We start from the raw sequence: 51,626 nt of genomic DNA on the forward strand, positions 1-51,626 counted from the left end.
CAGCAGCACGGGCACCGCCTGCACGAGGCGCCCCGCGATGTACGAGGCCACCGCCGCCTCCGCGACCGCCGGTGCCCGAGGCGGCTACTTCAGATCGAGATCGAGCATCTTGTAGAGCACGTTGGCGGAGTACATCTTCGGCACGGACAACCGCTTCGACGCGACGACGACCCGCTTCTGGTGGACGAGCGGGATCCAGACCGCGTTGCCGACCACGATCTGCTGCAGCTTCTGGTAGGCCGTCATGCGCTCGCCCTCGTTGGTGCTCGAGCGGCTGAGGTCGAGCAGACGGTCCGTCTCCGCGTCCGCCCAGTCGAACCGGTTGGGGGCCGGCCGCTGCGTGCTCTTGAAGTAGAAGTAGAGGACGTCCGGCGTCGTGTAGCGCACGTTGATCAGGAACATGTCGTGCTGGCCCGCGCGCAGCGCGGCCAGGAACGCGGTCCATTCCATCTGCTGCGGCCGCACGTTGATGCCGATGCCGGACAGTTCGGCTTGGACGAGCGGTACGACGTCGTCAAACGCCGCGCCGGGCGTCCAGAGGAACAGCAGCGAGAGCGGCTGCCCGTTCTTCGTTCGCGCGGCGCCGGGCCGCGCCTGGGTCCAGCCGTCCTCGTCGAGCATTCGCTTTGCGGTGCTCGGGTTGTAGTGGTAGGCGATGTTCTTGACGCCGCTCCAGTATCCCGGAGTGCCCGGGGACAGCGGCCCGAAGGCCTCTTCGGCCAGGCCGTAGTAGGCTCCCTGAATGATTTCCTGCCGGTTGACGCCGTAGTTGATCGCCTGGCGCACCTTGAGATCGTCGAGCGGCTTGTGGCCCAGCTTGAAGCCGATGAACGCGGTGTTGAGGTCCGCGTAGCGAATGACCTGCAGCTTGCCCTCGCGGGTCAGCCGCTCCACCGCCTGCCCGGGGACGGTGGCGTCGAACTGCGCGTCGCCGACCTGGACGGCGGCGAGGCGCGGCGCGTCTTCCGTGATCACCTTCATCACGATGGTGCCGAGGTGCGCGGGCCCGTGATTCTGAAAGACCGGCGGGCCCCAGTTGTAATTGGGATTGCGCGCGACGACGAGGCGGTCGTTGCGGACCCACTCCCGCAGAATGAACGGGCCGCTGCCGTCCACCTTGCCGACGGCGGTGCCGTAACCGTCCCCGGCGCTGTTCACGGCCGCCGAGTTGAGGATGCTCGACGAATAGTCGGAAAGATTGACGAGCAGGATCGACAGGGGATCCTTCAAGTGCAGCACGACCGTCTGCGGGTTGGGCGCGTCCACGCTCTCGATCGGCGAGATGTTGAACGCCGTCGGGGAGCCCTTGAGCGAGCGCCAGCGGTCGAGCGTGAACTTCACGTCGGCCGACGTCAGCGGTTTGCCGGACGCGAAGCGGACGCCCTGCCTGAGCGTGAAGGTGTACGTCTTGCCGTCCGGTGCGATCGTCCATTTTTCGGCCAGCCCCGGCTTCACGGTGTTATCCGCGTCGAGCGACGTCAGCGTATCGTAGAGCAGGAAGTCGACCTCCGCCGACGACACCGCGGTCGTCCGCTCGGGGTCCAGCGTTTCGGTTTCCTGCGACCGCGCGATCGTGAACGTCGGTCCGGCGCCGGGCGCCCCGAGCGCGAGCGCGGGCATGGCGGCCAGGACGAGCGCGACGAAGGCGCAGACGAGCCAGCGGCCGATCGGACGCATCAAGATTCCCCCTCCCCGACCTGATGCAGGCGCCGCTCAGGTTCGGCGGGCTGCAAGAGGCTCCCTTCGGCGCGGCCGGCGCGGGCGTGTCACAGGTGTGTATCTCGCGGCGGCGCGCGGCCGGCAGGCAGTTGGGTCGCGGCTCCAGAACCTAGCCTCATGACGCCTCCTCTCTCCGAACTGCGCATCGCCGTGCTCGGCGCCGGTCGCTGGGCGGCCGGCGCCCACATTCCCGGCTGGAAGCGCGACCCGCGCTGCCGCGTCGTGGCGGTGTGCGATGTCGAGGCCGACCGCGCGGAAGCGTGCGCCCGCGAGTTCGCAATCCCGACCGCGACGACCGACTGGCATGCGACCGTGGCGCGGACCGACGTCGACATCGTGGACGTGGTGACCCCGTCGCACACTCACCACGAGCTCGCGGTTGCGGCGATCGAGGCCGGCAAGCACGTTCTCTGCGAAAAGCCGGTCGCCTACGACTTCCGGGACACGATGCGCGCGGCGGAGCTCGCGAAGCGGAAGGGCCTCAAGACGAAGCTCGGCTTTACCTTTCGGTACAGCCCCGGCGTGCAGTATGCACGGTTGCTGATGGACGAGGGCTTTGTCGGGACCCCGTTCATCTTCAACGGCTACGAGCAGAACTCGCAATGGCTCAACCCGGCGACGCCGCTGCGGCAGGTCGATCCCACCTGGGATCCGGCCGTCCTGCACGTGTCATCGGTCGAGGGATACGGCGCGCCGATCATCGACATCGGCCAGTGGTGGGTCGGCGCGGGCTACGACCGCGTCGTCGGGACGATGCGCAACTTCATCCCGGAGCGGATGGTCCGCGCAACCGGCCGGGTGATGCGGATGAACATCGACGACGGCGACGTCTTCATCGGCGAGTACGCGAACGGGGCGATCGGCTCGATCCAGACCGGCTACGTGACGATCGGCAACTATCCGGGCGTGGAAGCCCGGATCTACGGCCGGGAGGGGGCGATCATCTGCCGGCTGGTCGAGGAGAACGGCATCGCGGAGACGATCCGGATCGCCACGCCGGACCGGGTGGAGTTCCGCGAGGTCGAAGTCCCCAAACACTTCTACCCGGCCGGGGGGCACCCGCGCGAATCGTGGCGCACGCTGTTCTACGCGAACCTGATCCGCAACTTCATCGACGAGATCGTCGCGGGCGGCGAGACGAACCAGGGCAACTTCTTCGACGGCGCCCGCGTCCAGGAAGTGATCAACGCGGTCGCCCTGTCGGTGCGCGAGCGCCGGTGGGTCGACCTGCCGCTCCCGCGCTAGGCGTGCCGGCCCCCGCGCTGCGCTCCACGCTGGACGCGTTTTTCGACGCGTACTACCGCCGCCGCCCGGTCAACGCGACCTTCATCGGCGTGCACGGGGGGGACGGCCGGCTGCCGGATCACTCCGAGGAGGGGCTCGCCGCGTCGCAGGCCGAGATGGAGGACCTCCGGCGCCGCTTCCGCGGTCTTCCGAAGGAGTCCGCCTCACCCGTCGAGGCGCTCGACCGGGACCTTGCCGAGGGCTTTCTCGAGATCGAGCTGTGGGAGCGCCGGGCGCCGCACGGTCCGCGCGGCAACCCGTGCGTGTGGACCGGCGAGGCGGTCTTCGGCGTCATCGCGCTGCTGCTGCGGCCGTTCGCGCCGCTCGAGGAGCGGGTGGACGCCGCGGTCGCACGCCTGGCCGCGATTCCGGCGTTCCTCGAGCAGGGCCGGGTGCAGGTGCGGTCGGCGCCGGCGGCGTGGATCGAGCGCGCGGCTCGTGAGTGCACCGCGGCCGCGGCGCTGTTTGGGCGCGGCATCGAGACGTTCATCGCCGACGAAGACGTCACGGCGCACGGCGTCGATCCGGGCCGCCTCCGGGCCGCGGCGGCCGGAGCGGGCGCGGCGTTCGCGCGGTTTCGCGATCACCTGATGACCGAAATCCGGCCCGGGGGCGAAGCGGCGTACGCCTGCGGGGAGGCGGCGCTCGAGCTCCTGATGCGGTGCGGCCACGGCGTAACGCTCCGGGCCTCCGAGGTGCGCCGGCTCGCCGAAGCGCGCGCGGAGGCGGCCGAGGCGGCGCTCCGCGAACGGGCGGCCGAGGCTGGGTTCGCCGACTGGCGGGCCGCGCTGGCGAGCCTCGGGGCGCACCACCCGACGGCGGCGCGGTATTACGCAAGATACCAGGAAGTGTGGGACGCCGCCCGCCGCGCGGTCGAGGAGCACCGTCTCGTGACCTGGCCGGATTATCCGATTCGGTTCGTGCCGCGTCCGCGTTGGACGCGCGAGGCCGCGCCGTCGCTGTATTTTCTCGCGTACCGGGCGCCCGCGGCGTTCGACCGCGTGCCGGTCGTCGACTATCTCGTGGCCCCGGTCGAGCCGGAGATGCCGGTGGACGAGCAGGCGCGACTCCTCCGGGCCGCCAACGACGCGGCGATCGCGCTCAACCACGTGATCCATCACGCCGGGCTCGGTCACCACGTGCAGAACTGGTGGGCCTACCGGGCGCCCTCGCGGATCGGCCGGATCGCCGCAGTGGACTGCGCCTCGAGGATCGCCATGTTCTGCGGCGGCACGATGGCCGAGGGATGGGCCTGCTACGCGGTCGACCTCATGGAAGAGATCGGCTTTCTCTCGCCGCTGCAGCGGGTCGCGCAGGCGCACACACGCCTGCGCATCGCGTTGCGCGCCGCCGCCGACGTCGCCCTCCACACCGGCGCGTGGACGCTCGAGCAGGCGGCGGACGCCTATGCTTCCCGCGGCGGGATGGACGCGGGAGCGGCGCGCGGGGAAGCCCTCAAGAACTCGCTACACCCCGGGACGGCCATGATGTACCTGCTCGGCGTGGACCGCATCCACGCTCTCCGGCGGGAAGAGGCCGCGAGGGCGGGCCGCGCCTTCGACCTCCGCGCGTTCCACGATCGGCTGCTCGCCTGCGGGTCGATCCCGGTGGCCCGCGCGGCGGACCTGCTCGCCGCGGGATCATAGCGCGGGGGCCGCGGTAGAGGAGCGAACCCGGGCGCCGTGAAAGAGAGCCGGACCGTGCCGCCCGGGCGGCCGGCCGAGGTGCGGAATCGCTTCCAACTAGGGGAGGTCGGCATGGCGCGGATGGTTCGGTTTGGACGGCGGCGGCTGCTCGCGGGAGCGGGAACACTGGCGGGGGCGGCGGCGCTCGGCGCGTACGACCCGCTGGTTCGGAGCCTGGGGATCACCACGGCGGAGGCCGCGGCGGCGGGCGGTACGCTCACTGTCGGCGGTCTGGACCTGGACGACACGCTGGACCCGCAGGTCACCAACTTCGACTCGGTGATCAGAATCACGTTGAACGTCTGCGAGCCCCTGATCTGGGAACCGACGCCGGGCCGCTTCGTGCCGGCGCTCGCGGAGTCGTGGTCGATCTCGCCCGACGCGAAAGTCTACACGTTCAAGCTGCGCCGCGGCGTGAAGTTCCACGACGGGACGCCGTTCAACGGGGACGCGGTGAAGTTTACGATGGATCGGGTCGTCGCGCCCGAGACGAAGGCCGGCCAGTCGCACGACCAGTTGGGGCCGTACGATCACACCGAGGTGGTCGACGAGTCCACCGTCCGGATCGTGATGAAGGAAGGCTACGCGCCGCTGCTCACCAACCTCAACGGGTACCTCGGCATCGTGTCGCCCACCGCGGTCAAGAAGATGGGGCTCGCCGACTTCGCGCGGCATCCCGTCGGCACCGGACCGTTCATGTTCAAGGAGTGGGTGGCGAAGGACCACGTGACGCTCGTGCGCAACCCGGACTACGCGTGGCCGTCGTCCCTCTTCAAGCACAAGGGGCAGGCGTACCTCGACGAGCTCGTGTTCAAGATCATCCCCGACGCTTCCGTTCGCACGGGGACGCTGAAGAGCGGCGAGACGCAGTATGTCAACGACGCGGATCCGCTGGAGATCGGCGCGCTGCGCGCCGACAAGCGCTTCGCCGTGATCGAGCGGCCGCAGCCGGGGTCCGGCTGGGTGCTGCTGCTCAACGTGACCGGGTCGCCGCAGATCCGCGACATCGCCGTGCGGCGCGCGTTCGAGTGGGGCGTCGACCGCGAGGGCATCAACAAGACCGTGTTCAACGGCCTGATGAAGGTGGCCTGGAGCCCGCTCATGCGTCCGACGCTCGGCTACGACGCGTCGGCGGAGAAGATGTACCGGTACGATCCCGCGCAGGCCAAAAAGGTACTCGAGGAGGCGGGATGGCGGGCCGGCGCGGACGGCATCCGCGAGAAAGGCGGCCAGAAGCTCAGCGTCAACTTCCTCATCATCGGCCGGACGCGCGACAAGGCGATGGCCGAGGCGGTCCAGGCCAGCATGCGCGACGTCGGCGTCGACGTGCAGGTCAACGCGCTGGAGCGCGCCGCCTTCCGCGCCCAGGTCAGCCAGAACAAGTACGACATCAATTTCATGTGGTTTTCGTACGGCGATCCGGACGTGATGAGAACGCTGTTCCACTCGTCGAACGTGAACGCGTTCAACCGCGCGCGCTACCAGGTCCCGGAGGTGGACCGGATGCTCGAGGCGGCCGCGGCCACGATCGACCGGGCCAAGCGCATCGACCTGTACAGGCAGCTTCAACAGCGCGTGCTGCGCGACGCGGTGTGCGTGCCGCTGGTCGACACCATCACCTACAACGCCAAGCGCGCCGAGGTCGGCGGCGATTCGATCGACGCGCTGGCCTCGTACGTCTGGATGTACGACGTGCAGGTGCGGCGCTAGGGGCCGGATTCTCGGACCCCATACCCCGTACCCGGCCCGCGCGGTCTTGACGGCGGCCGCATGTTAAGGTACATGGCGCAGCGGACGCTGCAGGCCGTGCCGGTGCTCGTGGGGATCACCGTCGTCACGTTCCTGATGCTGCACCTGGTCCCCGGCGACCCGGTGCTGCTGTTCGCGGGCGACAAGCCGATGACCGAGACCCAGGCGGCGGAGATTCGCCACGAGCTCGGGCTGGACCGGCCGCTGCTCACTCAGTACGAGGACTACGCGGGCCATCTGCTGCGGGGCGATCTGGGCCGGGCACTGCGAAGCCAGCGCCCGGTGCTCGACAGCATTCTCGAGGTGCTGCCGGCCACGGTGCAGCTGACGCTCGCGGCGCTCGCGCTCGCGGTGGCCCTGGGGCTGACCCTCGGCGTGGTGGCGGCGTTGGCCCACCGGACCTGGCTCGACACCGCGGCGATGGCCGTGGCGATTCTCGGCGTTTCGATGCCGGTCTTCTACTCGAGCCTGCTGCTGTTGATGCTCTTCTCGTTCACGCTCGGCTGGTTCCCGGCGACGGGCGAGGGCGGCCTGGACCACCTCGTCCTGCCGGCAACCGCGCTCGGGCTCATCTCCTCGGCCGTACTCGCGCGCCTGGTCCGCTCCGGTATGCTCGGTGTGCTGCGGCAGGACTACATCGTGACCGCGAGCGCGAAAGGGTTGTCCAGGGCGCTGGTCGTCTGGCGGCACGCGTTGCGCAACGCCTTGATCCCCGTGATCACGATGCTGGGTCTGCAGCTCGGCGCACTCCTCGGCGGCGCGGTGGTGACCGAGACGATCTTCTCGCGGCCCGGATTGGGCCGCCTCGCGGTCGACGCGATCCTGAGCCGCGACTTCCCGCTCGTGCAGGGCACCGTGCTCGTCGCCGCGTTCGTGTACGTGGCCGTCAATCTCGTGGTCGACATCGCCTATGCCGCCGTCGATCCCCGCATCCGCTACGGATAGCGGGCGCCCGGCGCCGGGGGCGCGGCCGTCAGCGGCGTCGCCGTTACGCGGTGCCGCCGCCGGACCGGGGGCGCGCACGGCGACGCCCGCGCGCATCGTCGTGCGCCGCCTGCTGCGTCATCCGAGCGTGCTGGCCGGCGGGACGCTGTTCCTGATCGTGGTCCTCTGCGCCGTGCTCGCACCGTGGCTGAGCCCGTACGCGCCCTTCAAGGCCAACCTGCGGGCCCCGCTGGATCCGCCGGGCGCCGCGCATCTCATGGGCACGGACCGGTTCGGTCGGGACGTCTTCTCGCGGGTGCTCTGGGGCGGACGGCTTTCGCTGACCGTCGGCGTCGTCTCGGTCGGCATCGCGGCGGCCTGCGGCGTGACGCTCGGCCTCGTGGCCGGCTATACCGGCCGCCGGACCGAGGCCGTGATCATGCGCACGATGGACCTGCTGCAGGCGTTTCCCGGCATTCTCCTCGCCCTCGCCGTGATCGCGACCCTCGGCAGCAGCCTGCCCAACCTGATGATCGCGGTCGGGATTTCGGCGATCCCCGACTACGTGCGCATCGCGCGCGGGGCGGTGTTGAGCGTGAAGGAGCGGGAGTTCGTGCTGGCGGCGCGCGTCGTCGGGTGCCGCGACCGTGCGATCGTGCTGCGCCACATTCTCCCGAACGTGACGGCGCCGCTCGTGGTGATCGCGACGCTCGGGATCGCCGGCGCCATCATCACCGGCTCCGCCCTGAGCTTTCTCGGGCTCGGCGTGCGGCCGCCGACCCCGGAGTGGGGCAACATGCTCGCGGAGGGCCGCGAGTTTCTCGCGCGCGCGTGGTGGGTGGCCTTTTTCCCCGGCCTCGCGATCATGGCGGCCGTGTTCGCCGTGAATCTCCTCGGCGACGGCCTGCGCGACGTGCTGGATCCGAGGTTTCGCAGCTAGGGCGTTCCGGGTAACGTAAGAGATTGATTCGGCGGAGGGGGGCCGCGGGCGCCCCTCCGTCCGTTTCTCATCACCTGATAGGAGGTAGTGATCGTATGCGACAGATGCGCAACACCATCGCCGGCGCGGCGCTGTTGCTGGCCGTCGTGCTGGCGGCCGGCGTGGTCACGGCCGGCGCGCAGACCCCGGCGCCGTACGTGCGGGTCTTCGTCGACGGCCGGCCGGTGGCGTTCGACGTGCCGCCGCAGATCGCGGACGGCCGCGTGCTGGTCCCGCTGCGGGGCGTGTTTGAGCGCCTCGGCGCGACCGTGGGCTGGGACGACCGGAGCCAGACCGTGCTCGCGCAGCGCGGCGCGACCGGCGTCTCGCTGCAGATCGGCAACACCCAGGCGATGATCAACGGGCGGCCCGCCGTCATGGACGTGCCCGCGATGCTCGTGGGCGGCCGGACGATGGTGCCGCTGCGGTTTGTCAGCCAGACGCTCGGCGCGAATGTGACCTGGGACGCCAACGCCTCCACCGTCGCGATCGCCGGCGACGGCGCGGCGGTCCCGCCGTCGCAGGCGTACGGGCCGGGTGGGCTTCCGCCCTCGCAGAGCTACGGTCCCGGCGCGACGCACGTGATCGGCACGATCATCGCGGTGCGGCTGCCGGTTGATCCCCGTTCGCCGGGTCTGATCGTGGTGAGCCACGATGGGACCGTGTCGCGGTACGCCGTTACGTCCTCGACCATCATCACGCGCATCGATCGGAACGGCGCGGGCGGCTCGGCGGCCATCGGCGCGCTTCGGGCGGGGGATCGGGTCGATATCGTCGTGAGCCAGAGCAACGTCGCGCGGCGGATTCGCGCCACCTCGGCGTACTAGGCTCGCGGCGCACCGTGACGACGAGGCCGGGGCTCTGCCCCGGCCTCGTCGTACACCGCGCACGTTCATGTTAGAATCCGCGCAGGGGGCGATCATGCGCGAGGGTCTGGTTCCCGGCACCACCGCCGAAGTGCAGCTCACCGTGACCGACGCGATGGCGGTGCACTTCGACGAGCTCGGCGCGGTCCACCCCGTGTACGCGACCTGGATGATGGTCAAACACATGGAGGAGGCCGGCCGCAAGATCCTCCTGCCGTTTCTCGAGCCGGGCGAAGACGCGGTCGGCTACGCGATCGACGTCGTGCACGTCGCACCGACCGCGGTGGGCGAGCGCGTGCGCGCGCGGGCCGTGCTCGAGCGCGTGGACGGCCGGCGCATCCACTGCCGTGTCGAAGCCCACAACGGCCGCGAGAAAATCGGGGAAGGCCGGACGGTCCAGGTGGTGGTTTCGCGAGACCGTCTGTACGCGCGATTCCGGGAGATCGGGGCCCGCTGACCGCGGCCCTCGGGACGCAAGAGCGGAGGGAAGCGGATGTCGACCAACCCGGTCCACGCCTATATCGACGCGCACCGCGGGGACGAGCTCGAGACGCTGGTGCGGTTGATACGCCAACCCAGCATCAGCGCACAGAACGTCGGCGTCCGCGAGTGCGCGCAGCTGCTCGCCGGCATCCTGTCCGAGTACCGCATTCCGGCGCGCATCATCGAGACGCCGACGCAGCCGGTCGTCTTCGGCGATCTCGTCCGCGACCCGAAGGCCTTCACGCTGATCTGCTACGGGCACTACGACGTGCAGCCGCCGGAGCCGCTCGATCTGTGGCAGTCGCCGCCGTTCGAGCCGGCCGTCCGCGACGGCCGGATCTACGGACGCGGCGTGGGCGACAATAAGGGTCAGTTGATCGCCCACGTACTCGCGGCGCGCGCGTGGCTCGAGACCGCCGGGCGGCTGCCGGTCAACCTCAAGTTCGTGTTCGAGGGAGAGGAAGAATCGGGCTCCCCAAGCCTCGGCGTGTTCGCCGCGCAGCACAAAGAGATGCTCGCCGCGGATCTGGTGTACATCTCGGACGGCGGCCTGCACCCGTCGGGCCGGCCGGTGATCTCGCTCGGCAACCGCGGCATGCTCGGACTGCGCCTCGTCGCGCAGGGGGCCGACCGCGACAACCACTCCGGCAACAAGGGCGGCGTCGCGCCGAACCCCGTGTGGATGCTGGTGCACCTTCTCGCGACGATGGTCGATCCGAAGGGACGCGTCCTGATCGACGGCTTCTACGACGACGTGCGGCCGGTGGGCCCCGTCGAGGAACGGATCCTCGCGTCGCTCGACTTCGATCCCAAGATGTTCGGCGAGACGATGGGCATGCCGCCGCTGCAGATCGACGGCCCGGCCTACTGGCGGCGCATCATGCTCGAGCCGTACTTCAACATTCAGGGATTCGCGAGCGGGTACGTGGGGCCGGGCGGGAAGACGATCATTCCGGCCCGCGCGGAATGCCGGATCGACGTCCGCCTCGTCGTAGATCAGCGGATCCGCGACATCTTCGAGAAGGTGAAGCGGCACGCCGCGAAGGTGGACCCCCGCGTCGCGGTCGAGATCCGCGAGTCAACGACGATGGAGGCGACGCGTACCCCGCCGGACCACCCGGCCGTCGCGGTGATCGCCGGCGCGATCAAAGCCTACCGCGGCGTCGACCCGGTGCTCAACCTCGCGAGCGGGGGCAGCCTGCCGAACGCGGTCTGGCCCGACGTGCTGGGCATCGCCCACATCGACGTGCCGTACGCCAACGCCGACGAGAACAACCACAGCCCCAACGAGAACCTCAGCCTCGAGCGTTTCTACGACGGCATCCATGTGAGCGCGGAAGTGTTTCAGGCGCTCGCCGATGCGCGCGCGCGCGGGGATTTCGGCCGCGCCTGACGCGCCGCGGGGTTGCGCGCCCCACGTTCACGTCGGACACGAGGGCCGCTGTCCCGATTCCCGACTTCAGGCGTACCCCGGTGGAATGCGCCGGTGCCAGTCCGTCACGTCCTGGTAGGCTGCGCCGAGCGCAATCAGCGTTGACTCGTCGAACGGCCGCCCGACGAGTTGGATGGCGATGGGCAGTCCCGTTGTGCTGAAGCCGCACGGCACGCCGAGGCCCGGCAGCCCCGCCAGGTTGCCGGCCGCCGTGATCGCGGCGTTGCCGGCCACCACGGTGATGCCGCCCGGCCCGCGGCGCTTCGCGCCGACGGGCCGCCATTCCGCGTCGATCGGCTCGTCGATCCGGTGCGCCGCCCGCGGCCGCGCGGGCGCGAGGATGACGTCGACGCGCCGGAAGAGGTCCGCGAACGCGTTTTGCAGCAGTCCGCGGATGCGCATCGCCTGAAGGTAGTCGACCGCGCTGATCTTCGTGCCGGCCACCAATCCGATCGCCTGGCGCTTGTCGGCCAGAAGGCGCATCCGGCCGCTGGTGATCAGGTCCTGAAACGACGCCGAGCCCTCGGCGCGGATGATTGTCCGCGCCACCGAGTCGATCGGGAGCGCCGGCAGCACGGCGCGCGACAGGCGCACGCCGAGAGTCTTGACGGCATCGAGCGCTTGGCGCAGCGCCGCGCGGATCGTCGGGTCGGCGTTGTCGAAATCTTCGACGGCGTACCCGACGCGAAGCGAGCGGAGCGGCCGGCGCGCCCGCGCCATCCGGAACGACCGGCCGGCGGAGCCGGGGTCGCGTGGGTCCGGGCCCGCCATCGCCTCGAGGACGATGCCGCAATCTTCCGCCGTGCGGCACATCGGCCCCAGCTTATCCATCGTCCAGGACAGCGCCATGGCGCCCCACCGGCTGACGAGCCCGTACGTCGGGCGGAGGCCGGTGACGCCGCAGTTCGACGACGGCGAAAGGATCGAGCCCGACGTCTCGGAGCCGATGCCGTACGGTACCAATCCGGCCGCGACGGCCGCGCCGGTGCCGCTCGACGAGCCGCCGGACCAGTGTTCCAGGCTCCACGGCGTGCGGGTCGCGCCTTGAAGCGAGGCGGCCGGCCAGCGGTAGCCGCCGCCGCCCGCGAGTTCGATCATCGCGAGCTTCGCGGTCAGCACGGCCCCCGCGGCGTTCAGGCGCTCGATCACCGCGCCGTCGAACGGCAGCACCCGCCGGGCCCACGGCGGCGCCCCGTAGGTCGTCGGCCCACCGCGGGCCGCGAGCAGGTCCTTCGCGCCGTACGGGATGCCGGTCAGCGCGGCCCCGCGGCCGCGCGCCAGCGCTTTGTCGGCCGCCCGCGCCTCCCGCAGCGCGCGCTCGCGCAGGATCGTCGCGGTGGCGTTGAGCGACCGCCCGAGGGACTCCAGGCGGGCGAGCGCGAGCCGGGTCAACTCGACCGACGAGAACGTCCTGCGCCGCAGCCCGTCGCGCAGTTCGCCGATCGTCGCGAACAGAAGATTGTCCATCGGGACCTCGCTGGCGCTATGCCGTGAAGATCGGCGGTGCGAACGCCTAAGGTTTAAAGACGAAGGATGGCTCGACGGCCATCGGCATCTTCACCGCGCGGAGCGCCGCCGACGACCTGGCTTGGAACTTCAGCACCTCGGCGAGGGAGCCGGAGGGCCGCCGGGGCGCACCGTCCCGCGGCCGCCTGGAGGGGGCGCGGGATCTCGCGGCCGCGGCGCGGCTCCGCCGCGCGCGCCGCCGTGATGCGGGAGCCGGCCGGCGTCGTCTCATGCGGCTTTGATACCACACCGCGCGCCGGCGCTCCTTGGCATCCGGTTCCCGGCGAAGCCGCCTCGGCGCGGTCAACGGAGGGCCGTCGCGAGAGCGGAGAGAAGTGGTCGCCCGCGCACTCTTCGGAGGTGTCCGCGATGCCGCGGTCCCGCCCCACGCTCACGCCGGACGAAGCGCGGTCGCTGCACTACGAGGCGCTGGTGATCGACAGCCAGCAGCCGCCCGCCACGACCGGGTTTCTGTTTACCGAGCGCATGCGGGCCGCGCTCGAGGAGCTGCGGGCCCGCCGGGTTTCGCGCGACGAGGCGCACCCGCTCCTCGTCGACCTCGCCCAGCGGGAGCTGCTGACCTCGTCGTCCGCGCGCGAGCAGTTCCTCGATGTGTGGCACGCCTCCGGCGTGACGGTGGCGTGCGGCACCTACTCGGGTACCCACAAGCTGAGCGAGTCGTACGAGATGGCCGGCCGGCGTGTCGCCCAGGCGCACGCCGTCGTCGACGCGCTCGACGGCGAACTGATCCTCTGCCGGACGGCCGCCGACATCGCGCGCGCGCACGCGACGCGCAAGCATGGGCTCGTGCTGGACTTTCAGAACACGACCCCGTACGCCGACTCGCTCGACCGGATCAACCACTTTCACAACCTCGGCGTGCGTATGGTCCAGCTGACCTACAACCTGCGCAACCTCGTCGGCGACGGCTGCACGGAGACGAATCAGGGCGGGCTCTCCTACTTTGGGCGCGAGCTCGTGCGGCGGCTCAACGACCTCCGCACGCTCGTCGACGTCAGCCACTGCAGCGAGCAGGTGGGATGGGACGCGCTCAAGGTCTCGGCCGCGCCGGTCATCGTCTCGCATTCCAGCAGCAAGGCGGTCTGCTACCACGACCGGGGCAAGACCGATGAACTCGCCCGGGCCGTCGCCGACCGCGGCGGGTACTTCGGGGTTGTCGTGATCCCGGGGTTCATCTCCGACAAGAAGGAGCCGACGCTCGACGACTTCGCCGCGCACGTCGAGCATCTCGTCGACGTCTGCGGCATCGACCACGTGGGGATCGGCACCGACAAGGCCGGCCCCGGGCCGGGCACGGAGTCGATGATTCCGTATCCGCCCGACATGGCGAAGCGCCGTCCGAACGCCTTCAGCTGGGACGGCTTCCGCACCGAGGAGCACCGCCTCACAGTGGACTATCATCTCAACGGGTTCGAGGACTTCCGGGATTGGCCGAACCTCACGGTCTGCCTCGCGCAGCGGGGATTCACGGAGGCCGAGCTACGGAAGCTCCTGGGCCTCAACTACCTGCGGGTTTTCCGCGACGTGGTCGGATGACGCCGCGGGAGACGCCCGGCGTCGAGCGCGCGGGCGCGCCGGGCCGCGCGGGTGCGGTCCCGGGCTGGGTGGCCTGCGAGGCCGACGAGGCGGGCGACGTCATCGTCGCCGCGATGGCCGCCGGCGGCATCGAGTACCTGTTCTTCAACTCCGGCTCCGACGTGATGTTCTACCAGGAGGCGGTGGCCAAGGCCGAAGCACGGCGGCGTCCGGCGCCCCGCCTCATCACGGTGCCGCACGAGGCCGTGGCGCTGAACGCCGCGATCGGGTACGCCATGGTCACCGGCCGGCCCGCGGCGACCGCGGTCCACACCGACGCCGGCGTCCTCAACTACGGCGTCGCGCTCCACGCGGCCTCGAGCGGAGAGCACCCCGTGCTCATCACGGCGGGCGGCGCGCCGCGCGCCTACCCCGGAACCGCCCGAGGGGCCCGGGACCGTCCGGTCTACTGGGTGCAGGAGCGGCGCGACCAGCGCGAGATCGTGCGGCCGTACGTGAAGTGGGACTACCGGCTCGAATTACAGGATAACCCCGGCATGGTGGTGAGCCGGGCGATTCAGGTGGCCCGGACCGCGCCCAAAGGTCCGGTGTTTCTCTCCATCCCGCGCGAGACCGGCATGGCGCCTCTGTCCGGCGGAATGTTCCCGTCCGTCGACCATCTCGGCGTGCCGTATCCGCCGGCGCCGGATCCGCGCGCGATCGAGGCGCTGGCGAATCTGCTGCTTCGCGCGGAGCGGCCGCTGATCGTCGTCGGGCGCAGCGGGAAGGACCCCGCGGCCGTGCCCGCGCTGGTGCGGGTGGCGGAGATGGCCGGCCTGTGGGTGACCGACGCCGGATGGCGCGACCGCCTGAATTTCCCGCCGGACCATCCGTTGTTCGAGACCGGACCGGCGCTCGCCGAGGCCGACGCGCTGCTGCTGCTCGACCGGCGCATGCCGGCGTGGGTGCCGGGCGACGCGGGCGCACCCCGGCCGGAGTGCGCAATCGCGTGGCTCTCGCTCGATCCAATTACGCTCGAGGTGCCGCTGTGGGAGTTTCCGGGGTCGCCGCGGATCACCGCCGATCCCTTGGCCGGTCTGGAGGCGCTCGCGCGGGCGCTGGAGGACCGGTTGACGCCGGCGCACCGCGAGCGGGCGCGAGAGCGGCTGGCGGCCGGCGCGGCGCGGCAGCGCGTCCTCGCCGAAGCGCGGGCGCGCCGCGCGGAGTCGGTGCGGACCGCCGTGCCCGTCGATCCGCGGTGGGTCGCCTCGGAGCTGGCCGCGGTGCTCGACGGGGACGCGGCGCTGCTCGAAGAGACGGTCAGCGGCGCCGCGTCGCTGCGCGAATATGTCCGCCGCAGACATCCGGGATCGTGGTTCAATCACGGCGGTAGCGCCGGCGGATGGGCGTCCGGGGCGGCCGTCGGAGTCAAGCTCGCCGATCCGTCGCGCGACGTGGTGCTCGTCTCGGGCGACGGCTTCTACATGTACGGATCGGCGCCCGCCGCGCTGTGGACCGCGGCGCACGCGGGAGCGCCGTACCTCGCGGTGGTCATGGTCAACGGCCGCTACACGACCGGCCACGCGCGCCTGCGCGACTACTATCCGGACAGCTACGCGGCCGCGGCCGGATATCCCGGCGGCGTGTTCGAGCCGGTGCCGGACTTCGCGGCGGAGGCGCGCGCCGGCGGCGCGCACGGCGAGGCCGTAGCGGATCCCGGCGACGTCGGACCGGCGCTGCGCCGGGGATTGGCGGCGACCCGCGACGGCCGGGCCGCCGTCGTCACCGTGCGCGTGGCGTGAGGCGGGACACGGGGCCGGATCTCCACGCGGCGCGCCGCGACCGCCGCCGGCTGAAGGAGCGTGAGGGCATGCAGGTGCGCGGTCGGAGCGTGCGGCGCCTGGCGGAGCTGATCGCCCGGCCCGGCCACACTCCGTCCACGGCGGCCCGGGCCGCGGTCTCGGTGTCGAAGCGGCGGCGCCGACCCAAGCGCCGCGGACGTCGTTGAAGGCGGCGGCGCGGCGCCGGTGAAGCCGCTGCTCGACGGCCGGGTCGCGTTTGTCACCGGCGCGGGGTCCGGGATCGGCCGCGCGATCGCCACGCGATTCGCCGAGGAGGGTGCGGACGTCGCCGCGGTCGACCTCAACGAGGCCGCGGCGGCGGAGACCGCGGATCTCGTGCGGGCGCTCGGCCGCCGGGCGGAGGCTATTCGCGCCGACGTCGCCGAGTCGGCCCAGGTCGAGGCGGCCGCGCAGCGGGCCGCCGCCTTCGGCCGGGTCGACATCCTGGTCAACAACGCCGGGATCACCCGCGACGCGACGATCCGGAACATGACGGACGAAGCCTGGGATCTCGTGATCGGCGTGCATCTCAAGGGCACGTTTCTGTGCACCCGCGCCGTGCTCGCGAGGATGCGCGCGACCGGGCGCGGGGGCGCCGTCGTGAACATGTCGTCCATCTCCGGCAAGATCGGCAACTTCGGTCAGGCCAACTACGCGTCGGCGAAGGCCGGCATCGCCGCCCTGACCAAGGTGACGGCGCGGGAGTACGCGCGGTACGGCATCCGGGCCAACGCGATCCAGCCGGGGCTGATCGATACCCCGATGACCCGGGCGATGGGCGAGGAGATGCTGAAGGCGCGCGTCGCCGACACCCCGCTCGGCCGGATCGGCCGGCCGGACGAAATCGCGAACGTCGCGCTGTTCCTGGCCAGCGATCTGGCGAGCTACGTCACCGGCGCCGTGATCGAGGTGACCGGGGGCCGCTACATCTGACCGCGCCGCGCCCGGAGCCGGGCCGCCGCGTCCGCTACGTGATGATTCTCGGGAACATCCGCGCGGCGATCGTGACCAGCACGGCCGACGCCGCGGTCAGCACCGCGACGTCCACGCCGATCCCGTACGCGCTCGCGCCGGCGCGTACCATCAGCGCGCGCAGGGCGTCCACCTCGTAGGTCAGGGGATTGATCAGGGAGACCACGCGCAGCCACCCCGGCATGAGGCTGATCGGATAGATCGCGTTGCTGGCGAAAAACAGCGGCATCGTCAGGAGCTGGCCCATGCCCATCACGCGCTCGCGCGTTTTCACGATGCAGGCGATGATCAGCGAGAGCGTTGCGAACAGCGACGCGCCCAGCACGATCACGACGAGCACGCCCAGGACGTGCAGCGGCTCGAGATTCAGCCGGATGCCCAGGATCATCGCCAGAACGTAGACGATCGCCGCCTGGGAGAGGGCGCGGGCGCTCGCCGAGAGCGCCTTGCCCGTCACGAGCGCCGCCCGCGACGCCGGAGTGACCAGCAGCTTGTGCAGCACGCCGACATCGCGCTCCCAGATCGCGGCCACCCCGTAGAAGATCGCGATGAACAACGCGCTCTGCGCCAGCACCCCGGGCGCCATGAAGTCCAGGTAGCGCAGGCCGCCGGTCGGCATCCCGCGCACGCGCGCCATGACCTGGCCGAAGACAAGCAGCCACAGGGTCGGCTGCGCCGCGCGGCTCAGCAGTTCGACCGGATCGCGCCGCAGCTTGAGCAGTTCGGCCCACGCGACGGTGATCGCGTTGCCGGCGAACGCCGTGAGCGCGCTCGGCTCAGGATAGCCGGCGGGCCGTACGGCGGGTGCGTAGGACCTCACGATAACTGCCTCCTGCCACGATTTGACTGCCGGTGAACTCCGCGAAGACGTCGTCGAGCGTCGCCGCCGCGCCGACCTCCGCCTTCAGTTCGGCCGGCGTGCCGACGGCGGCGATCTTGCCGAGGTGCATCACCGCGACGCGGTCGCAGTGCGCGTCGGCTTCGGCCATGTCGTGCGTCGTGATGAAGATCGTCATGCCGTACCGGCGTCGCAGATCCTCGATGTCCTCCCAGATCGCACGGTGGGCGACCGGGTCGAGCCCGACCGTCGGCTCGTCCATGAACAGCACCGACGGGTGGTGGAGGAGGCTCTGCGCGATCTCCAGCCGGCGGATCATGCCGCCCGAGTACCGGCGGACCAGGGTGCGCGCCGCATCCCGCAGGCCGACCACGTCGAGCGCCTCGGTGATCCGCGCGTCCTGCTCCGCGCGCGGGATGTTGTGGAGGCGCGCCGACACCCACAGGTTCTCATACGCGCTGAGCGAGCCGTCGGCCGACACCACCTGCGGCACGTAGCCGATGCGCCGGCGCACACGGGAGGGCTCGCGGACCACGTCCGCCCCGGCGACCCACGCGCCGCCCGCCGTGGGCGGCAGCAGCGTGGTCAGGATCTTGATCATCGTGCTCTTGCCCGCGCCGTTCGGCCCGATCAGCCCGTAGATCTCGCCCGCGTGGACGTCGATCGACACGCCGTCGACCGCGGTCACGTCGGTGTAGCGCTTCGTCAGGCCGTCCGTCCGGACGACCGCGGCGTCGCCGGTCATCTCAGCTCTCCCGTCTTCGCCTGCGCCGGCTGGAGCCGCCCGCGGAGCGCGTCGAGGCCCCTCCGCGCGGCGAGCAGCGCCGGCATCGGCGCGCCGGCGATCGCCTGGGCGATCTCGCGCCGGACGGCGGCGCGCGCCGCGGCCAGCAGCGCCTTGCCGCGCGCCGTAAGGGCGAGGCGCACCTGCCGGCGGTTCGCGGCATCGGTCGCGCGCGTGACCCAGCCGCGGCGCACCAGCCGGTCCACGAGCGAGGACGACGTCGCGGGGGTGATGCCGAGGTGCTCGGCCAGCGCGCGCAGCGCGCACCCGTCGTGGATCTCGATGTACACCAGCGAGCGGTACTGCGGCATCGTCAGGTCGGGGATCTGCCGCCGCATGCGCGCGCGGACGCGCCGCACCACGAGCGGCGCCACGTCGACCAGCCGGGCCGCGCACTCGATCGCGAGCCCACGGCGGCGGTCCGCGGCGCGGCCTGGGCGTTCGGTAAGCGGGGCGGTCATCAACCGTGAGTATAACATATTGTTCGTATGGCGAACAGTTTGCGGCACGGCTGCGGGGGTCCGTCCACCGCCGGCCCGGGGCGGACTGCGCCCGGGGCCGCGACGCTACGGCGCGTCCGGAAGATCGGTCGGGTGTGCCGTGACGGTGTGGGTCTCGGTGCCTCGGATATAGTGGATCGCGATCGGGTCGCCGGGCGTGTGGTGCCCGAGCGCCAGCAGCAGATCGTCGAGCGTCTTGATCGGACGGTCGCCGGCGCGGACGATTACGTCGCCCGGCCGGAGGCCGGCGCGGTCGGCCGCCGTCTCGGGATGCACCTCGGTAACCCGCACGGCCGTCGGCGCCTCGAGATGGTAGTGGACGGTGACGCGGCGGTCCACCGTGATCGTCTGCGCGCCGAGCCCGAGGTAGGCCCGCCGCACGCGGCCCTCGCGCATCAACTGCGAGGCGACCCAGACCGCGGTGTTCACCGGAATCGCGAAGCACAGGCCCTGGGAGCCCGCGATGACGGCGGTGTTGATGCCGATCACGGCGCCGCGCGCATCGACGAGCGGGCCGCCGGAGTTGCCGGGGTTGAGCGGCGCGTCCGTCTGAATGACGTTGTCGATGAGCCGGCCGTTCTCGGCCCGCAGGGTCCGCCCGAGGGCGCTGATCACGCCCGCGGTGACGGTCGCCTGGAACCCGAGCGGGTTGCCGAGCGCTACGACGAGCTGTCCGACCCGCAGGCGCGCGGAGTCCCCGAGCTCCGCCGCCGGCAGGCTCCCTTCCGGGACGCGCAGGACGGCGAGGTCGGCGTGAGGATCGGTGCCGACGGCCTGCGCCGGGAGCGTCTTCCCGTCGGAGAAGCCCGCCTGGATCCGCTCCGCGCCGCGGACGACGTGGCTGTTGGTTAGGATGAAGCCATCCGGGGCGATCACGACGCCGCTGCCGGCGCCGCGCATCGCCGGCACGCCGCGCCGCCGCAGGCGCTCGGGCGCCTCGCGCGTAGTGGCGAGGCTCACGACGGCCGGGCCGACGCGCTCGACGACGGCAATGACGGTGCGCGAGTAGGCGTCCAGCGCCTCGGATTCAGTCGCGGCCGCGATCTCGGGGGCGGCGGTCGGACCGGGCACAGGGCCGCTTTGGATCGTTACAGGTTGTGCGGTTCGAAGGAGATCGAGAGACATCTAAGTCCACCTCTGCGGGGGAAAACGGCGGACCGTTCGCCTCGATTCCACGCGGCCGGGAAGGAGGGCCGCGCCGAGAGGGAGCCGGTCAGCCGGCCTGCGGGCCGATCGCGGCCTGGACGGCGTCGAGCACGGCGCCGGATTGGACGAGCGCCAGCCCCAGCGTCAGGTCGGCCCCGACCGGCCGGTCGTCGGTCAGCCGGCCGACGCGGTCGCGGACCGCGCGGTAGGCGGCGGCGGTGCCGCGGCCGAGGCGGCCCCGTCCGAAGTCGACCGCTTGACAGGCGACCACCAACTCGATACCGGTGACCTGCTGGGCATGCTCCAGCACCCGCCGCGCCTTCCGCGCCGCGGCGGCGCCCATGCTGACGTGGTCCTCCTGGTTGCCCGACGAGGGGATCGAGTCGACGCTCGCCGGGTGGCTGAGCACTTTGTTTTCCGAGACGAGCGCGGCCGCCGTATACTGCGCCAGCATGTAGCCCGACTGCAGGCCGCCGCGCGGCGCGAGAAACGCCGGCAGGCCGGACAGGTGCGGGTTGACGAGCCGCTCGATCCGGCGCTCGCTGATGCCCGCGAGCACCGCGAGCGCGCACGTCACGTAGTCGAGCGGCAGCGCCAGCGGCTGGCCGTGGAAGTTGCCCCCGGAAACGACGTCGCCGGTGTCCGGAAAGAGGAGCGGGTTGTCGGTCGCGCTGTTGATCTCGACCGTGAGGACGTCCCGGAGATGGGCGAGCGCCTGGCGGGCCGCTCCGTGGACCTGCGGCATGCAGCGAAGCGAATAGGCGTCCTGCACCCGCGCGTACTCTGCGTGTGCGACGCGCTCGCTTTCCGCGACGAGCCGGCGAAGGTGGGCGGCGCTCGCACCCTGCCCCGGGTGCGGCCGGGCGGCGTGAAGCGCGGGCGCGAACGCCCGGTCGGTACCGCCGAGCGCTTCCAACGAGAGCGCCCCCGCGACGTCCGCGAGGGCCGCCAGGCGCTCGCCGTCCAGCACCAGCTGCGCGCCGAGCGCGCTCATCAGCTGCGTCCCGTTGATGAGCGCCATGCCCTCCTTGGCCTCGAGCGTAATCGGCGCGAGCCCGCGCCGCCGAAGGGCCGCACGGCCCGACAGCCGCGCGCCGTCGACGACGGCCTCGCCCTCACCGGTGAGGACGAGTGCCAGGTGCGCGAGCGGGGCGAGGTCGCCGCTGGCGCCGAGCGAGCCCTGTTCGGGGATGATCGGATGGATCCGCGCGTTGAGCAGGGCCAGCAGCATGTCGATGAGCTGCGCGCGGACGCCGGAGTGCCCGGCCGCGAGCGCGTTGGCGCGAAGCAGCAGCATCGCGCGCACGACCGGCTCCGGTAGCGCGGCGCCGACGCCGGCGGCGTGCGACCGGATGATGTTCTGCTGCAGCGTTCGCAGCCCGTCGGGCGGAATGATCGTCGTGCAGAGGTCGCCGACGCCGGTGGAAATCCCGTAGACGACGGCCCGATCCCGGAGGATGTCCTGCACCATCGTCCTGGCGCGCTCGACGCGCTCGCGCGCCGCGGCGCTCAGCGCGACGCGGGCGCCCTGCGCCGCGGCCTCCACGTCGCTCAGCCGGAGCGTGCGGCCGTCGATCTCGAGCGTACGGGCGCCGGCGTCGATGTGCGGTGTCCTACAGCACGTCGTCTCTCGGATTGGGCTTACCTTCGGCAAAGCGCGCCGGCCGCAGCGGACCGACGTCGAGGGACGTGGCCCGGCCGTCGAGGATGATCTCGCTCAGCAGCTGGCCGAGCGCCGGCGAGTGCATCACGCCGTGGCCGGACGAGCCGTTGATGAGGTACATGCCGTCGAGGCCCGGCGCCGGGCCGAGCAGCGCGTGGCGGTCCGGCGACATCTCGTAGAGGCCGGACCAGCACCGCGGCCGGTCGATCTGTGCGTCGCGAAGGATCGGGAAATACTCATGCACGAGCGGCAGCAGCTCGTCGAGCCACCGCGGGTCGAACGTCGTGTCAAACGGCTTCGCGAGGTCGTCCGGCGTGGGGTCGGTGGGCCACAGCAGCAGCACCCGCCCGTCCCGCACCCTGAAGTGTACGCCGTCCCAATGGCAGATCGTCATCGGCGTGTCGTCGGACAGCTTGGGAAACGGGAGCGTGACGCCGGTGTGGCGTTTCAGCGGCCGCACCGGCACGTCGACGCCGGCCTGCGCCGCGAAGACGCCGGCCCACGGCCCGGCGGCGTTGACGACGCAGCGCGTCGAGATCTCGCGGTCGCCGGCGCGCACGCCCGCGACCCGCCGCCGTCCGCCTTCTTCGCGGACGATGCACTCGACCCAGCCGGCCTCGTACTCCACGCGGACGCCGTTCCGCTGCGCGGCCTCGAGGTAGCCGCGGGTGATCTCGAGGGGGCGGATGAAACCGTCGCTCCGGCCGAACGTCCCGCCGACGACCCCGTCGATCTCCGCCCACGGCGCGATCCGCCGGATCTCTTCGGGCGTCACCTCCCGCGCGTCGTCGACGCCGGCCTCCCGCTGCGTTCGCAGCACCGACCGCAGCCCCCGCAGTTGCGATTCGTCCCGCACCATGAATAGGTACCCGCGGGGGCGGTAGTCCGGGTCGACGCCGGTCTCTTGCCGAAAGCGCAGCAGCTTCTCGCGGGCCAGCGCGGACAGCCGCACGTGCATCGGGCTCCCGAACTGCAGCCGGAAACCGCCGGTCGCCCGCGAGGTGCTGCCGCCGCCCGGCCGGCCGTAGCGCTCGAGGATGAGCACGTTGCGGCAGCCACGCGCGGCGAGGTGATGGGCGACGCTCGCGCCCATGACCCCGGCGCCGACGATGACGACGTCCGCGGTGTCCGTTGCCGGAACGCCTTACCGCAACGGATTCTTGCCGAGCAGGCCGCGGAGCGACATGATCTTGCCGGTATGGTAGCCGCGGTGAAAGCTGGCGTAGAGCAGCATCTCGCCGACGGTCTTGTAGGCTGACCCCGGCGCGTCGATCGGCCCCTCGTAGTTGGCGCCCGCGGCACGGTCCATCAGCGCTTTGTGTGTTTCGTCGAACACCGTCCGGACGTCGGAGAGCGGAGGGTAATCCTGCTCGCCGCCGCTACCCTGCTTGAAGAGCTCCGTGTACCGCGCGGGCACCGGGGACTCGCCGCCCGCGCGCCGCACGTAAATGCCGTCGACCAGGGCGAGGTGGCCGACCTGCCAGACGATCGGCGTGAGCTTTCCGGCCATCACGCGCCGCGCCTCCGCGTCCGAGACGCCGTCGATCGCCTCGCGCACCCGGCCATGTGACAGATCGAGCATCTTCGTGACGTAGCCCTTGGCGTCCATGATCCCGTCCTTTGCGCCACGCGGGCGGCGGCGGTGCGGCGCATCGCGGCGCGCCCCGCGGGCCCGGCGGCGAAGATTTGGCAGTGAAGAGTTCGGCGCGGGCCAAGAGGCGGCCCTTCCCCCGGGACGGATGCAGGCGGCGGGAATCCGCCGCCGCGCACCCCGTCGCTGCGCGTCCCGTGCCGCGACGGTGCGACCGCGCAGGAGCCGCCTCGAGATACCGCCGAACACCGGCTCGTGCTTCGGTCCGGGCGCGGCGGCATCGTGATGCTGGCGCTGGCGTGCGCCCTCGCGGGAACCCGCGCTTTCGCGCAGCCCGCCGCGCCCGCGGATGACGCGACCTTCGTGGTGCTCACCGTGGCGGCCGACGGCAGCGCCGTCACCCTCGGGACCGCGTTCTTCGTGGACGCGGACGGCACGGCGCTCACGAACAGCCATGTCGTGTACTCGGCACGGCAGAAGCCCGACCGGTACCGTCTCCTGGCCGTCGTCGGGCGGGAGTTCTACAGCGCGACCCTTGTGTGTGCCAGCACGCTCCCCTACGACCCGGCCACGGATCGGGTGGTGCCGAGCCGGGACGTCGCGGAGATCAAAATGACCCCGTCGCGCTTCCGGTTCGGCGAGTATCTGCTCGGTGAGGTCCAGCGCACCGCGCATCTCACCGCGCTGCCGCGCTTCCCCGCTCTACGGCTCGGTGAGAATCCGGCTCCGGGCACGCCGGTGCGCATCGTCGGCTACGGCCTAATCGGCTTCCCGCCGATCCCAGGCACGCGGTGGACGGCGACCGGCAGGGTGGACGAAATTGGCGGCGTGCCGGACGGGACCCCGGCGTTCCGCGTCGAGTCGACGAACCGGCCGCGCGAAGGCAACAGCGGGTCTCCGGTGCTCGACGCCTCCGGCCGCGTCGTCGGTATGTGGACGTGGAATGAGGAGGACAACCTCGCGTACGGGGTGGCGATCGCAAGTTCGGCGCTCCGGCGGCCGTGCGCCGCCGCGCACGACGCGCGGCCGGTCCGAGCGGACCGGCCGCGATGAGCCCGCGCTGAGTTTCCGAGGCCGCGGGCGCCGCTACTGCACCTCCGCCCGCGCGGCGACATCCCACGTGGCCTCGACGCGCCCGTTGCGCACGCACACGAGCCGCCGCGCCAGGTTCACCGTGGGGCAGACGTGGGCCGGGATCACCTCGACGAAGTCGCCGACGCGGAGCCGGCGGCCGTCCTCGGTCAGCTGCACGCGGCCGTGCTCTTCCCACAGCCGGTCGATCTGGCAGTCGGGATAGCCTCGCAGTACGCCGTGGCTCTCGCCCTTGCTGCTGAACGGCCCCCGCTCCGCCGTCAGCACCTTGCTGCCGGCGTCGAGTACCGCGACGGCCCGCGACGGCCGGCTGATCACCCGGCAGAGCACCACGAGCGCGCATTCCTCGGGCGTCGCGGATCCCCAGCGCACCTGCATCGCGTCGTTGAATACATAGGTCCCGGGGCGCACCTCCGTGACGCCCGGCACACGCGCGGCGGGCCGTCCGGTCGGTGTCGAGCCGACGCTGACGTCGTCCACGGGATAGCCCGCGGCGCGCAGGCGTTCCGCTTCGCGCACCATGATCTCGCCCTCTTCACGGCCGGCGGCGTCGAGATCCGGCCGGTAGCCCCGATAGGTGAAGATCCCGGCAAGACGCAGGCCGCGGGACGCGGCGACCGCCTTGGCCAGCGCGAGCAGCGGCTCGCCGGGCGCGACGCCGCACCGCCCGAGGCCGGTGTCGACCTCGAGCATGACGTCCACCGTCACGCCGGCCGACGCCGCGGCGTCGGCGAGCGGGGCGGCGACTTCCATACTGTCGACGCCGACGCGGACGCGGATCTTCCGCGCGAGGTCGAGCAACCGCGGCAGCTTGGGGCCGCCGACGACCTCGTAGGCGAGAAAGATGTCGTTGACGCCCGCGCGCGACATGACCTCGGCCTCGCCGATCTTGGCGAGCGTCAGGCCGACGGCGCCCGCGGCCAGCTGCCGGCGCGCGATCTCGACGCACTTGTGGGTCTTGCCGTGCGGCCGGAGCTTTACGCCGGCGTCATTGGCGTAGGCGGCCCACCGGGCGATGTTGCCTTCCAGCCGGTCGAGATCGACGACCAGCGACGGTGTATCGAGGGTTTCGATGCCGAGCGTCGGAGCCGTGGCGGTGGACATCCCGTTCCTCCTGATGTGCGCGTTGTCGTCCTAGCCGGTGACCGGGTCGTGCCGACCGGTCGCTTCGATCACATGAGTGCCCGCCCCGCCTTGCCGGCCCCGGCGTCGTACTGGCCCGCGGAGGAACCGCCGGCGAGGGGCTCCGCCGCGAGATGCCCTTCGAGCGCGTCGATGACGGCGGCGTCCAGACCCTCGTCGCTCCGCATCAGCATGAGGGCTTCCTGCGACGCCATCGCCGACCGGTACGGACGCCAGACCGTGAGCGCGTCGTACACTTCGGCGACCGCGAGCACCCGGGCCTCGCGCCCGATCTCGTCGCCGGACAGACCCCACGGATAGCCGCTGCCGTCGAGCCGCTCGTGGTGGAGGGCGGCCAGTTGCGCGAAATCCGCGAACGGCGGAATCTTGGACAGGATCTCGTGCGTCCGGCGTGGGTGCTGTTTGATTTCGGTAAACTCCGCGGGCGTGAGCGCGTCGGTTTCGTCGAGCGCGCGGTTGGCGACTCCGAGCTCGCCGATGTCGTGCAGGAGCCCTGCGCGGAGGAGCCGCTTCTGGCCCGCGCCATCGGCGCCGAGCCGGGCGCCGATCGCGGCGGCGAGCGCGCCGACGCGGGCGGAATGCCCCGCGGTCCACGGACGCTTGGAGTCGACGATGTCCGCGAAGGCGCGCGCGATCTCGTCGAGGCCGGCGTCGTCGACCATGCGGATGCGGTCCGGGGGCTCGGCGGCGGCCAGCCGGGCGGACGCCGCCGAGCCCCGAAGCCCCGCCCACCAGAGTTCGTCGCCTGCCCAGGCCGCGACCATCCCGGTCAGCGCGGGGTCGAACCATTTCCCTCGGCGCGATCGGGCCATCTGCAGGGCCGCTTCGGCGCCGCCTGCCGTGGCGAACACATCCACGGTCCGCGCGAGCCCCACGATCCTCGCCGCCAGCGGAATCACCTCGCCGCGCGTGCCGCTCGGATGGCCGCGTCCGTCCCACTGCTCATCCGCGCTTCGAATCGCCTGAGCGGTCGCTTCAGGAAGTCCGAGCCGCCGTGCCACCGCCGCTCCGCGCTCCGCGCGGCCGCTGATGAAGGTCCGTGCGACGCGGCCGACGGCGCCGGCGGCGCGGACGACCGCCCGCGTGCGCGACCAAACCGGGCGGCCTTCGCCCGCGTGGCGCAGTCCGTACCGTGCGGCCGCGACCGCGCGCGTCCAATCGACCGTCGCGAATCCGGCCTTGAGCGCGCGATCGTCGCCGTCGAGCAGCGCCGTGACTTCGCCCGCGGTGCCCGGCCCGCCGGCGTTGGCGAGGAGGAGGGCGTAGAACAACGCCGACCGGGTCGCGGCGTCGAGACCTAGCTCGTCGGCGAGGCGCATGCCGATGAGCCCCGTCCGCACGGCGTGTCCGGCCGGCTGGCCCTCCGCGAGATCCAGCGCGGCCGAAAGCGGCGACAGTACGTCCGAGAGACGAATCGAGGGGGCCTGCACTTCTCCGGCGCCGCGCCGAGTTAGCGGTGCGCCGTCTGCGCCTCGGCGCCGGCGAAGTGCCGGCGCACGACCGGCTCCAGTTCTTCCCACTCGATGGCGGTCTGGCGACCGCCGTCGAACTCGCGGAGCATCCAGTCGTGCGCGGCGACGAGCGCCGGATCGTCCTTGTGCGGCTCGAAGCCGAGGCGCTGCTTGATGACGAAGATCAGGCCGGCGAGTCCGGAGTCCTTGGTTAGCGACACTTCGAGCGGACGCCCGAGCAGCTTCGGCACGTCGAACGGCGCGTACATCCACCAGAACTTGTTGAGGCCATCGGCGTGGATGCCCGCCCGTGTGCGGTGCGCGTCGCGCCCGAACAGCGGGTACTTCGGCGGCACCGGCTCGCCCATCTCGGCGTAGAGCTCGGCCAGCTCGTTGAGCACGGTGAAGTCCGGCCGTGCCTGCGGGAAGTATCCCATGCCGGTCAGATGCAGGATGATCTGCTCGAGCGGCGCATTGCCGGTGCGCTCGCCCTTGCCGAGGCACGTGCCGTTGACCACGCCGCAGCCTTCCCGGACCGCGGCGAGGCAGTTCGCGACGATGAGTCCGGTGTCGTTGTGGGGGTGAAACTCGAGGTCGGCCGGCGTGAGGCCGAGCTTCGTCCGCAGCGTGCGGAACAGCAGCGGCACGCTCCGCGGAAGCGCCACGTCGTCGTACGGCAGCCCGAGCCCCATCGTGTCGCAGATCCTGAACTTCGGCCGCATCGCGTCGCCGTACGGCCGGGCGGCGTCGAGGCACGCCTCGATGAACGCGAGCATGTAGCCCATGTCGGTGCGGCTCGCGTCCTCCAGATGCAGACGGGGCCGGATGCCGGCTTCGAGCGTTACGGCGACCGCGTCCAGATAGGTCCTCGCCGCCTGGGCGCGCCCGCCGGGCTTGAACTTGTGGAACGTGTGGTAGTCGGACGAGGAGGCGAGCATTCCGGTCTCGCGCACCCCGAGCGTGCGGATCAGTTCGGCGTCCTTGCGGGTCGCGCGAATCCAGGTCGTCGGCTCGATCGGCGCGCCGCCGCGGTAGCGCTCCAGCGCGCCCTGCAGCGCCTCGCGGTCCGACGGCCGGTAGACGAAGAACTCCGCCTGGCGGATCGCGCCGGACTTGGCGGTGAAGCGGCAATGCAGGTCGTAGATGCGGAGGCTCTGCGCCACGGTGAGCGGCAGACCGCCCTGCTGGCCGTCCCGGTGCGTCGTCTCGGTGGTCCAGGCCTCGGCGGGCAGGCTCTTCGGCCGCTGCGTCCAGACGAAGCGCGGAAAGTCGTCCCGGGGGAAGCTTTCGAGAAAGTACTCGGGACTCGCGGGGTCCGGAATCGTCGCCACAGCGGCCTCCTCAGCAGACTCCCTGCTCCGCGTCTATGATAGCACGCGGGCGTTCACTCGGCCGCCGCCGCCGACGCGGCCGCCAGCTGCTCGAGATCCCGGTCCCGGATCAGCAGCACGACGGGGAGACACGCGATGAAAACGACCCCGACGAGGGCGAACACATAATCGAACGCCACCACCGCGGACTGCTGGCTGATCCAGAGGTGCAGCACGGCGAGCGCCTGGCGGTTCGCCGTGACGGCGTCGACGCCGCGCGCCTGGATGCCCGCCCGCACGGTGTCCCACCACGAGACGAACACGGGGTTGGAGAGCGACGCGTAGCGGACGAGGTTCGCGCTCGCGAGCGTCGTCTTATGGTCCAACAGCGTGATCACGATCGCGGTTCCGAGGCTCCCGCCGAGTTGCCGCACGAGGTTGTAGAGGCCCGTCGCGCTCTGCATCAGCGGCCGCGGGATCGTCGACAGCGTCGCGGTCGACAGCGGGATGAACATGAACGAGAAGCCGATCCCCTGGATGATCTGCGGCACGAGGATGCCGAGGTGGCTCGAGTTCAGGTTGAAGTGCGACATCGCGAAGCCGGCCGCGCCGCTCACGGCGAGGCCGAACGGGAGCATGATGTACACGCCGAGGCGATTGTACAGGAACCCCGCGATCGGCATCATGAACACCATCACGAGCGACCGGGGCATGAGCGTGAGTCCGGCCTCCGTCGCGGTGTACCCGAGGAGGTTCTGGAGGAACAGCGGCAGCAGGATGAGGCTGCCGAACAGCGCCATGCCGAGGACGCCGATGATCGTCGTCCCGGCGGCGTAGGTGAGGTCGCCGAGGATGCGCAGGTTGACCGCCGGCGTCGGAGTGCGCAGTTCCCACAAGACGAAGGCGGTCAGCACCACGACCGCGATCACGGTCAGGACGGCGATGAACGTGCTGCCGAACCAGCCGTCCCGCTCCCCCTCCTCGAGGAGGATCTGCAGGCAGGCGAGGCCGACGGCCAGCAGGCCGATCCCGACCCCGTCGAACTTCTGCAGGCCGCGGCCGCGCATGTACGGCGGGTCGACGATGAACGTCGACGCCATGAACAGCGCGATGGCGCCGATCGGCAGGTTGACGAAGAAAATCCACGGCCACGACCAGTTGTCGGTGAGCCAGCCGCCGAGCGTGGGTCCGATCGCCGGGCCGAGCAGCACGACCATGCCGAAGAATCCCATCGCCTGGCCCTGCTCCTCGGGCGGGAACGTTTCCCGCATGATCGACTGCGCGATCGGCTGCAGCGCCCCGCCCCCGAGCCCCTGCAGCACCCGGAAGAAGATCAGCTGTCCGAGCGTCCGGGAGAAGCCGCAGAACGCCGACGCGACCGTGAAGACGGCGACCGAGAGCATATAGAAGCGCCGCCGGCCGAGTACGGATGCGAACCAGGCGGTGAGCGGCATGACGATCACGACCGCGATCAGGTACGAGGTGCTGACCCACGTCACTTCCTGCAGCGTGACGCCGTAGCTCGCCTGGATGTGCGCGAGCGCGACGTTGACAACGCTCGTGTCGATCGCGGCCATCACGGAGCCGAAGAGCACCGACAGTGCGACGATGTACTTGGCGCCGCCGCGCGCGGGCGCGGACGCTGCGAGGACGGTGCCGACGGCCATGCGGCGGCTTAGCGGCCGGAGCCGCGGGTGTTGATCGCGACTTCCGCGGAGAGCCCGACCTGCAGCGGGCGCGGCCCCACGTCGCGCGGGTCGAGGATGATCCGCACGGGCACCAACTGGACGACCTTCACGAAGTTTCCGGTGGCGTTGTCCGGCGGCAGCAGCGCGGTCGTCGAGCCGGTGGCCGCGCCCACGCTTTCGACCTGTCCGCGGAATGTGCGCGCTCGGTACGTATCGATGCGGATCCGCACCGGCTGGCCGGGGTGGACCGCGCCGAGCTGCGTCTCCTTGATGTTCGCGACCACCCAGACGCGCTGCGACTGGGTCACGGAGAGCAGCGGCTGATTCGGCTGAATGACTTGGCCGACCTCGGCGCTGCGGTTGGTTACCCAGCCCTCGACCGGCGAGCGGACCACGGTGCGATCGAGGTTCAGCTGCGCCGCACGCACGACCTCGGCCGCGTTTGCGGCCTGCGCTTGGGCGGCGGCCAGTTCCTGCGCCCGCTGCCGGACCAGAGTCCCGCCCACGGCGGCCTGCTGCACCTGCGCCTGCGCCGCCGAGAGCTGTCCCTGGTTGACGGCGATCGCGCTGCGGGCGATCGCTACCTGCTGCCGGGCCGCCTGCGCCGCCTGCACGTCGGACTTCGCCTGCGCCAGCGCATCTTGGGCGGCCTGGTACTGGGCGCGCGCGCTTTCGTAGGCCGACGCGTCCGTATCGAGCTGCTGCTGGGCGATCGCACCCTGCGCGATCAACTGCCGGTCGCGCGCCAGCGTCTTGGCGGCGGTGTCCGCGGCGCTCTTCGCGGCGGCGACCGCCGCGGCGGCGGTCGTCACCCGCGCGTTGGCCCGCGCCAGCTGCGCGGCGGTGGTCCGGTCTTGCATGTCGAGCTGCGCTTCCGCCTGCGGGAGCGTCGGCTGCGTCGCCTGCACGCGCGCGTTGGCCGCCTGGACGTCGGCTTGGAACTGCTGCTGCTGGACGCCGAGGGCCGCCTGCAGCGCCTGCACCTGCGCCTGCGCCGCGGTGAGCGCCGCCTTGGCCCGGGCGAGCGCAACCTGGTAGTCCTGCGGGTCGAGTCCCACGAGCGCATCGCCTATGGCGACGTGCTGGTTTTCGACCACGTACATCTTGACGATGGTGCCCGGGACCATCGACGATACCGGAGAGATGTCGCCGTGCGTTTGTGCGTTGTCCGTCTTGATGATTCCGATGTTGGCGCGCCAGTAGACGATGAGCGCGAACAGCACGATGACCCCGACGGCGGCCGTCCCGAGCAAGGCAATCCGCCGGACGTGTAGGCGGGGACGGGCGGCGGTCTCAACGACCGTCCTGGCGACCCGCGCCACACCGTCGTCGTGTGTGCCGTGCGGCGCCGTGCCGGGCGATGCCGGCGCGACCGCGCCCGGGGGCGCGGCGCGGCCGTCCGCGATTTCGGCGGCGGGACTCCGCCGTTCCTCGACCGGCGGGCGTGGCGCCCCGAGATCCGTCTTGCTGGGTCCGTCGTTCATCGGCTGGGCTCCACGGTCTCCCCGGTGCCGGTGAGGAGCTGCTCACGCAGCGTACGCAGCCGGGCCAGCCGTTCCGCGTACTCGTTACGCAGCTGCATCAGGCGCCCCACGCGCTCATCGATGAGGGAGATTTGCGACTGCACCACGGGTTCGGCCCGTTCGAGCAGGCCGAGCCGCGTCTGCGCGTCCGTCGCCTGCTCGTACGCGCGGCGAATTTCGGCGCGGACCGCGTCGATGCGAAGCGTCTCCTTGATTTCCGCCAGCGAGAAGCCGAGCAGGGTTTGCAGCTCCTTGATCCGCTGAAGCAGGGCAACATCGGCTTCCGTGAAGAGGCGGAACCCGCCCGCCGTCCTCGAGGCCGCGGTCAGCAGTCCGACTTCTTCGTAATACCGGATTGCGCGCGGGGTTAGACCGGTTCGCTTAACTACGTCCTCCATGCGGTGGAGCGTCCCGGTCGGCTCGGCGGTGGTCCCCGTCCCGCCTCCCGGCCCGTGTGCCGGTTCGGCGGGCGTTTCCTTTACATACATCGGTGTGGATTCTCCCGAATCAGAGTGCGATGGAGGCACTATATCATACTCTTCCGTAAACGTCAAATTCCAAAACCCTAGTTATATTCTCGGATTGTGCGGAGCCATAAAGATCAGTACTATTAAATACCGTGGGCCGCCATGGGGGGAGAGAGGCTGACCGCGGTGTTTCGGTAAGAGAGGCCGTCTTCAGAAGCCGCGGGCCGGCGGCGGGCCGGCAGCCTCAGGCGGTGGCGCCGCCCAAAGCGACGTTGGGTCAACGGCTGAAGGAAGCCCGCCTCGCTCTCGGTCTCACACAGGATGAACTCGGCCGGCCGGATTTCACGAAGGGCTTTATCAGCCTCCTCGAGCACGATCGGGCGAAGCCGTCCGTCGCGTCTCTCGAACGTCTGGCAACCCGGTTGGGACGGCCCGTCTCCTACTTTCTCGACGGCGGCGAGACCGTCATCTCCGCGAGATTTCTCGACGTGCTGCGAAGCCGCGGCCGCGCCGAATTGGCGGGCCGCCGCTTCGACGTGGCGCTGGACACGTTCGCCGAAATGCGCCGCGTGGCCGCCGGCCGGCGCGACGCGGTGGCCGAGATCTACGCGGCGGTGGGGGAAGGCGAAGCGCTTCTCGGTCTCGACCGGCTGGACGACGCGCGGTCGCATCTTGCGGAGGCGTGCGCGAAAGCAGGGGACGCGGGCGCGACGGCACTCGAATGCCGCGCGTCCCACCATCTCGCCGGCATCGAGTTTCGCCAAGGACGCAGCGGCCGCGCGGCCGCCCTGTCGCGGACCGCGCTCGGCCTGGCCGAGCGCTCCGACGGCGTCGAACCGTCTCTTCGCGGTGAGATCCATCTGCAGCTCGGCACTGCACTCTATCGGATGGGACGCCTCGACGAAGCCGCGGAGGCCTACCGCGCCGCCCGCCGCATTTTCGAGGAGGCGACGCAGCCGGACCGCATCGGCGAAGCGATGTACGGTCTCGGCACGGTGATGGCGATGGACGGCGACTACGACGGCGCGCTGCTGCACTTCGAACGCGCGCAGGGACTGTTCGAGCAGTACAAGGACCTGCGGCTGTTGTCGCGCGTGCGGGACCAGGCGGGCGCGCTGTTGATGCAGGCGGGCCGGCCGGCCGACGCGATCGAGCACTTTGCCGCGAGCCTCGCGGTTGCGCGGCGCATCGGCGACGTCGCCGGGGAGTGCCGGACGCTGACGGAATACGCCCGCTGCCTCAATGCGTGCGGCGAACCGGCGCGGGCGAAAGAATTCGCCGAGCGCGCCGCGGCGCGCAGCCGCGCGGCGCAGCTGTCCGACGAGGAAGCCCGCGCGCAGGCGCTGCTCGGCGCCCTCGCGGCCGAGGCGGGGGAGCTCAAAGAGGCGCAGCGCGCGCTGGCCGCCGCCGCCAAGCACTGCGAAGACGCCGGCCTGACCGTCGAACTGGTCGCGATCTACAAGGACCTGGCGCACGTCGCGGGCCTCGCCGGGCGCTACAAGGAAGCCACCGGGTACCATGAGCGCGCCTTCAAGCTGCTGCAGACCGTCCGCCCACCGGACATGGCCGAGGCCGTCCGCGCCGAGCCAACTCCCGCCGCTCCCCCGTCCGAGGGTACACACCCCTCCCGATAAGCCGAACACGCGTTCGCCGGGCACATTTGCGCGCCGTACCGGCGCGGTATACAATGCTCGATACCTTTTCTATCGGAGGCGCTTGTGCGACCCGTCTGGCGAGGCTACGTGAGCTTCGGCCTGGTGACGATCCCCGTGAAGCTGTATACGGCCACGGAGGAAAAGGACGTTCGCTTCCGCCTGCTGCACGCGAAGTGCGGGACTCCGATCAAGAATCAGCGCTACTGCCCTCACGACGACGTGGTCATCGAATGGAGCGACGTCCTCCGCGGCTATGAGGTGAGCAAGGGGCACTTCGTCACCGTGACCGACGAGGAGCTCGACAAGATCCCGATCGATACGAGCGGGAACGTCAACATCGCCGGGTTTGTCGAGCTCTCGGAGATCGATCCGATCTACTACGAGCGGTCGTATTATGTCGTTCCCGACGAAGGCGGCGCCAAGGCGTTTGTTCTTCTTCAAGAAGCGCTGCGCCAGGCCGAGCGCGTTGCGGTCGGGAAGGTGGTCATGCGGGAGAAAGAACATGTCGTCTCGCTGCGCCCGTTCCAGGACGCGATGGTGATGTCGACGCTGTATTACGCCGACGAAGTGCGGTCGGTTTCCGCGCTCGACGAGGTGCCGGCGGACGTAAAGGTCCACCCCAACGAGCGCAAGATGGCGGGGCAGCTCGTCGACAGCCTCGCGATCGAGTTCCATCCCGAGGAGTATAAGGACGAGTACCGCGGACAGGTCCTGGCGCTGATCGAGGCCAAGGGCAAGGGCGAGCCGGTGCCCGAGGTCAAGGCGAAGGAACCCGGCAAGGTCGTCGACCTGATGGAAGCGCTGCGCCGGAGCGTTGAGATGGCCCAGCAGCGGCCGGCCGGCGCCCGGCCATCGCGCGCGGCGGGCGGCCAGCGGCGCGCCGCGGCGGGGGGCATGCACGAGCGGCCGCGCTAGGCGGGTCTGCGGGGAACGTGTTTCGGGGCGCCGGCGGTGCCGGCGCCCCGGCGTTTGTGGCCTCGGCTAGAACCCCAGCGTTTTGTGCGCCTGATCTACGAACTGGTTCGTGAACGTCTGAGACGGATTGATCCGCGAGGCGTTCGCAACGACGGTGCGGTCGAACTGCGACAGTACCTTCGCGATCGTCTGCGCGCCCTCGAGCGAGACCCGGCCGTCGAGCGAGAACATCTCGAGATTTGCCGCGAGCGAGGTGACGTAGAGCTGCTTGTCCGACTGGTAGAACTGCGGCGGCATGCGCTCCGCGATCTCGGCGGCGCTGTGCGTCTTGATCCAGTGCAGCGCGCGCACGGAGCCCGTGGCGAGCGCCTGGACCGTGTGGGGGTTACGGTCGATGAACTCGGGCGTCGCGTACAGCCCGCCGGCCGGATAGGGGCCGCCGAAAACCCGCAGCGTGCCGACGGTCGTCCGCGTGTCGGCCAGGATCGTCGCGTCGCCGCTCTTCGTCAAAATGGTGATCGTCGGGTCGACGTTGACGAACGCGTCCACCGCGCCCCGGCGCGCCGCGGCGACCGCGGTGGCGGCGGTGCCGATGCCGATGTAGGATTCCTGGTCGACGGGGATGCCGTTCTTGGACAGCAGGTACTGCGCGAAGAAATGCGTGCTGCTGCCCGGCGCCGTCACGCCGATCTTCGCCCCGCGCAGGTCGGCGATCGACTTGACGCCGCGCGACGATCCCGTCTTCGTCACGGCCAGCACCAGTCCGGGATAGCGGTCGTAGAGCGCGAACATCCGAATCGCCTTGCCTTGCGCCTGCATTTCGATCGTGTGGTCGATGAAGCCGCAGACCACGTCGGCGCTGCCGCCGAGCAGCGCTTCCAGCGCCTTCGCGCCGCCGGCGAGGTCGACGATGTCGACGTTCAGCCCGGCGTCCCTGAAGTACCCGAGCTGGTTGGCCAGGGTGAGCGGCAGATAGATGTACAGTGGCTGCCCGCCGACCGCGACCGTGATCTTGGATTTCTCGACCTGCGCGCCCCCCGGCGCGGCCGTGAGCGCGACCGCCAGCCCGAGGAGGATCGCGGCGACGAGCGCCTTGCGCATCGGGACACCCCCGTCTGCGTAGAACGACGTACGGGAGAGAACACTACGGTCGGCGACGCGCGCCCTCCTGCCGCCGGTCGACCTAGAGCCCGGCCACCTTGGAATTGAAGCGGCGCTACGCGCGGCCCGGCGCTTCCGGCTTCCAGGCGAGCAATCGCCGCTCGATGCCCGTCACGATCTGGTCGATGACCAGCGTGAAGACGGCGAGCACGGTCATCCCGGCAAAGACGCCCGTCGTGTCGAACGTGCCCTCGGACTGGGCGATGACGTAGCCGAGGCCGCGTCCGGCGCCGAGGTACTCGCCGACGACCGCGCCCACGAGCGCAAGGCCGACGCTGGTGTGCAGACTGCTGAGGATCCACACGAGCGCGGACGGCAGCAGCACGTGCCGGACGAGGTCCCGCTCGGTGGCCCCGAGCATGCGGGCGTTGTTCAACTGGTTGGCGTCGACCTCGCGGATGCCCTGATACGTGTTGAAGAACACGATGAAGAACACAAGCGTCACGCCGAACGCGACCTTCGACAACACGCCGAGACCGAACCACAGCGTGAAGATCGGCGCGAGGACGACGCGGGGAAGAGCGTTCCCGACTTTGAGATACGGATCGAACACCGCCGATAGTGCGGGGCTGCGCGCAAACAAGAACCCGAAGGCGACGCCGAGCGCGGCGCCCACGAGAAACGCGAGTACCGTCTCCAGCGCCGTGGTCCAGAGGTGCCGGTAGATGAATCCGCTCGCGAACCAGTCCGCGATCCGCCGGCCGATGGCCGTCGGCTGGCTGAAGAAGAACGGATCGACCCAGTGCCGCTGCGCCGTCACCTGCCACGCGACGAGGACCGCGAAGAGAACGCCGAGCTGGTAGGACAACATGCGGGCGCGGCTCACGGCGCCGCGTCTCCGCCGGCCCGGTAGGCGCGCAGGACCTCGCCCCGCAGCTGCGACCACACGGCGCGGTAGACGTCCTGGAAGGCGGGTTCGAGCCGCACCTCCGTCACGTCCCGCGGGCGCGGCAGCGCCACCGCGTGCGAGCCGATGATCCGCGCGCCCGGTCCCGCCGACAGCACCAGCACGCGATCGGCGAGCGCGATCGCCTCCTCGAGGTCGTGCGTCACGAACAGCACCGTCTTGCGATCGTCCTGCCAGATCCGCAGCAGGTCGTTCTCCATGAGCGCGCGTGTCTGCACGTCGAGCGCCGAGAACGGCTCGTCCATCAGGAGAATCTCCGGCCCCACGATCAGGCTCTGCGCGAGGGCGACGCGCTTCCGCATGCCGCCGGAAAGCTGGTGGGGGTAGCGGTGTTCGAACCCCCGGAGCCCCACGCGCGCGAGCCACTCACGGGCGAGCGACTCGGCCGCCGCCTTCGGCCGCCTCCGCAGCAGCGGGCCGAGTTCGACGTTGTCGAGCGCGGTCTTCCACGGCAGCAGCACGTCCTGCTGGAACAGGTAGGCGGCCCGGCGATTGAGGCCCTCGAGCGGCTGTCCGAACGAGAGGACCGTGCCCGCGGTGGGGCGGATGAGGCCCGCGGCGAGGTTGAGCAGGGTGGATTTACCGCCGCCCGTCGGGCCGACGATCGCGACGAACTCTCCGGGCGCGACCGACAGCGAGACGGCGTCGACGGCGAGGTAGGCGCCGCCTCGAGGAACCGCGAAGCGCCGGCTCACGCCGGTGAACTCGATCGCGTTCACCCGCCGCGTATACGCGCCGCCGAAAACCAAATCCTCCGCGCCGCCGCGATCGATCCCCCTGTGGTCGTAGCGAAAAGCGCGGGCGGCCCCGTGGTACAATTTGTGGCGGTCCGGCTTCGTCCACCGCGGAGGGGTGCGAGAGCCTGGCTGAATCGGGCGGTCTCGAAAACCGCTATACCCTCACGGGTATCGGGAGTTCAAATCTCCCCCCCTCCGCCAAGTATCCCGTCGCTACGCGACATGTCCACTGCACGCGGCCGCGCGCAATTGGGATTTCGTTTGGCGCACTTCCTCGGGTCCTCGATTACCGATTGTGACGCGCGGGTAGCGGGAGAGCGGGGGTCCCAAGGGATGATCGCGTGCTTTGCCGCCGCTCTCCGGCGTCGGCGACTCCGTCGCCTGCGTTTACATCGCCGGCGCGTTTAGCAGATACAGCGCCCACGCAATCAGTGCCCCGCCGGTGACGCGACTGGGCCAGGGGCCGCGGAGCGCCGTTTTTTCAATGAGGACAAAGGCCGCAAGCACGGCCACCCACAGCAGATTCATTACCCCGACCACAAAAAGTAAACCCATGAGAGCCCAACAACACCCGACACATTGGACTCCATAACGGATGCCCATTCTTGCCGCCCCCCAACTGCCGTCGCGCCACCGCGAAAGGAGGAAGCCCAGTGGAGACTGGCATCGAGCGAGGCATGCGTGCTTGAGCGGTGTGAATTGATAGAGACCCGCGATAACGAGGAATGCCGCTGCGAGAGGAAGTCGCATTACCGCCAACTGCGGGGACAGGACAAGGCGTGCCTGCAGCGCCCATTGGAGTCCGGCGGCGAGCCATGCCCACGCAACCCACATCGAGAGAAATCCCGCCGCGAACAGGGCCGTTTGGACTCCTACCCTGCCGGTGGTCGGCCGCGCGCGACGTACGGCTGAGAAAAAGAGCAGCATCGGCGTCGCCGACGGCAGCATCATGGCAATCATCATGATGCTCCACATCGCTCCGGCGGCAAGAAGATCGGGGGTACTCCAGGAGTTCATTCTCGGCATGACCACTGCCATACTCATCGCCGAGTTATGCGTCATCTCGCTGTTTCGACGCCAGAGGTCGAGCCACGCCAACGCCGTGAGACAGGCGATGCCCGCTACGACAATCGATTCTCCACGCGACGGAAGTGCTGCGCGCACACTCGAGACCTGCGGCGTCTAGTTCAGGCCGCCCATGAAAACGGAGCAGAATGACCGTTCTTGCCGTCGTTGGAGAAGTCCAAGCCGAAGGCTTTGACCCGCGCCTTCGTGGCCTTGGCTATCGTCAACGTGGAGTTGGCGGGGTGGAACAGTCCGGTGAGTTTCGAGACCTCCCCCGTCGGGCTCTGCGGCGGAACAAAATCCTCGATTTCGATGTCTATGGAGTTGCCAATCGTGACGCGATGCCGACGGCCCTCGTCGCGGTACCGAATAGGGACCGTCTCCACGCCCAGCATCTCACCGATCAACGGGGCGAGTGCAGCCATCGGGCCGCCCAATTGTCCGGAGAAGACGGCACCGAGTTTTTCGGCCTGCTGTGCCGACGCTGCCGCGTCCATGAACACACCCACACGCCACGTCCCGCTCAACATCTCGCGAGGGGTATCTGCGAGCACAGCGACCGTAAGGTTGCCGACGTCGACGCCGTCGACTTTACCGGAATCGACATGAAAGGTGAGCACTACCCTGCATCGCTCGTTGTCGGCGGGCATCGTGAGACCGGACGCGCTGCACGGGCAGACCACGTTGCAGTTGCAGTTCTCAAAGTAGGTGCCCTTCAGGTTCCACGCCATAACCGCCACCCGCTCTTTCGGCCTCGACGCTACGATTGTTGCGGCCTTGGACTTCGTCGACATTTACAGGCCGTCGATCGGACTCCCTTCTGCTAGTCCGGCCGATTCTCCAAAATGGACGTGCGACGGCCAGCGTCCGCCGTAGGCCCGTCTCGAGGTCCAGGTACTCCGGATCGGGTTCTGCGCCCAGCGCATCGACCACGCGGCTGAAGAAGTTCCGGGCCGCCGCCAGCACGATGTCGAGAATCTCGACGTCGGCGAAGCCGTGGCCCCGTAGTTCGTCCACGTCTTCTTCCGTCACCTCATTAGCATGGAGCGTGACCTTCTCCGCGAAGGCGAGCATGGCTATGTCGGCGGAGGCCAGCCCGGCATTCCGATAGTCGCGAACGATCGCTTCGACCTGCTCCGGCTTGAAGAACTGTCCACGGAGCATCGCTCCGTGAGCGAGCGTTCAGTAACTGCACCGCAGGCGGGCGGCAACGACGGTGGTAATCAGTTCATAGCGCCGCGGGTCGATGTGGCTCCGGATATACTTGCTCAGGGCGCGCCAAGCCGCGGCGACCTCCGTTCGGAGGCTGAGCGCGCGGCTGTGGTTGGCCACCGCGCCTCCGCTCGCGAGGTCGCTGTCGTAGAGGCTTCGGAGTGCGTCGATCGCCTGTTCCGGCGGAATCGTGCGGATAAACGCCATTACCCACCTCCGTTGGAGCCTGCCGGACACGCATCGTTCGCGCGTGCAGCATACTTCGCGCGGCCGGTACCGGACCTTCATCCTGCGCCGGATCCACTGCCGTCTCACCCCAAAACCACCGGTGACCGAGGAAACTCCGCGCCGTCATGCGAAGCCTGGTTGCGTGGAGCCGGTGCGTTCGTATGTCAGAGCGCATCCTCGAACGGCCGCGGCTCTCGCGTTCGGGAGCGCAACGACGTTTGTGACACACTTTGCGTGGGTGCCGGACGCGCGTTCGAATGGCCTGATCCCGGTACTCACAATCGCGGCCGGGGTAGCTCACGTCATCGCCGGGGCGGTGACGGGGCGGCGCTTGATCGACTGCACGCGCACCCCAACGTCGGCGCACGCCGGCGTGCTGGGGGCGGCGACCTCGCTGCTGGCGTTGTTGCTGTTCACGCCGCCGTTTACGCTCTTCGTGACAAGAGGTCTTCAGATGACGAGCCCATGGTCGTACCTCTGGTTCACGCTGTGGACTGGGTTGTTTTCGTTCCTCGGTGCGGGTTGGGCCTTGCTGCTGGTGTCGGTGGGGGTCGGATGGACAATACATCGCGTGGCCCATCCTTAACGCCACTCCTACAGGTCCGCCGCACTTTGGTTCCGCGATGCGGCCATCCCGCGTGGACCATCGACCGGCCACGCCAGGTGGCGCTCGGCTTCGGTCGTGACGGCTAGGGTCTGTTGGTGGGCGAGTGCCGTGGCGTTCGTCCGTGCCGGCGTTTATGGCTGCTCATCTATCTGGACTGGACCAACCAGCAGAGGCTCGCGACCTTGCCACTCGTCGTCCTGCTCTTCCCGGAAGGGCTGCTCCTGCCGAGACCGGTCGCGTGGACTGCGAACCTCGGTCTGCTATTCAGTACGGCCTTAGTCGCGGGTAGTTTCGTGTGGGTGCTGATGCTGTCTCTGGTTCGCCGACGATGGCGACGCGAAGCCTTGCCGATTTCATCGGATGCCCCTCAATGATGCGCTAGTCCGGTAGAACTTTCCGTTCCAGCACTCGACCTCCTCGTGCCAAACCGGATTTTGGGAACGAGCAGCGACTGCTCGGGGCAGGGGAACGAATTTTCCCTATGAAATCAAGCGCGAGGGGAGCGTGGGAAATGAAGCTGGGGGTTCTACTGAACGCCGAGTATCCGGCGAACGAGCTGGTGCAGCTGGGACGGCTCACCGAGGATCTCGGCTACGATCAGCTCTGGTACACGGACATCCGGATGTTCCGCGAGTGCTACATTGGCCTCGCCGCGATTGCGGCAAGCACCCGGCGGATCAACCTCGGTCCCGGGGTGACCGACCCGTACTCGAGACACCCCGCTGTGACGGCCTCCACGATCGCCACGCTGGACGAGATGAGCGAGCACCGGGCGTTGCTGGGGCTCGGGGTCGGCTCGACCGGATTTCGGGAACTCGGCATTCGCGCGGAGTTGCCGGTGGCCGCGCTTCGTGAAGCCGTCGGCCTGATCCGCCGGATGCTTCGCGGCGAGGAGGTCACCTTTCAGGGCAAGGTGATCTCTCTTACCGGCGGCAAGCTCCAGTTCGTCCCGCCCCGGACTGAGGTCCCGATCTATTTTGCGACGCAGGGTCAGCGCATCACCGAACTCGCCGGTGAAGTGGCGGACGGCGTAATGATCGCGAACACCGCGCTTCCGTCTGCCGTCGATTTCTATCTCGACTGCGTGAAACGCGGAGCCGGGAAGAGCGGCCGCGCACCGTCAGAAATCGACGTCGCGCTTCGGTTCGAGATGTGCATCAGCGACGATCCCGCCGAGGCGGAGGCGGTCATGCGCCGGCGGGTCGCCATGCGGGTGGCGGCTGGGTACGGGCATTGGGATTACCTCGAGCGCCTCGGTATTACGCTGCCCCAAGCGTTTGTCGATATCGCCGCGACGAGGAACCTGCGGGTCGCGGCCGACGCGAGCCATCTGTTGCCGCCGGAGGCCGTGCGGCGGATGGTGCTGGCGGGCGATCCGGACGGCGTCGCGGCGCAACTGTCGGAGGCGATCCGGCCCGGCGTGACCCGGCTGATCGTACGGCCGCACAGCGTCGCGGGCGGCTCCGTCGGCGATGTGTTGCAGCGGTTTGCGAACGACGTCGCGCCACGCGTTGGCGCGGCGGCCCATTGACCTCAAAGTCCCAACACGGGAGGGGAACGGTATGCCGGTCGTAAGGATCGAGATGTACGAGGGGCGCTCGATGGAGCAAAAGCGGGAGTTGGTCCGCGGCGTGACCGACGTCGTGGCGCGCGTGACGGGTAACCCCGCCGACGCGGTTCACGTCATCATCGAGGAGATCAAGCGCGAGAATTGGAGTATCGGCGGACTGCTGCATCCCGACCGCCAGAAGCGGTAGTCGTCGAGTCGACCGATTCGTTTCCCGCCCCGGGCGGAGAAGGGAGCCTGCGCGATGGCGAAAGTCGCGAAGTTGAAGGCCGCGGATATTCCGCCGATGGATCTGACGAAAGGGATGCACACGCGGTACTTGGTCTGCCGCGAAACAGTGGGGAGTGAGGCGCTGCGGATGGGCGTCTGCCACCACGAGCCTGACATGGCGGACCTGAAGTGGGAGGGCAAGAGCGAGGAATCGTTCTACGTGGCGAAGGGCAGTATCCGTTTGCTCTGGGAGGGCGATGGCGGTGCGCACGGCGACGTCGTCGTGCGCGAGGGCGAGTCAATCTATCTGCCCAAGGGGTTCCGGTATATCCTGCGGGCCACCGGCGAGCCGGCGGTCAACGTCTTCGGCATCGGCGGTACGTCGACCAGCCTCGAGCCGATTGTCGGCCCCGAGCGAGCGAAGCAGATCAAAGACGCGGCGGATCGGGCGGTGCGGATGTGAGCGCCGAGCGGACCCGCCTGACGCGACGACGGTTGCTGGGCTCCACGGCCGCGGCGGCCGTCGCGGGTGTCACGTCGGCGCCGTTTCCCTGGTTCGTCGAGCACGGGCCGGCGTACGGGGCTGCGCCTACGGTTCTGCGCATCCTCCAGAGCGAGCCGGTCTTCGGATTCAACCCCGTGCTCGAGTCGACGAACTGGCCGGAGACCAACCGCATGGTCTACAACGGACTGACCGACCTAAGCCCGTCGGGTCAGTTTGTTCCGGGTGTAGCGAGCGCCTGGACGGTGAGTGAGCGGGGCGACACGTTCACGTTCAAGCTGATCTCCGGGATCAAATTCAGCGACGGTACGGAGCTCACGTCCGAAGACGTCAAATTCACGTATGAGATGCTCGTCGACCAGAAGCTCGGGTCCACGCTCGGGAGTTTTGTTTCGAACCTCAAGGGCGTCGACACGCCGGACAAGTACACGGCGGTGCTGCGCTTCGACGGACCGAATGTGCTGATGATGCCGCTCGTCTCGCCGATGGGCATCTTGCCTGCCCACCTCTGGGCGGGCGGCGATCCGCGTTCCAACAAGTATCTGCGCGCTCCGGTTGGATCGGGCCCCTTCATTGTGACGGAGTGGCAGCACGGCGACCACATTAGCTTCGTGCGCAACCCCAACTACTTCCGCAAGCCGAAGCCGGCCATCGACCAGGTGTTCTTCAAGGTCGCCCCCGACGCGTCGACCGGATTGCTGTCGTTCCTCAACCACGATCTTGACGTCGTCTTGTCCCAGGGCATCCCGGGCGGGCCCCCGTACGACCAGATCCGGAAGATCCTGGACGCTAAGCTGCCGAGCGTCGTCGCGACGGAGTTCGAACAGAATTGGGTGCAGAATCTGTTCGTCAATACGTCGAAGCCGCCGTTCAACAACGTGAAGGTCCGGCAGGCGCTGGCGCACGCGATCGACAAGGCGTTCATCATCAAATCTCTGCTGTTCGGCTTCGGCAAGCCCGAAGAGACGCTGGTTCCGGACACGCCGGCGACCAAGTGGGCGCACGCTTCCAACATCAAGCCGTACGACCACAGTGTGGAGAGGGCTAACGCGCTGCTCGACGAGGCGGGGTTCCCGCGCCGGGGTGGTACCCGGTTTCCCGTAACCATCCTGGCGACGGAGGGGTTCCGGGTCAAGCTATCCGAGGCGCTCCGGGAAATGCTGCGCGCCGTCGGGATTGCCGCCGACGTCAAGGCCTACACGTACGGAGAGTACATCGGCCGGATCCGGCAGCAGGACACCGCCGCCTGCATTTGGACGCTGTTCATTTCTAAGCAGATGGACCCTGCGGCGATCTGCGAGTACGTGAACGGCAAGAACGCCAAACCCGGCGGCACCAACTTTTCCGCCTGGGACAACCCGCAAGTGACCGAGTGGATCCCGCAGGCGCGGGCGACCACGGACCGCGCCAAGCGGGCGCCGCTTTACGTCAAGGTTCAGGAGATTGTGCACCAGGAGGTGCCGATTGTTCCGCTCTACACGGCGAACGGCATCGACCTCTGGTACAGCCGAATCGCGGGGCTGCACAGCGTCGATTCCTTGACCGGAACGATGGAGTCTGTCGAAAACGCACGCATCAGTGGCTGAGCGGAGGGGACCGTGCTGACGTTCCAAGGACGCGAGATTCCGGAGTCGCTTGCGGAGATCGTCGACCCGCGGCGCACCGTCGTCATCGTGCACGACATGCAAAAGGACAACACCGCGGCGGGCTGGGCGTACGACAAGGCCGGGCGGCGTATCGACGTGACCAAGATCCTGCCGCCGCTCGTGCGCTTCCTCGAGGACGCGCGGCGGCACGCCGTGAGGGTAATGTACACGCAGTACACCAATCAACCCAACTTCACCAGCTACACCGATGTCCGGATCCGCTCGGATTTCAAGCGGCTGTCGGATCCGGAGCAGCGAAAGGCACTCGAGGGGCTGGTCGAAGACACGCCCGGCTGGGCCACCATCGACGAGTTGAAGCCGCAGTCCGGGGAGATCATTATCCGAAAGTTCCGCGTCGACGCATTCATCGGAACGCCGCTCGAGCTGTTCCTGCGCCTCAACAACGTTCGGACCCTGATTCACACCGGCATCGCTACGGAGGTGGGGATCCTCCCGACCGCGTGGCACGCGCTCAACGTCGGCTTCTTCCCGGTCGTGCCGGACGACTGCGTCGGGCCGATGGAACCGCAGTATCACGAGGACGCGATGCGGTTCCTGCGGCGGCTCGCCATACCGGCCCGGTCGTCGGAGATTGTCGAAGCGTGGGGCGGCGCGCCTCGCCGATGAGGTGAGACGCGCGCCCGTCCCGGCGCCGGCCGGATGACGTACCGATACGTCGCGGGGCGGCTGTTCCAAAGCCTGATGTTGATCGGGCTCGTCGTCAGCACGGCGTTCGTCCTAATCCACGTGGCGCCGGGCGATCCCGTGACGTTTCTCTACGGCGGCCAGTCCGTCAGCGCCGACGTGTTGGCCCAGGTCCGGCACGCCTGGGGACTGGACCGGCCGCTGTGGGAGCAGTACGCCGCGTATATGGCCAACATCGTCCGCGGCAATCTTGGGTACTCGCAGATCAATTTTCAATCTGTCGCGTCGATCCTCGGCGCTGCGCTGCCCAACACGCTGCTCCTGATGATGCCGAGCGTGCTTCTCGCCGCCGTGTTCGGCATCGCGCTCGGAATGGCGGCGGCCCGCCGATCGGGCACGGGCGCCGACTACGCGATCGGGGCCGTGTCGCTGATCAGCTACGCCACCCCGCCGTTTTGGCTGAGCGTCCTCTTCATCATCGTGTTCGCAAGCCGGCTTCATTGGTTTCCGACGCAAGGCATGGCCACGCTGGGCGGGGCGGGCGGCGGCTTTGCCCGGGCGGCCGATATCGCCTGGCACATGGTGCTGCCGCTGAGCGTCCTCGCGTGGTGGTACTCCGCGTCCTTTGCGCGCCTCACCCGGGCGTCCATCGTCGAGGAATCTCGAAAGTACTATCTCATGACCGCGCGCATGAAAGGGCTTTCGGAATTCAAAGTGTTCTACCGGCACGCGCTGCGGAACGCGATGCGGCCTGTCATTACCGTCCTCGGGGTGCAGCTCGGTACGATGTTCGCGGGAGCGGTTATGACCGAGATCGTCTTCGCGTGGCCCGGCACCGGCCGTGTTATCTACACTGCGATTCTCCAGCACGACTACCCGGTTGTTTTGGGATTCTTCCTCGTCGTCGGATCCGCGGTAATCCTCGCCAACCTCGCGGTGGACCTGGCCTATGTGCTCATCGATCCCCGGATTCGTTATGCCTAACGCGACGGTGGTGCCCGCTGGGCGGACGCCGGCTGCGCGCGGCGGGCGGTTCCGCCGCCTGCAATTCGTGTGGAAAGCGCTGCGGCGGCAGCGAGTGCCGCTCGCGGCGCTGGCCGTCTTGATGGCCCTCGGAGCTGGCAGTGCGTTCGCGCCGACGATCTTCCCGCGCGATCCGAACGCCATGACCGGCGACACGCTGGGCCCGGTCTCGGGGGCACATCCGTTCGGGGCCGACTACCTTGGACGCGATGTGCTGACGCGCACGGCGTACGGGATCGAAGTATCGTTTGTCGCCGGGGTGGCGGTTGCGGCGATCGCGATGTCGGCCGGCCTGGCATGCGGCCTGGTGGCCGGCTACTACGGCGGCTGGATCGAGCACCTGCTGATGCGCACGGCGGACGCGCTGCTGATTCTCCCCGGCTTCTTTCTCGCGCTAATTGTCGCGTTTCTATTCGGCGGACGTCTCTCTACCGTGATCATCCTGCTTGGCCTCACCGGCTGGCCGCAGATCGCCCGGATCGCACGCGCCGAGGTGCTCTCGCTGAAATCCACGGAATTCGTGGAAAGTGCCCGGGCGATCGGGGCCTCGAACCGCCGAATCGTTTTCCGCGAAATTCTGCCGAACGCGCTCCCTCCGGTGCTCGCGCTTATGGCGCTCTTGATGTCCTACGGTATCCTGAGCGAGGCGTCGCTGAGCTTCCTTGGGGTCGGCGATCCGAACGTGATCAGTCTTGGCGGCATGCTGAGTAACGGACTCCAGTATGCCACGACGGCGTGGTGGGTCCCAACGTTCCCCGGCGCCGCGATTTTCGTCTTGGTGCTCCTCCTGAACATCGTCGGCGACGGCCTGAGCGTGGCATTGAGCCCGCACGCCCGACAAACCGGGGTCGCGATACCGTCTGACGGAAGCCGGTCAGTGCATAATCGGCTGCAGTCGTCTACAGAATGATCACGCGAGAGCGCCGCGCGGGAACGTCATCCATGCCGCGTGCGCTTCTACGCGTAAGCTCTCGTCGTCGCCCGCCCGCCGGTTTGGCGGAGTGCGGTCACGGGGGAAGAATACTGAACGAATCACGGCCTGGCTCAGCGCGGCACGACCGCGCTGCGGCCGGCGCCTGCTTGGAGGTGATGCTTGTGCAAAGTAACGGTCGTACCCAGAAGGCCGGCGTGCTGCCGGCGGTCGCCGTCGTCATCGCGATGACCGCCGTCCTCCCCGTGGCCGCCCAGAGCGTCGGCTTGAAATCCGTGAGGGATCCGCAAAACCGCTTTACGATCGATGTTCCCTCGACATGGAGCGTTACGACCCAGACCAAGAACCCGGCCGTCGAAGCGAAATCTGCCGCGTATCAGGCCGGCGGCAAGGGAGCGCTGCTGCCGGACAGCCTCGACGTGACCGTCTACGATTGGCGCGTACCGATCAACGCGCAGGACTGCATCAGCGAGTCCGATCTCGTCCTGCGCTTCGCCATTCACACGTGGACCACGGTCCGTCAAGGTCCGATGACCATCGGCGGCCAGTCGGCTTATGAGCGCGTGTACAATTGGAAGGCCAGTAACGGCGAGCCGCGCCAAAGTGTCGAGACCTGTGTGACGCACGGCAGCCGCGTATGGGTCGCGGTCGGCACGACCGACAATACCGCGGCGAAGGTGAACTCGACGATGCCTCTGCTGCAGCGCTCGATCGCTACGCTCCAGCCGAACGTCGCGACTGTGCCGTCCGAACCCGGACAGACCAAGCCGGGCGGCAAGGACTAGGTAGTTCAGGCCCGCGCTCTTAGCGGGCAATCGGGTTGTGACGAAGCGCCGGCCGTTCGGCCGGCGCTTCGCGCTGCGGGCAAGGACTTTCGTCCTGCGCGCGCGGTATAGTTTCGGGGTCGGCGGAGGGCAGGACAATCGGCGCGGAGGTGGGGCGTGGGCGGCGAGCTGTCGGGGCAGGTTATCATCGTGACCGGCGCGGGCCGGGGAATCGGGCGGGCGGTCGTCAAGGAACTCGCCGATGCGGGCGCGCGGCTCGTCCTGGTCGCCCGAAGCGAGCCGGAGCTGCGCGGTCTTGCCGAGGAAACGGGTAAAGAGCGCGCCGCGGTGGTCGCCGGTGATGTCGCCGACGAGGCGACCGCGGCTGCCGCCGTCGCCCGCGCCGAAGAGTGGGGCGGCCTCGACGGGGTGATCAACAACGCAGGCATCGGGTGGTCCGGCCGGGTGCACGAGATGCCGCTCGACGCGTGGCGTCGCCTGATGGACGTGAACCTCGCCGGCGTCTTCCTGTTCACAAAGGCCGCTCTGGCCGTCATGCTGCGACGGGGACGCGGTCACATCATCAATGTCGCCTCGGGCGCCGGACGTCTCGGGATGGCCGGCGGCGCCGCCTACTCCGCGTCCAAGTTTGGCGTGATCGGGTTCACCGAAGCGGTCGGTCTCGAGGTGCGAAACAGCGGCGTGAAGGTCAGCGTCGTCGAGCCCGGGTCGGTCCAGACCTCGTTTTCCACCGGCATGGCGGCACGAAGCTGGGCGCTCCAGCCCGAGGACGTCGCGCGCGTCGTCCGGTCGCTCCTCGCGAGCGGCCCCAACGTCTGGATCCGCGAAGCGTTTGTGACACCGCTGCGCGTGCCGAAGGGGTGAGACGCGGGCGTCGACGAGCGCGGTCGGCCGGCGCCTGACTCGGGAAGGACCTTCGCTGCTCGACTCGAAGCCATCGCCGACAACTGCATACCGTACTGGACGGGTGCCCCCGGGTTCGCCGGGGGAAAAGGGAAGTCCGGTGCGCGACCGGCGTGCCGCCCGAAAGGGCGCAGCCGGCCGCAAGTCCGGCGCGGTCCCGCCACTGTAACGGGGAGCCGTTTCCGCGAACGCCACTGGGAAACCGGGAAGGCGCGGTTGCGGCGAGGATCCGGAGCCAGGAAACCTGCCCGTCCGGGCGCGTACGGTGACCTTCGGCTGAAAGGCCAGTACGCCACGGCGTCATGCCGCCTTGGTCCCCGTGCCCGCACCGGGGCCATTTTTTGTTGTCCGCCTGTCCCCGGGGCGGCCGGGGCCCCGGCTGACGCCGGGAACGGAGGACGTCGATGCATGTTCCGTGTTGCCCGGCCGGTCTCGCGCGCCGCTCCGCGGCGGCCGCGCTCGCCGCGATGGCAGTGCTGCTCGGGCCGCGCCTTCCGGGGTGGGCGCAGCCCGGACCGCCGCCCGAAAGCACGCCGCCAACCTTCGAGCTGCCGGAGGTCGAGGTCGCGGGCCGCCGGCCTCAGCTGCCGGCGACGACGCCGGCCTCGATTAGCGTGATCACCGCGGAGGAGATCGCCGCGATGGGCGCGCTTACCGTCGCCGACGCTTTGCGGGTGCTGCCGGAAGTGCTGATCCGCTCGACCGGCGGCCCGGGCTCGCTCACGACGATGAGCATCCGTGGCTCGCCCTCGACGCAGAGCCTCATTATGCTCGACGGCGTTCCGCTCAACCGGCCCGATCAGGCGAGCGTCGACCTCAGCACGTTGCCGATCCAACAGGTCGATCACATCGAGGTCCTGCGGGGACCGTTCTCCGCGATCTACGGGAGCGCGACGATCGGCGGCGTCGTCAACATCGTGACGAGGGGCCGGCCCGAATCGTCGGCGTCGGCCCGGATCGGCTCGTACGGCGAGACCAGCAACGTGCTGTCGATCGGCGGCCAGAGCGGAACCACGACCTATCTCGTGCAGGGCGTTCAGACCGGCAGTACCGGCTTCGCCCCGGACACCGACTACACCAACTCCACTGTGATGGCGAAACTCCGCTGGGCGGCGGGCGGCGGCGACCTCACGCTGACCGGCGACCGGCTCTACCACATCACCGGCTCTCCGGGTCCGGTGCCGTTTCAGGACATGTTCGCGCGTCTGTGGGACGGACGGACCCTGCTCGACCTGTCGTGGCGCACCGGCCGCGCCGACGGGCCCGGGACGCTGCTGCGCGTCTACCGCATCTACGACGACGTCAACTTTCTGAGCCCCGGCCTCGCGTTCCAGTCGGACGATGCCGCGGACTTCTGGGGCGCGCAGGCGCAGGTCGTCCTGGCCGCCGGCGGGGGGAATCTCTTGACGCTCGGCGCCGACTACGAAAACGAAGTCATCTTCCACACGGACAACGGCGGCGTGATCTTTCCCGATCAAGGCAGCGACCTGGGATTCTACGCCCAGTACGACTGGCGCGCGGCGCCGACGGTGCTCGTGTCGATCGGCGCGCGGCAGGACACGTTCACGCGGCCCGCCGGCGAGACGAACCTCTACGGTACGCAGATCGACCCGCGCGGTGGTGTTGTCGTGTTCCTGAGCGACCGCCTGGTGTTCCGGGGCGCGGTGGGACGGACGTACCGGGCGCCGACCTTCGACGAACTGGCGCCGGGGCTCTTCGGCAACCCGAACCTCCAGGCGGAAAGCGCGTGGTCTTACGACGCGAGCCTCGAGTACGCGCTGGCGGCGGGACTGACGCTGCAGGTCGACGGCTTCTACAAAGATGCGACGAACCTCATCACGTCGCCGCCGCCGCTGTTCATCCCGGTCAACGTCGGGCACGCGATCATATCGGGCGGCGCCATCGAGCTGGCCGGCCGGCTGTCGCCGCGGTGGTTCGTCAGGGCCAACTACACGGGCCAGCGCGCCCGAGATGTCGCGACGAATCTCGACATGATCTACGTGCCGCGGTCGATGGGCAACCTCGAGATCGACTACCGGCCCGGGGCGGGGGCGACGATCGCGCTCATCGTCGGCTACTCGGGGGAGACGTTCGCGGACGCCGCCAATACCACCGTGTTGCCGGGCTACTGGCTGACTACCGTGACGGCGACGTGGCCGCTCGGCGGCGGGTACAGCGTGCAGGGCGGCGTCGTCAACCTCTTCGACGTACAGTACCAGGACGCGCAGGGGTTCGCGGAGCCCGGGAGGAGAGTCTTCATGTCGGTGAGCAAGTCGTTCTAATCGTGCGCCGCCGCATCGCCGCCATGCTCGTCTGCGCGCTCGCCGTCGCGGCGATCGTGGCGTGGATCTTGCCGGATCGTCTGCACCCGACTACCCAGGATCGCGACGCGCCGGCCGCTACCTCCCGTCCGGCCGCGGCGGTTGCGCCCCGGGGCGGTGGTCCGACCGCCGCCGACGAAGGAGAGATCGGCGCCGCGTCGGGCGGGAGTGCGCTTCGGGCTCCGAACCGCCGCTCACGCGCAGATCTGCCTGTGGAATCCAACGGCCGTCCGAATGCCGACGTCCCCCTGCGCATCACCGAACGCGGCCAGGGCGCGCGGACGTCGCGGCAAACGGTGACGCTCGTCGTGCCGCCGCGCGCACCGGTGCCGCAGCCGTCACCGCGGTCATCGTCGCCGTCTACATCGTCGCCTCACTCCGCGGCGCCACCCGCCGCCGCGGCCACACCGAGCGCCGGTACGACGCGGGCCGGG

The 51,626-nt window shown here is 69.6% G+C and carries 48 protein-coding genes, 1 tRNA gene, 1 pseudogene and 1 riboswitch (1 of these 51 cut by a window edge); of the genes and pseudogenes, 27 read left to right on the top strand and 23 right to left on the bottom strand.

The annotated features are described in order from the left end of the window. On the bottom strand, positions 1 to 51 hold the beginning of the coding sequence (locus VFL28_06220; protein ID HET7264247.1) for an ABC transporter permease. It extends 888 nt beyond the left edge of the window; 51 of the gene's 939 nt are visible here — the first part of the coding sequence; it begins with the start codon at positions 49 to 51; the stop codon falls past the left edge of the window. Between the two features lie 33 nt (positions 52 to 84). Continuing rightward, a complete protein-coding gene (locus tag VFL28_06225; GenBank protein HET7264248.1) occupies positions 85 to 1,677 on the bottom strand; it encodes an ABC transporter substrate-binding protein in 1,593 nt (530 codons plus the stop codon). Positions 1,678 to 1,836: 159 nt separating this feature from the next. On the opposite strand from VFL28_06225, the gene VFL28_06230 reads away from it, so the two are divergent. The 8 genes from VFL28_06230 (at position 1,837) to VFL28_06265 (ending at position 11,082) form a co-directional block, all read left to right on the top strand. Beyond that, complete coding sequence (locus VFL28_06230; protein ID HET7264249.1) at positions 1,837 to 2,964, top strand: Gfo/Idh/MocA family oxidoreductase; 1,128 nt, start codon at positions 1,837 to 1,839, stop codon at positions 2,962 to 2,964. Between the two features lie 2 nt (positions 2,965 to 2,966). After that, complete coding sequence (locus VFL28_06235) at positions 2,967 to 4,649, top strand: DUF885 family protein (protein HET7264250.1); 1,683 nt, start codon at positions 2,967 to 2,969, stop codon at positions 4,647 to 4,649. Positions 4,650 to 4,760: 111 nt separating this feature from the next. Then, on the top strand, positions 4,761 to 6,398 hold the full coding sequence (locus VFL28_06240; protein ID HET7264251.1) for an ABC transporter substrate-binding protein: 1,638 nt from the start codon (positions 4,761 to 4,763) through the stop codon (positions 6,396 to 6,398). Positions 6,399 to 6,458: 60 nt separating this feature from the next. Beyond that, positions 6,459 to 7,382 (top strand): ABC transporter permease, encoded by a 924-nt coding sequence (locus VFL28_06245; GenBank protein ID HET7264252.1) that lies wholly within the window; start codon positions 6,459 to 6,461, stop codon positions 7,380 to 7,382. A 94-nt stretch (positions 7,383 to 7,476) separates the two neighbouring features. Then, positions 7,477 to 8,301, top strand: coding sequence for an ABC transporter permease (locus tag VFL28_06250; protein ID HET7264253.1), 825 nt, complete (start codon positions 7,477 to 7,479; stop codon positions 8,299 to 8,301). A gap of 95 nt (positions 8,302 to 8,396) precedes the next feature. Continuing rightward, the gene (locus tag VFL28_06255; GenBank protein HET7264254.1) at positions 8,397 to 9,167 is read left to right on the top strand and encodes a copper amine oxidase N-terminal domain-containing protein; all 771 of its coding nucleotides are present in this window, start codon (positions 8,397 to 8,399) and stop codon (positions 9,165 to 9,167) included. Positions 9,168 to 9,261: 94 nt separating this feature from the next. Then, positions 9,262 to 9,663, top strand: coding sequence for a thioesterase family protein (locus tag VFL28_06260; protein HET7264255.1), 402 nt, complete (start codon positions 9,262 to 9,264; stop codon positions 9,661 to 9,663). 36 nt (positions 9,664 to 9,699) lie between these two features. Next, positions 9,700 to 11,082 (top strand): M20/M25/M40 family metallo-hydrolase, encoded by a 1,383-nt coding sequence (locus tag VFL28_06265; protein HET7264256.1) that lies wholly within the window; start codon positions 9,700 to 9,702, stop codon positions 11,080 to 11,082. A gap of 66 nt (positions 11,083 to 11,148) precedes the next feature. On the opposite strand, the gene VFL28_06270 is transcribed toward VFL28_06265, so the two are convergent. Next, the gene (locus VFL28_06270) at positions 11,149 to 12,588 is read right to left on the bottom strand and encodes an amidase (GenBank protein HET7264257.1); all 1,440 of its coding nucleotides are present in this window, start codon (positions 12,586 to 12,588) and stop codon (positions 11,149 to 11,151) included. A gap of 408 nt (positions 12,589 to 12,996) precedes the next feature. Here VFL28_06270 and VFL28_06275 point away from each other — a divergent pair, with 408 nt between their 5' ends. From VFL28_06275 to fabG, 3 genes are all read left to right on the top strand, one after another. Continuing rightward, complete coding sequence (locus tag VFL28_06275; protein ID HET7264258.1) at positions 12,997 to 14,184, top strand: membrane dipeptidase; 1,188 nt, start codon at positions 12,997 to 12,999, stop codon at positions 14,182 to 14,184. Then, positions 14,181 to 15,965 carry a thiamine pyrophosphate-requiring protein gene (locus tag VFL28_06280; GenBank protein HET7264259.1) on the top strand — a complete coding sequence of 595 codons (1,785 nt, stop codon included), beginning with the start codon at positions 14,181 to 14,183 and terminating at the stop codon, positions 15,963 to 15,965. Before VFL28_06275 ends, VFL28_06280 begins: the two co-directional genes overlap by 4 nt. Before the next feature lie 225 nt (positions 15,966 to 16,190). Continuing rightward, complete coding sequence (gene fabG, locus VFL28_06285) at positions 16,191 to 16,937, top strand: 3-oxoacyl-ACP reductase FabG (protein HET7264260.1); 747 nt, start codon at positions 16,191 to 16,193, stop codon at positions 16,935 to 16,937. A 34-nt stretch (positions 16,938 to 16,971) separates the two neighbouring features. Here fabG and VFL28_06290 read toward each other — a convergent pair whose 3' ends face one another. The 7 genes and pseudogenes from VFL28_06290 to VFL28_06320 all read right to left on the bottom strand — a co-directional run bounded on the left by VFL28_06290 (position 16,972) and on the right by VFL28_06320 (position 23,516). Beyond that, a complete protein-coding gene (locus tag VFL28_06290) occupies positions 16,972 to 17,796 on the bottom strand; it encodes an ABC transporter permease (GenBank protein ID HET7264261.1) in 825 nt (274 codons plus the stop codon). Continuing rightward, complete coding sequence (locus VFL28_06295; GenBank protein HET7264262.1) at positions 17,753 to 18,559, bottom strand: ATP-binding cassette domain-containing protein; 807 nt, start codon at positions 18,557 to 18,559, stop codon at positions 17,753 to 17,755. The genes VFL28_06290 and VFL28_06295 overlap by 44 nt, the downstream gene beginning before the upstream one ends. Then, on the bottom strand, positions 18,556 to 19,059 hold the full coding sequence (locus tag VFL28_06300; protein ID HET7264263.1) for a MarR family transcriptional regulator: 504 nt from the start codon (positions 19,057 to 19,059) through the stop codon (positions 18,556 to 18,558). Before VFL28_06300 ends, VFL28_06295 begins: the two co-directional genes overlap by 4 nt. A 105-nt stretch (positions 19,060 to 19,164) precedes the next feature. Then, a complete protein-coding gene (locus VFL28_06305; protein HET7264264.1) occupies positions 19,165 to 20,169 on the bottom strand; it encodes a trypsin-like peptidase domain-containing protein in 1,005 nt (334 codons plus the stop codon). Positions 20,170 to 20,311: 142 nt separating this feature from the next. Beyond that, positions 20,312 to 21,898: a histidine ammonia-lyase gene (gene hutH / locus VFL28_06310; protein ID HET7264265.1), complete on the bottom strand. Its 1,587-nt coding sequence runs from the start codon at positions 21,896 to 21,898 to the stop codon at positions 20,312 to 20,314. Beyond that, positions 21,858 to 23,024 (bottom strand): annotated as a pseudogene (locus VFL28_06315) (FAD-dependent oxidoreductase). Before VFL28_06315 ends, hutH begins: the two are co-directional and overlap by 41 nt. A gap of 27 nt (positions 23,025 to 23,051) precedes the next feature. Further along, positions 23,052 to 23,516 (bottom strand): DinB family protein, encoded by a 465-nt coding sequence (locus VFL28_06320; protein HET7264266.1) that lies wholly within the window; start codon positions 23,514 to 23,516, stop codon positions 23,052 to 23,054. A 237-nt stretch (positions 23,517 to 23,753) separates the two neighbouring features. On the opposite strand from VFL28_06320, the gene VFL28_06325 reads away from it, so the two are divergent. Continuing rightward, positions 23,754 to 24,551 (top strand): serine protease, encoded by a 798-nt coding sequence (locus VFL28_06325; GenBank protein HET7264267.1) that lies wholly within the window; start codon positions 23,754 to 23,756, stop codon positions 24,549 to 24,551. A 33-nt stretch (positions 24,552 to 24,584) separates the two neighbouring features. Here the strand turns inward: VFL28_06325 and VFL28_06330 are convergent, their stop codons facing one another. From VFL28_06330 to VFL28_06355, 6 genes are all read right to left on the bottom strand, one after another. Then, positions 24,585 to 25,694 (bottom strand): alanine racemase, encoded by a 1,110-nt coding sequence (locus VFL28_06330; protein ID HET7264268.1) that lies wholly within the window; start codon positions 25,692 to 25,694, stop codon positions 24,585 to 24,587. Between the two features lie 68 nt (positions 25,695 to 25,762). After that, positions 25,763 to 27,163, bottom strand: coding sequence for an HD domain-containing phosphohydrolase (locus VFL28_06335; protein HET7264269.1), 1,401 nt, complete (start codon positions 27,161 to 27,163; stop codon positions 25,763 to 25,765). 20 nt (positions 27,164 to 27,183) lie between these two features. Then, entirely contained in the window at positions 27,184 to 28,515 is a 1,332-nt protein-coding gene (locus VFL28_06340) for a pyruvate carboxyltransferase (GenBank protein HET7264270.1), read from the bottom strand. A 53-nt stretch (positions 28,516 to 28,568) separates the two neighbouring features. Beyond that, entirely contained in the window at positions 28,569 to 30,161 is a 1,593-nt protein-coding gene (locus tag VFL28_06345; protein ID HET7264271.1) for a DHA2 family efflux MFS transporter permease subunit, read from the bottom strand. 8 nt (positions 30,162 to 30,169) lie between these two features. Continuing rightward, the gene (locus tag VFL28_06350; GenBank protein HET7264272.1) at positions 30,170 to 31,666 is read right to left on the bottom strand and encodes an HlyD family secretion protein; all 1,497 of its coding nucleotides are present in this window, start codon (positions 31,664 to 31,666) and stop codon (positions 30,170 to 30,172) included. After that, on the bottom strand, positions 31,663 to 32,103 hold the full coding sequence (locus VFL28_06355; GenBank protein HET7264273.1) for a MerR family transcriptional regulator: 441 nt from the start codon (positions 32,101 to 32,103) through the stop codon (positions 31,663 to 31,665). Before VFL28_06355 ends, VFL28_06350 begins: the two co-directional genes overlap by 4 nt. A 320-nt stretch (positions 32,104 to 32,423) precedes the next feature. Here VFL28_06355 and VFL28_06360 point away from each other — a divergent pair, with 320 nt between their 5' ends. Both VFL28_06360 and VFL28_06365 read left to right on the top strand, forming a co-directional pair. Then, complete coding sequence (locus tag VFL28_06360; protein HET7264274.1) at positions 32,424 to 33,806, top strand: tetratricopeptide repeat protein; 1,383 nt, start codon at positions 32,424 to 32,426, stop codon at positions 33,804 to 33,806. A gap of 84 nt (positions 33,807 to 33,890) precedes the next feature. Further along, positions 33,891 to 34,742, top strand: a complete 852-nt coding sequence (locus tag VFL28_06365; GenBank protein ID HET7264275.1) for a Ku protein — start codon at positions 33,891 to 33,893, stop codon at positions 34,740 to 34,742. 66 nt (positions 34,743 to 34,808) lie between these two features. Here VFL28_06365 and VFL28_06370 read toward each other — a convergent pair whose 3' ends face one another. From VFL28_06370 to VFL28_06380, 3 genes are all read right to left on the bottom strand, one after another. Then, the gene (locus tag VFL28_06370; GenBank protein ID HET7264276.1) at positions 34,809 to 35,843 is read right to left on the bottom strand and encodes an ABC transporter substrate-binding protein; all 1,035 of its coding nucleotides are present in this window, start codon (positions 35,841 to 35,843) and stop codon (positions 34,809 to 34,811) included. A gap of 115 nt (positions 35,844 to 35,958) precedes the next feature. Next, the gene (locus VFL28_06375; protein ID HET7264277.1) at positions 35,959 to 36,729 is read right to left on the bottom strand and encodes an ABC transporter permease; all 771 of its coding nucleotides are present in this window, start codon (positions 36,727 to 36,729) and stop codon (positions 35,959 to 35,961) included. After that, a complete protein-coding gene (locus VFL28_06380) occupies positions 36,726 to 37,529 on the bottom strand; it encodes an ABC transporter ATP-binding protein (GenBank protein ID HET7264278.1) in 804 nt (267 codons plus the stop codon). Before VFL28_06380 ends, VFL28_06375 begins: the two co-directional genes overlap by 4 nt. A 127-nt stretch (positions 37,530 to 37,656) precedes the next feature. On the opposite strand from VFL28_06380, the gene VFL28_06385 reads away from it, so the two are divergent. After that, positions 37,657 to 37,748: transfer RNA gene (locus VFL28_06385), tRNA-Ser, on the top strand. Between the two features lie 186 nt (positions 37,749 to 37,934). On the opposite strand, the gene VFL28_06390 is transcribed toward VFL28_06385, so the two are convergent. The 4 genes from VFL28_06390 to VFL28_06405 all read right to left on the bottom strand — a co-directional run bounded on the left by VFL28_06390 (position 37,935) and on the right by VFL28_06405 (position 40,031). Then, positions 37,935 to 38,585: a DUF2182 domain-containing protein gene (locus tag VFL28_06390; GenBank protein ID HET7264279.1), complete on the bottom strand. Its 651-nt coding sequence runs from the start codon at positions 38,583 to 38,585 to the stop codon at positions 37,935 to 37,937. Positions 38,586 to 38,734: 149 nt separating this feature from the next. Further along, positions 38,735 to 39,343, bottom strand: a complete 609-nt coding sequence (locus VFL28_06395; GenBank protein HET7264280.1) for a DUF1326 domain-containing protein — start codon at positions 39,341 to 39,343, stop codon at positions 38,735 to 38,737. Next, complete coding sequence (locus tag VFL28_06400; protein ID HET7264281.1) at positions 39,312 to 39,776, bottom strand: hypothetical protein; 465 nt, start codon at positions 39,774 to 39,776, stop codon at positions 39,312 to 39,314. The genes VFL28_06395 and VFL28_06400 overlap by 32 nt, the downstream gene beginning before the upstream one ends. Before the next feature lie 18 nt (positions 39,777 to 39,794). Next, positions 39,795 to 40,031, bottom strand: a complete 237-nt coding sequence (locus VFL28_06405; GenBank protein ID HET7264282.1) for a hypothetical protein — start codon at positions 40,029 to 40,031, stop codon at positions 39,795 to 39,797. 241 nt (positions 40,032 to 40,272) lie between these two features. On the opposite strand from VFL28_06405, the gene VFL28_06410 reads away from it, so the two are divergent. From VFL28_06410 to VFL28_06465, 12 genes are all read left to right on the top strand, one after another. After that, complete coding sequence (locus VFL28_06410; GenBank protein HET7264283.1) at positions 40,273 to 40,638, top strand: hypothetical protein; 366 nt, start codon at positions 40,273 to 40,275, stop codon at positions 40,636 to 40,638. 532 nt (positions 40,639 to 41,170) lie between these two features. Next, entirely contained in the window at positions 41,171 to 42,190 is a 1,020-nt protein-coding gene (locus VFL28_06415; protein HET7264284.1) for an LLM class flavin-dependent oxidoreductase, read from the top strand. A 31-nt stretch (positions 42,191 to 42,221) separates the two neighbouring features. Further along, positions 42,222 to 42,416, top strand: a complete 195-nt coding sequence (locus VFL28_06420; GenBank protein HET7264285.1) for a 2-hydroxymuconate tautomerase — start codon at positions 42,222 to 42,224, stop codon at positions 42,414 to 42,416. 54 nt (positions 42,417 to 42,470) lie between these two features. After that, the gene (locus VFL28_06425) at positions 42,471 to 42,899 is read left to right on the top strand and encodes a cupin domain-containing protein (GenBank protein ID HET7264286.1); all 429 of its coding nucleotides are present in this window, start codon (positions 42,471 to 42,473) and stop codon (positions 42,897 to 42,899) included. Continuing rightward, positions 42,896 to 44,524: an ABC transporter substrate-binding protein gene (locus VFL28_06430; GenBank protein HET7264287.1), complete on the top strand. Its 1,629-nt coding sequence runs from the start codon at positions 42,896 to 42,898 to the stop codon at positions 44,522 to 44,524. The genes VFL28_06425 and VFL28_06430 overlap by 4 nt, the downstream gene beginning before the upstream one ends. Before the next feature lie 12 nt (positions 44,525 to 44,536). Beyond that, on the top strand, positions 44,537 to 45,211 hold the full coding sequence (locus tag VFL28_06435; protein HET7264288.1) for an isochorismatase family cysteine hydrolase: 675 nt from the start codon (positions 44,537 to 44,539) through the stop codon (positions 45,209 to 45,211). Positions 45,212 to 45,244: 33 nt separating this feature from the next. Next, positions 45,245 to 46,213 (top strand): ABC transporter permease, encoded by a 969-nt coding sequence (locus VFL28_06440; GenBank protein HET7264289.1) that lies wholly within the window; start codon positions 45,245 to 45,247, stop codon positions 46,211 to 46,213. Next, complete coding sequence (locus tag VFL28_06445; protein ID HET7264290.1) at positions 46,206 to 47,162, top strand: ABC transporter permease; 957 nt, start codon at positions 46,206 to 46,208, stop codon at positions 47,160 to 47,162. Before VFL28_06440 ends, VFL28_06445 begins: the two co-directional genes overlap by 8 nt. A gap of 218 nt (positions 47,163 to 47,380) precedes the next feature. Continuing rightward, a complete protein-coding gene (locus VFL28_06450) occupies positions 47,381 to 47,968 on the top strand; it encodes a hypothetical protein (GenBank protein HET7264291.1) in 588 nt (195 codons plus the stop codon). A 156-nt stretch (positions 47,969 to 48,124) separates the two neighbouring features. Continuing rightward, entirely contained in the window at positions 48,125 to 48,832 is a 708-nt protein-coding gene (locus tag VFL28_06455) for an SDR family NAD(P)-dependent oxidoreductase (GenBank protein HET7264292.1), read from the top strand. An 84-nt stretch (positions 48,833 to 48,916) separates the two neighbouring features. Then, positions 48,917 to 49,138: riboswitch (cobalamin riboswitch) on the top strand. Between the two features lie 137 nt (positions 49,139 to 49,275). Next, entirely contained in the window at positions 49,276 to 51,153 is a 1,878-nt protein-coding gene (locus VFL28_06460; protein ID HET7264293.1) for a TonB-dependent receptor, read from the top strand. A 2-nt stretch (positions 51,154 to 51,155) separates the two neighbouring features. Further along, positions 51,156 to 51,626, top strand: a 471-nt coding sequence (locus VFL28_06465) for a hypothetical protein (GenBank protein ID HET7264294.1), incomplete at its 3' end; no start/stop codon positions are given.

This window comes from bacterium, from assembly GCA_035691305.1.
Classification (GTDB): Bacteria; Sysuimicrobiota; Sysuimicrobiia; order Sysuimicrobiales; family Segetimicrobiaceae; genus DASSJF01.

Excerpts from the sequence above, each read along its gene's own strand:
- VFL28_06460 (HET7264293.1), top strand. The coding sequence starts at position 49,276 with ATGCATGTTCCGTGTTGCCCGGCCGGTCTCGCGCGCCGCTCCGCGGCG.
- VFL28_06370 (HET7264276.1), bottom strand. The coding sequence starts at position 35,843 with ATGCGCAAGGCGCTCGTCGCCGCGATCCTCCTCGGGCTGGCGGTCGCG.
- VFL28_06255 (HET7264254.1), top strand. The coding sequence starts at position 8,397 with ATGCGACAGATGCGCAACACCATCGCCGGCGCGGCGCTGTTGCTGGCC.
- VFL28_06445 (HET7264290.1), top strand. The coding sequence starts at position 46,206 with ATGCCTAACGCGACGGTGGTGCCCGCTGGGCGGACGCCGGCTGCGCGC.
- VFL28_06400 (HET7264281.1), bottom strand. The coding sequence starts at position 39,776 with ATGCTCCGTGGACAGTTCTTCAAGCCGGAGCAGGTCGAAGCGATCGTT.
- VFL28_06265 (HET7264256.1), top strand. The coding sequence starts at position 9,700 with ATGTCGACCAACCCGGTCCACGCCTATATCGACGCGCACCGCGGGGAC.
- VFL28_06345 (HET7264271.1), bottom strand. The coding sequence starts at position 30,161 with ATGGCCGTCGGCACCGTCCTCGCAGCGTCCGCGCCCGCGCGCGGCGGC.
- VFL28_06420 (HET7264285.1), top strand. The coding sequence starts at position 42,222 with ATGCCGGTCGTAAGGATCGAGATGTACGAGGGGCGCTCGATGGAGCAA.
- VFL28_06355 (HET7264273.1), bottom strand. The coding sequence starts at position 32,103 with ATGGAGGACGTAGTTAAGCGAACCGGTCTAACCCCGCGCGCAATCCGG.
- VFL28_06300 (HET7264263.1), bottom strand. The coding sequence starts at position 19,059 with ATGACCGCCCCGCTTACCGAACGCCCAGGCCGCGCCGCGGACCGCCGC.
- VFL28_06270 (HET7264257.1), bottom strand. The coding sequence starts at position 12,588 with ATGGACAATCTTCTGTTCGCGACGATCGGCGAACTGCGCGACGGGCTG.
- VFL28_06280 (HET7264259.1), top strand. The coding sequence starts at position 14,181 with ATGACGCCGCGGGAGACGCCCGGCGTCGAGCGCGCGGGCGCGCCGGGC.
- VFL28_06225 (HET7264248.1), bottom strand. The coding sequence starts at position 1,677 with ATGCGTCCGATCGGCCGCTGGCTCGTCTGCGCCTTCGTCGCGCTCGTC.
- VFL28_06295 (HET7264262.1), bottom strand. The coding sequence starts at position 18,559 with ATGACCGGCGACGCCGCGGTCGTCCGGACGGACGGCCTGACGAAGCGC.
- VFL28_06230 (HET7264249.1), top strand. The coding sequence starts at position 1,837 with ATGACGCCTCCTCTCTCCGAACTGCGCATCGCCGTGCTCGGCGCCGGT.
- VFL28_06440 (HET7264289.1), top strand. The coding sequence starts at position 45,245 with ATGACGTACCGATACGTCGCGGGGCGGCTGTTCCAAAGCCTGATGTTG.
- VFL28_06320 (HET7264266.1), bottom strand. The coding sequence starts at position 23,516 with ATGGACGCCAAGGGCTACGTCACGAAGATGCTCGATCTGTCACATGGC.
- VFL28_06245 (HET7264252.1), top strand. The coding sequence starts at position 6,459 with ATGTTAAGGTACATGGCGCAGCGGACGCTGCAGGCCGTGCCGGTGCTC.
- VFL28_06415 (HET7264284.1), top strand. The coding sequence starts at position 41,171 with ATGAAGCTGGGGGTTCTACTGAACGCCGAGTATCCGGCGAACGAGCTG.
- VFL28_06425 (HET7264286.1), top strand. The coding sequence starts at position 42,471 with ATGGCGAAAGTCGCGAAGTTGAAGGCCGCGGATATTCCGCCGATGGAT.
- VFL28_06240 (HET7264251.1), top strand. The coding sequence starts at position 4,761 with ATGGCGCGGATGGTTCGGTTTGGACGGCGGCGGCTGCTCGCGGGAGCG.
- VFL28_06330 (HET7264268.1), bottom strand. The coding sequence starts at position 25,694 with ATGTCCACCGCCACGGCTCCGACGCTCGGCATCGAAACCCTCGATACA.
- VFL28_06390 (HET7264279.1), bottom strand. The coding sequence starts at position 38,585 with ATGGCAGTGGTCATGCCGAGAATGAACTCCTGGAGTACCCCCGATCTT.
- VFL28_06405 (HET7264282.1), bottom strand. The coding sequence starts at position 40,031 with ATGGCGTTTATCCGCACGATTCCGCCGGAACAGGCGATCGACGCACTC.
- VFL28_06395 (HET7264280.1), bottom strand. The coding sequence starts at position 39,343 with ATGGCGTGGAACCTGAAGGGCACCTACTTTGAGAACTGCAACTGCAAC.
- VFL28_06275 (HET7264258.1), top strand. The coding sequence starts at position 12,997 with ATGCCGCGGTCCCGCCCCACGCTCACGCCGGACGAAGCGCGGTCGCTG.
- VFL28_06260 (HET7264255.1), top strand. The coding sequence starts at position 9,262 with ATGCGCGAGGGTCTGGTTCCCGGCACCACCGCCGAAGTGCAGCTCACC.
- VFL28_06350 (HET7264272.1), bottom strand. The coding sequence starts at position 31,666 with ATGAACGACGGACCCAGCAAGACGGATCTCGGGGCGCCACGCCCGCCG.